This window comes from Acinetobacter sp. LCT-H3 (genome assembly GCF_001866125.1).
Classification (GTDB): domain Bacteria; phylum Pseudomonadota; class Gammaproteobacteria; order Pseudomonadales; family Moraxellaceae; genus Acinetobacter; species Acinetobacter schindleri.
This window is the reverse complement of the sequence record NZ_MODX01000007.1, coordinates 57,672-115,342: the sequence shown is the minus strand read 5'-3', so window position 1 is coordinate 115,342 and position 57,671 is coordinate 57,672. Positions and strand designations below refer to the sequence as shown.

Genomic DNA, 57,671 nt, shown 5'->3' with positions numbered 1-57,671 from the left:
TCTTATCCGCCCTGCTCGTCTATTGGTCTTTTTCCAATAAGCTGACTTCCTGACGAGTGCGTTTTGACCACCACCCTGTTCTGCTTTATATTTTAAGAAATAGAAGCAGCAGGAGTGGAAAATGAAAACTGTAACGGAATGGTTTGATGAATACAGCGACAGTCATCAGAACAAGACTAACAAGCTGATCCACTGGGTCTGTGTGCCCACTATCTATTTTTCTATTATCGGTATTCTTGCTTACTTCAGTGTATTACTCACTGCATTACTGGTTGTCTTGGCGATGATCTTTTATACGCGTCTTGATATTGTATTGGCGGTTGCTATGGCTGCACTGACTTTAGTTATGGCCTGGTTGATCTGGATCCTGCCAGTCGGCGTCGGTTTTTATATCGGGCTATTTGTTTTTGCCTGGGTTGGCCAGTTTTATGGGCATAAAGTGGAAGGTAAAAAGCCTTCTTTTTTTAAAGACCTTCAATTCCTTCTTATTGGCCCGATTTGGTGCATGGATGTGTATCTAGGTAAAGTAATTCCTTTTTGGAAAAGTCGCCAAATAAGCGAAATGAAGCGCATTTAGCGCTATTTCTCATTTTCCTTCATGGGAAGGACCTTATTGATAGGTTCTTCCTTGATGTTTTAACCAGCCATCAATGTGTTTTCGACCTGGATCATGATGGGTCCAATGAATGACACCTCCCTTTTCGCTATATTCATATTCACCAAAAAATTTGACCATGTCGCCTTTTTGAATATTTGAAATACGCGGTGCCAGATCAATATTATGAGCGACCAGCACGGTATGGCCATTGTTCAGTTCTAAAATAAACTTCTGATGACGAGACCCTTCATTATCATCTTTTAATATCGCAATCACCTCGCCTGTACCTTGAGCCTGAATATCACTTTGTCTTTGCTGATAAGCCTGTTGTATACGTGCAATACCCGTATCTACGGTATTAATATTTGCACGATCAGGCTGCTGTTTATATTGTTCAGTAGCTTCCTGTACGGGTGTGAAAGTATTGGTCTGTTGCCTGGACTCGGAAAGATCAAGTCCCAAATAAGCAGCAACCAGTAGTACGATGACTGCCCCAATCCCTATATTTGCTTTATTTGCCATCATTCTCTCCTGATCAGTAATGACTTAATCATAAAAAAAGCCCCATTAAATGGGGCTTTTTTTAACTCTTACCTAAAGGTAAAAATTATTGAGCAGCAGCAGCTTGAGCAGCAGCAACTTCATCAGCAAAGCTCATTTCAGCTTTCTTCTCGATGCCTTCACCCACTTCGAAGCGAGTAAATTGAGCAACTGTAGTACCAGTTGCTTTAAGGATTTCAGCAACTTTTTTGTCGTTGTCGATAACGTATTGTTGACGCTCAAGAACAACTTCGTTCAGGTATTTCTCAACAGAACCTACAACCATCTTCTCAACGATGTTTGCTGGTTTGCCAGATTCAAGTGCTTTCGCTTCAGCGATTTCTTTTTCTTTCGCAATTAGCTCAGCTGGAACTTGTTCAGCAGAAACTGCAACCGGGTTGAACGCAGCAACGTGCATTGCAATACCTTTACCAGTCGCGTCGTCACCTGTATAAGACACAACAACACCGATCTTAAGACCGTGTTTGTAAACTGCAAGGTTTTCGCCTTCAACAATTTTCGCACGACGTACTTGGATGTTTTCACCGATTTTTTGAACAAGCGCGATACGAGCTTCTTCAACAGTAGCGCCATCTTCAAGTTTAAGTTCAGCGATTTTAGCAACATCAGTTTCGTTAGCAGCAAGAGCAGCAGCAGCAACTTTAGCAGAGAAACCAGCAAAGTTTTCGTCTTTAGCAACGAAGTCAGTTTGACAGTTTACTTCTAAAAGAATTGCTTTGTTGCCTTCCTGAGCGATCGTGATCGCGCCGTCAGCAGCAATATTACCAGCTTTTTTAGCTGCTTTTGCTTGACCAGATTTACGCAGGTTATCGATCGCAAGTTCGATGTCACCACCAGCTTCTGTCAAAGCTTTTTTACATTCCATCATTGCAAGACCTGTACGATCACGCAATTCTTTAACCATGCTTGCTGTAACTGCAGTCATGTTTATCTCCTAAATTCGGTAGAAAATGAATTCTTTATAGAACAGAAACGGCCCAGAGGATTCTCATGGGCCGCCTGCATACACGACGCTTACTTTGCCACCATCACGTGTCGCAAAAATGACAAGCTAGCGTCTAACGCATTAAGCCTCAGAAGCTGGAGCTTCTTCTGCTTTAGCTTGTGCATTTGCTTGTGATTGAGCATATTCTTTACCAGCAAGAATCGCGTCAGCCATAGCAGAAGCATAAAGAGTAACTGCACGGATCGCATCGTCGTTACCCGGAATAACGTAATCTACGTTGTCTGGGTTAGAGTTTGTATCAACGATACCGATTACAGGAATACCAAGGTTTTTAGCTTCTTTGATTGCAATTGCTTCGTGATCAACGTCGATTACGAATAATGCGTCAGGTAAACCACCCATGTTTTTAACGCCGCCAAGACCGCGTTCAAGTTTTTCCATCTCACGAGTACGCTCAAGAGCTTCACGTTTAGTCAGCTTAGCGAAAGTACCGTCTTGAGATTGAGTTTGAAGGTCTTTTAGACGGTTGATTGACTGACGAAGAGTTTTCCAGTTAGTCAACATACCACCTAACCAACGGTGATCAACGTATGGTTGACCAGCGCGTTGAGCTTGCTCACGGATGATTGCAGAAGCTGCACGTTTAGTACCAACGAACAAAACTTTGTTCTTTTTGCTAGCCAATTGGTTAGCAAAGTTCAAAGCATCATTTAACGCAGGAACAGTGTGCTCAAGGTTGATGATGTGAATTTTGTTACGCGCGCCAAAGATGTATTGACGCATTTTTGGGTTCCAGAAACGAGTTTGGTGACCAAAGTGCGCGCCAGCTTGTAGAAGGTCGCGCATGCTTACGTTGTAATCTGCCATTTTCTTTACCTTAAAAATTTGGGTTAGGCCTCCATATATCCGCATTCTCCACCCTTGCGGGCACCCAGAGTAATGTGACGATATATGTGCGGATTTTTAATACACCATTCATCAAGCTACGCAAATATATTCACGAAAAAGCATTTGATAAAATGGGCGGCTATTTATACCATAGTCGCACACAAATTTCCAAAAGTTTTTAGAGATCATGAACACTACTTATCAAGCTCCCCGTCGTTTAATTAAATCCGCTGAAGATATCGAAAAGATGCGTGTAGCTGGACGACTGGCGGCAGAAGTTTTGGATATGATCAAACCGCATATCAAACCAGGTGTATCAACGCTTGAATTGGATACGATTTGTCATGACTATATTGTAAATGTACAGAATGCGATTCCAGCATGTCTGGGCTATGGCGCAGCGCCAGGCCGTCCTGCTTTCCAGCATACCATCTGTACATCAGTCAACCATGTGGTCTGTCACGGTATTCCCTCTGAAGGCAAGATCCTGAAAAAAGGCGATATTCTTAATATTGACGTGACTGTCATCAAAGATGGTTTTCATGGCGATACCAACATGATGTACATCGTGGGGGGTGAAACTTCTATTCTGGCGAACCGCCTATGTAAAGTCGCTCAAGAAGCGATGTATCGTGGGATCGCAGTAGTTAAGCCAGGTGCAACCATGGGTGATATCGGTCATGCGATCCAAAAATATGTGGAATCTGAACGTTTTAGCGTAGTACGTGAATACTGCGGTCATGGCATCGGTACCACTTTCCATGACGAACCGCAGGTGCTGCATTATGGCCAGCCAAATACCGGTATGATCTTAGAAGAAGGTATGACATTTACGATTGAACCAATGGTCAATGCAGGTGTTTGGCAAACCAAATTGCTGGGTGACAAGTGGACGGTTGTGACCAAGGATCACAAATTATCTGCGCAATATGAGCATACTCTTTTAGTAACAAAACATGGCGTAGAAGTCCTGACTGCCCGCCCTGAAGAAGATTTGTCACGTTTTACGGCATAATCCTTACAGGAAGCACACAAAAAAGGTTACCCACAGGTAGCCTTTTTTATTTTATATTTCACATATTTTATAGATTTCAAGTTTAGCCTGAAAGCCTTCAGTTACTGCGCCTTAACATCGAAGTTCAAGATAAACTTCGGCTATCAAAACACTTTTTCCGTAAAGTTTTATAAATTCTTTTGCCTAATGTGCACCAATATAGGCTAAGATATTGTGCTTTTTATTTTTTAATCCCTATAAGAAGGAATACCGCCGTGGACGTACGTCTCTCTGATCGTGTAAATGCCATCAAACCGTCCCCAACGCTTGCTGTGACTAACAAAGCTGCTGAACTTAAAGCTGCTGGTCATAACGTAATTGGCTTGGGTGCAGGTGAACCAGATTTTGATACACCACAACACATCAAAGATGCAGCAATTGCAGCGATTAACAACGGTTTCACCAAATACACCGCTGTAGACGGTACGCCAGGTCTTAAAAAAGCCATTATTGCCAAATTCAAACGTGACAACAACCTTGACTATGCAGCAAACCAGATCCTGGTTTCTTGTGGTGGCAAGCAATCATTCTTTAACCTGGCACTTGCCTTGTTAAACAAGGGTGATGAAGTCATCATCCCTGCACCATTCTGGGTAAGCTACCCTGATATGGTAATCATTGCTGAAGGTGTTCCTGTTATTGTGAAATGTGGTGAAGAACAACGTTTCAAAATTACTCCTGAACAATTAGAAGCGGCGATCACTGATAAAACTCGTCTAGTGGTATTGAACAGCCCTTCTAACCCGACTGGCATGATCTATACGAAAGCTGAACTAGAAGCCTTAGCTGCAGTACTGCGTAAATACCCAGAAGTGTATATCGCATCTGATGACATGTATGAACCAATCCGTTGGGATGACGAGTTCTACAATATCGCAACTGTTGCTCCAGACCTTTATGACCGTACAATCGTATTAAACGGTGTGTCTAAAGCCTATGCAATGACAGGCTGGCGTATCGGCTACGCAGCTGGTCCTGCGAAACTGATTGGCGCAATGAAGAAAATCCAGTCTCAATCAACTTCTAACCCGACTTCAATTTCGCAAGTTGCTGCTGAAGCTGCATTGAATGGTCCTCAAGACGTACTTGAGCCAATGATTGAAGCATTCAAACGTCGTCATGACCTGGTTGTAAAAGGCTTAAATGATATCAATGGTATTTCTTGCCTACCTGCGGACGGTGCATTCTATGCATATGCAAACATCAAACCATTGATTCGTGCCAAAGGTCTTAAATCTTGCACAGAATTCTCTGCTTGGTTACTGGAAGAAACTGGTGTTGCAGTCGTTCCTGGTGATGCATTCGGTCTAGGCGGCTTCATGCGTATCTCTTACGCAACTGCTGACGAAGTACTGGTTGATGCACTTGCTCGTATCAAGAAAGCTGCTGATTCAATCGAAGGCGTAGATGCTGCGATTGCTTCTATCGAAGCTGAAAAAGCTGCTAAATAATTTAGAGACTTTCTCAAGTTTTTAAATAAAAAACCCGCGTTTATCGCGGGTTTTTTATTTGTTCTCTTTAAATTTAACCTTAAATTTTGCACTTTCAAAACTAAAATTATGAGCGATCCGAATTAAACATCTCGATGACTTCAGCTTCAGTCATTTTTTGGGTTTGATTATTAAATAAATAGAAGGCTGGCTGGTGATCCACATAGATCTCTAGATTAAAATCCAGATCCTCAGGTAATTCCTCCAATGTAAAAACATTGATATTGGCAAATGAGTGATCTTTGGTTCGCCAAAAAATAAAAGTACCACAAACACTACAAAAGCCGCGCTCCGCCCATTCTGAAGAGTTAAAGACAGATAAATACTGCTGATCGACAAAATGAATATCTTCGATATCAATAGCCATTAATGGCCCACCGGTTTGGCGGCGACACATCGAGCAATGACAGGCAGCAACTTCATGATTCCTGAGTTGTACTTCAAACTGAGTCGCACCACATAAACATCTTGCTTTCATCAGTATTCCTCATTGATCTTATTTTTTATATTTATTTTTAAGCCAAGGTATAAACCCTGCATACTCCAATCATACAATTTTTAATTGATGCCTGAGCCTCCATCCATCTAGAATTTAAAGATCATTCCAAAATCTAAAATAACAAGAGCAAGCAATGGATATCAAGAATCTATCAGGTTTACAGATTATGCAAGAAATGTGTAATGGCAACCTGCCGATGCCTTCTATGGCAACAACCATTCCCATGAAACCTACTTTAATTGAAAGTGGTCAGGTCACGTTTGAGGTGCAGGCAGATCAACACCATTTAAATCCTTTAGGCGGTGTACACGGGGGCTTTGCTGCAACAGTACTGGACACCGTAACAGGCTGTGCAATTCATACCGTTTTAGAAGCAGGCGCAGGATATGGCACGATTGATCTCAATATTAAAATGTTTCGCCCCATTCCCCAAAACAGACCATTGACGGCTATTGGTCAACTCATTAATACCAGCAAAAATCTTGCAATCTCAGAAGGAAAAATTATCGATGAAGATGGCAAGCTTTATGCTCATGCAACAGCCACCTGTATGATTTTTCGTTAAAAACTTCTAGTTTAAGAAAGACTTAAAGCATACCCCACTTCGCCTGTGGTGCTTGAACAGCTTTTGGTTGAGTCAAAGCCTGATACTCAAAATAATGTCTAGAGACATTCGCCAGACTTAATTCTTGAGTCTGTGCAGTAGATGTCTGCCAAACTTTAGACTGATTTGAACCCGTAATGAGATTGCCCGAAATAGCATAAATACACAGATCTTTTGGCTGTATTTCAGGCGCATTCAGGAATACTTCAAAGCTAAATTGGCGTTTCTTCTCAACCAGCCATTTTTCTGCAAACCACAATTGTAACAAGTCACCCAAATACAACTGTTTTGCAGCTAAGGGCCATAAACGGATTTCAGCGCCATGAACAGGAGTAAAATATTGGGTAAAATCTTGAATAATATCAAGGTAGTTTTCTTGATAGAAAGACAGTTGGGCGAAAATTTGAGGGATAGTGAGCGTATTCATTCGCTTTCTCCGGTTTAGCCATTTTTGTGCTGGCAAGTAGGTTTAAATCCACACTGTTTGACCATCTGGTCAAACGACTTTATATTTTCAATTTAGCAATTCGCTTATGCGCTGACAAGCTTTTTTTGAATTTTAAATTTGATTGTCTAAATTAAAATCAGAAAAACTATATTTGCAATAAATATAGAAGTTTTTGCTTGACCCCTGTCAAAATCCCTCTATAATCGCATTCAGATTCTCCCATAGCTCAGTCGGTAGAGCGACGGACTGTTAATCCGCAGGTCCCTGGTTCGAGCCCAGGTGGGAGAGCCAAATTCAAGAAAGCCCAAGCATTTTAGACTTGGGCTTTTTTTATTACTTTAAGCTTTATTCACATAAAAACTTTTCATCTCCCCCTTCTCTTTCCTCCATGAAACTAAAATGATCGTGATTGATAAACATACTTCCATCAGATATGAAGGATTTTATTTTTAACTCGTACATTTTTTTAACAATTAATATTTAATATTTAATATATCCCTAGGTAGAGTTGCCTTTAAATCCACACAGTAATAGTAGACATTTAAAATTGCTTAGGCTATTTTTTAAACTTAAAAGACACTGAGCTATACTTTCGATAGATATAAAAAATCCCCCATTTTGGAGGATTTTTTTTAAGGATGCTTTAAGCAGCTTTTACTGGTACACCACTATGGAAGCGGAACATCTCATCTGGACTGAGAATCAGATTCTTTTCTACTTCACGAATATGTTCAATACGCGCCTGAATATCTTCTTTTGGATTTTTCAGTTTTGCTGTTTTCGCTACATCCATAGCGAGTGCTAGATAGTCCTCAAAATGGCGAGATTCGGATTTGAGCAGGTAACGGTAATAACGCCCAAGTTCTTCATCCACATGCGGTGCCAGTGCATAGAATCGCTCACAAGAGCGAGCTTCTACAAAGGCACCAATGACTAACACATCAATCAGCGATTCCGGTTCATAAGTACGGATTTCTTTGCGTAAGCCACCAGCATAGCGTCCTGCACTGAGACCAGTCCACTGCTGACCACGCTTGTTCATGAATTCCAACACCTGTTCATAGTGCAGCATTTCTTCGCGTACCAGCTGTGCCAGCTTTACCTGTAAGTCTACGAAAAAGCTATAACGAAACATCAGGTTCATTGCAGTACTGGCAGCTTTCTTCTCACAGTTGGCATGATCCTGCATCAGGATCTCCAGATTCTGTAAGGCTTCATCCAACCAGGCTTTAGGAGTTTCACAACCCAGAAAACCAATGACTGGTTTCATGAGTTCATCATAATCAATATTCGACATAACTTTTCAATCTTAACGTGCAGCTTTAATTGCAGCCTTCATTTGTTGTACAGCTTGTGCCAGACCAACAAAAACTGCATCTGCAATAATCGAGTGACCAATGTTTAATTCATGAATTTGTGGAATCGCAGCGATTGGAGTGACATTATCCAGATTCAGACCATGCCCGGCATTTACCACCAGACCTTTAGAAGCAGCATATTCTGCCCCTTTGATAATGCGCTCTAGTTCAGCTTTTTGTGCTTCAGGTGTTTCAGCATCCGCATAAGCACCGGTATGGATTTCAATCGTTGGTGCACCACACGCGACCGCAGCATCAATCTGGGCAAAGTCAGCATCAATAAATAGTGACACATCACAGCCAATCGCAGACAGTTCTTGAGTAGCCTTCTTTACATCTTCAAAATGACCAACCACATCCAGACCGCCTTCAGTAGTGACTTCCTGACGTTTTTCAGGCACGAAACAGACATGCTGCGGCTGAATTTCTTTAGCAAAAGCCACCATTTCATCAGTCACAGCCATTTCCAGATTCATATGCGTGGTCAATACCGGACGCATACGACGTACATCATCATCCTGGATATGACGACGGTCTTCACGTAAATGCAAGGTAATGCCCTCTGCACCCGCCTGTTCGCAGATCAATGCAGCATTGACTGGGTCTGGGTACGTCGTACCACGTGCTTGTCTTAAAGTTGCGACATGGTCAATATTGACACCAAGTAATGCAGCCATAATATTTTCCTAACTACGATTGAGATTGAGAATTTTGGATCCACAATTGTCGACTTTTCAGTGGTCGGTCACCAAGTAAGGCGGTAATCACCTGTCGATAAAGCTTCGTCAATAATTGTAACTGTTCTGGATTAAAATCCCTACCGTTTTCATAGCTCAACATAGTTAAAATCTGCTGTCCCGACATGGTTGAACGTGAGGCTTTGGCAGAGGGCATGAAACCATCATTGAGCTGAAAATAGTAATGCTGTTGAGGAGCGATAACTGCCTGATTCGCATCAACTGAAAAGTCCAGACCATAACCAAGTTCTTCCAGCAAAACATGCTCAAACTGGCGCAAGATCTGCTTGAGATAGGTATTCGGATCAGTTTGTGTAGAAAGCTGCTGTAAAGCCACTAAAGTTTCGCCATATTTGGCATAAGTCTGCGGCATTTCTACTTCGAGTGGGCAAAGTCGCAGCAGAATCTCGTTCAAATAAAATCCTGAAAAGAATGCATCCCCAAAAAAGAAAATAGGCTGATTGACAATTTCGAGTTTAGTAAAATTTTTGAGTTCAGATTTACCAGACGCTTGCAAGCTGATTGGCTGATATTGCGGGGGTGGCGTCTGTCTTAAAATCCCATCGATACGGCCATATTCCTGAGTAAATAAATGCACGATATGGCTGCGATCACGATATTTTCGGTGATGAATCAGGTATCCATGCAGCACTTCATTACGCATAGGCTGTTTCTTTAATCTTTATTCTTTTTTGAATTTTTCTCATCTTCTTCGTCATCCCCATCCGGAATGGCGGCGCCCACAACAGCCACAGTACCTTTGACTGCGACTTTTGTAGTTTTATAAGCAACTTTCACTGGAACGGTCACAACTTTATGAATACAACCCTGCAAGAATAAAATACATGCAGTAATTGCCAGCAATTTCATCATGATCCGTTCCTGCAAAATTAAATATCGCTATAACCTAAGCTTTTTAATGCTCGTTCATCATCAGACCAGCCACCTTTGACTTTCACCCAAAGTGTCAGCATGATTTTCTGTTCGAACATTTTTTCCATATCGACACGTGCATCCATGCCAATTTTTTTCAACTTAGAACCTTTTTCACCAATCACAATGGCTTTCTGGCCAGGACGATCAACAAAAATCGTCGCATCAATATAGGTACATGCCGGTTTCATGCGACCGGTTTTCTCATTCAGGGTCGGCTCTTCCGTTTTAAAGGATTCGATCTGAACAGTCAGGTCATATGGCAGCTCTTCGCCCAACTGACGCATGATCTTTTCACGGATAATTTCAGATGCCAGGAAGCGCTCTGAACGGTCAGTCAGCTGATCCAGTGAATATAACGGTGGCTGGAATGGCAGATAATTCGCAATCGTTGTACGCAGATGCTCAAGGTTAGCACCACGAAGCGCAGAAACCGGTACGATTTCAGCAAAGTTCATCAGCTTGGCACGTTCTTGAATCAAAGGTAATGCATGGTTTTTATTTTCTAGTGTATCAATCTTATTGATCACTAGAATGACCGGCATATCCGCATTTTTCAGCTTTTCCAAAACCAGGTCGTCGTTTGGCGTCCACTTATCTGCATCAACAACAAATAAAACCAGGTTTACATCACGCAATGCAGAATGCGCAGCGCGGTTCATCATTTTATTGATGGCACGTACTTCTTTCTTGTGCATCCCTGGAGTATCCACAAATACTGCCTGAGATTTCTCACGTGAATCAATGCCTACAATCTTGTGACGTGTGGTTTGTGGCTTACGTGAAGTAATCGAAAGTTTCTGGCCCAAAATATGGTTCATCAAGGTTGATTTGCCCACGTTTGGACGACCAACAATCGCAACAAAACCACTGCGGTAATCCGAAGGGATTTCAGTGCCTTGTTCGCTAAAAAATTGACTAATTAAGTCATTGCTGTCGCTTTGCGACTCGTGATCAGCATCGATGTGATCGGAATGAGTAGTCATTAAGACTTATGCTCCAATAGTTTTAAAATTTCCGCTGCAACTGCTTGTTCAGCGAAACGGCGACTTGAACCCTCGCCGATCAGGATAGGTAAGTCCTCAATCCGGCACTCCACTTTGAAATGCTGGTTTGGGGCATCACCTTGAATATCTACAACCTCGTAAACTGGGAGAGGTTTCTTACGTGCTTGTAAATACTCTTGTAAGCGAGATTTAGGGTCTTTAAGCTGATCGGTCGGCTCAATATGGTCTAAATACGGTTCGTACCATTTTAACACAATCGGCTCTAACACGGTGAGATCACCGCAATCGACATAGATCGCACCAATAATGGCTTCTACCGTATCTGCCAGTATAGACTCACGATGATGACCGCCAGATTTCAATTCACCGGTACTGAGAATTAAATTCTGGCTCAGCTTTAAATCATTGGCGATTTTTCCTAATGCTTCCTGACGAACCAGAGTCGCACGCATACGCGTTAAACGGCCTTCATTTTCGTGTGGATAAGCAGTGAAGAGATAATTGGCAATGATCATCCCTAAAAGCGAATCGCCCAGAAATTCCAGGCGCTCGTAGTTGTGTTTATGACTGACTGAACGATGGGTCAATGCCAGTTTCAGCAAATCAGCCTGTTTAAACTGATAGCCGATCCGCTTGGCAAGACGTTCATCATTTAGCTTTGACTGTGCTTTGATCAAACTCTTTCTCAAACTTCATCACTAAATCGATATTCATTAGAAAATTCTTGCGAACTTCATAATTCTTTCTTACGACCATCGCTTGCGCATTGTCGAGAATAACATTCTGCTTAATGTCAAAATCGCGAATATTATTCATCTCTAAACGCTTAGACAGTTCCGAATTAAATTTCTCCGGCGTGATATTTGCAGGAGCTGTTTTTAGTACCTCCTCAATCTGGCTATCTACTAGGCGATCATCGAAATACGGTCCCCATACCGCAATTGCGATTTTTGCCAGAAAAGCAAACCCCATAATTGCAAACAATATTGCAATATACGATGCACCTTGTTGATGTCTCATTTTTATTTTCCCAATTGAAACAATAAATTAGTCAATTGTTCCGTTTCGGCTAAACGAAGGTAATTTAAAACCTGATTCTTTATGCATCCATACATAGAATGCGCGACCGGTTAAATTTTCTTCCGGAACAAATCCCCAGAAGCGACTGTCAGCACTTTGATCACGATTATCCCCCATCGCAAAGTACTGACCTTCTGGTACTTTTACTTCCCAATATAAACCATTTTCACCTGAATATTTACCATTTTCCACAAAGTTGATAAATGGTGCCTGACGCGCCACATTTACCCCTTCAAGCTCACGCATGGTAAAGGTATGCTTACCTAAAGTCTCTTTGTGATAAATTGATTCAGGCGTATCTAAACGGTCTTTTTCACGGCTAAATTCAACAGGAACTTTAGTGACTTTTTCACCATTAATAATCAATTGACCATGATCATAAACGATATGATCACCCGGCAAACCTACAATACGTTTGATATAGCTAATGCCAGGTTGTGGTGGATAACGGAATACCGCTACTTCACCACGTTCTGGACTTCCAGTATCAATAATTTTGCTATTGATGATGGGCAGACGCACACCATAATCGAATTTATTGACCAGAATGAAGTCACCTGTTTCCAGGGTGGGCACCATGGAATCAGATGGAATATTAAAAGGCTCGTACAAGAATGAACGCAGAACCAGCACAACGGTCAGCACTGGCCAGAAGTCATAAGCCCAGGTAATGATAAAATTTTCATTGCCCTTGCCTTTGGTCTGTCGCTGTTTCAGAACAAACTTATCAAGCAGCCATATTGCAATAAAAAACAGCGTGGCAGGAACAAGAATTAAATTAAAATCAAAATCCATGGGCTTATATCCTTATTATTTTAGCGTTCGACTTTTAATACGGCTAAGAACGCTTCTTGTGGGATTTCTACGCTACCCACCTGCTTCATACGTTTCTTACCTTCTTTCTGTTTAGACAGAAGTTTTTTCTTACGTGACACGTCACCACCATAACACTTTGCCAATACGTTTTTACGCATCGCTTTTACAGTAGAACGGGCAATAATTTGTGCACCAATGGCTGCCTGAATCGCGACATCAAACATTTGACGTGGAATCAGGTCTTTCATTTTTTCAACCAGGGCAATACCACGGTGACGTGCATCCTGACGGTGACAGATCATTGCCAAGGCATCCACTTTGTCACCATTGATCAGGACATCAACTTTAACCAATGATGAACTTTCAAAGCGCACAAAGTTATAGTCCAGTGAGGCAAAACCGCGTGAGCAAGACTTCAGTTTGTCGAAGAAATCCATGACCACTTCAGCCATCGGAATTTCAAAGGTAATGGATACCTGATTACTCATGAACTTCATGTCTTTTTGCACGCCACGGCGCTCAACACACAAGGTCATCACATTACCCAAATATTCTTGTGGTACTAAGATATGACATTCTGCAATCGGTTCACGCAGGTCTTCTACTGTTGAACCGTCTGGCATTTTTGATGGACTGTCGACATAGATCGTTTGGCCATTTTTCATCACCGCTTCATAAATTACAGTCGGTGCAGATGAAATCAGATCCAGATCGTATTCACGTTCTAAACGCTCCTGTACGATCTCCATATGCAGCATACCCAAGAAGCCACAACGGAAACCAAAACCAAGTGCATCTGAACTTTCAGGTTCAAAGAACAAGGCAGAGTCGTTAATCTGTAATTTTTGCAGCGCTTCACGGAAAGGTTCAAAGTCACTGGCATCAATCGGGAACAGACCTGCATAAACCTGAGGTTTTACTTTCTTGAAACCTGGCAACACTTCAACATCTGGAGTAGAGGCAAGTGTGATCGTATCACCAACTGGCGCACCAAAGATGTCTTTAATGCCCGCAATCACAAAACCTACTTCACCCGCTTCAAGCATATCGGTTTCGGTATGCTTTGGATTGAAGATACCTACTGAAGTAATGATGTGCGTCTGACCAATTGATTTCATCAACATCTTGTCGCCTTTACGCACACGACCCTGTTTCACACGAACTAAAGACACAACGCCCAGGTAGTTATCGAACCATGAGTCGATAATCAACGCTTGCAGCGGTGCATCACGGTCACCTGTTGGCGCAGGAATCACATTCACCAGAGTTTCCAGCACACCTTCAATACCCAGGCCCGTTTTTGCAGAACAGGTCGGCGCTTCAGTGGCCTCAATACCAATAATATCTTCAATTTCCTGAATTACACGCTCAGGTTCAGCCTGCGGCAAATCAATCTTGTTCAGAACTGGCAATACTTCCAGACCTTGCTCAATTGCGGTATAGCAGTTTGCAACAGACTGTGCTTCTACACCCTGTGCTGCATCTACAACCAGCAATGCACCTTCACACGCAGCAAGCGAACGCGATACTTCATAAGAGAAGTCTACGTGTCCCGGAGTATCAATGAAGTTTAGCTGATATTCCTGACCATTCGGGTGTGTGTAGTACAAGGTCACCGATGCCGCTTTAATGGTAATCCCACGTTCGCGTTCAAGTTCCATAGAATCGAGAACCTGAGCCTGCATTTCACGATCCTGCAAACCACCACAGGTTTGAATGAATCGATCCGCCAGGGTCGATTTACCGTGGTCAATATGCGCAATAATCGAGAAGTTACGAATGTTTTTAATATCAACAGATTTTTTAGCTTGCGCCATGGGCTACCTTGAGAAAAAACGCGCCATGCAATATAAAAGGATTGCACAACAAAAGCCGAATAGAAATTGCCGAGGATTATAGCAGAATGCAGTTACAGAAAAAGAATTATATTTTCGTCGCTCATTCCACTAATTTGTTTGCCATGAAATCGCTCTAACCAAGTTTTGGCAATATCAGAGCGATTGTCATTAAATACATACAACCACATTTAAGTCTGCTTCATTACTGATATTTAATCTGCCAGATACAACTGACTAAAATCCAAAGGATTGATATCTGCTAATAAGGGTTGATACGCTTGGGTAAATGTTGGTGACATCCGCTTCGGACGACCAGTGGCAATTTCCACACAGGCCCATTGCGTACTCCCTGTAAATAGTAGACTCTGATCTGCCGGGCGATAGAAGGCATATTGGCGGAATGAATAGAGTGCATTGATATCATTTAACCAAGTACGCAAAATCAGCTCATCACCTTCAAATGCTGCCTTGCGATATTGCACATGATGCTCGACTGCGACCATGGCATGCTTTAGTTCCAGGTACTGCTCTAGACCCAAACCGATCTGTTCAATATGCGCGGTTGCAACATCCTGCATCCACTGCACATAGACCACATTATTTACATGCCCCAAGATATCAATATGTTCTGGTTTTACTGTTAACTTCAGGTCAAAAATACCCTTCACGCGTTTCTTATCCTTTAGATCATATAGCGACTTAGAGTCTACAGATTTTATTTGCAGGGTAAATTGCCAAATATTAAAAAAACCGCCTGAGTTCAGACGGTTTTTACCAACCAATGATGTGTCTATGAGACTCGCATGCCCACGATTACTCGCTGTCCTTGACGGATAAGTGTTACCCGCGCGACGCTGCCTTTGTTTAATTCAGATACAGTTTCTACAAACTGGTTGCTGTTCAGAACAGTCTTGCCATTAATATTGGTCACTACATCATTCGGCATGATACGTGCCTGTGCCGCAACTCCACCTGGACGCACATCCTGAATCACTACACCACCTTTGATGTCTAAACTACTCATTTCATTTGGTGTCAGGTTACGAATAGTGACCCCGATGACTGGTCCTTTGTTTGGTTGCGCCTGATTGCTGGCATTCGCTGGGGTATCGTCCGGTGCTGCACTTAAAGTGGCATTGATATTACGGCGTTTGTCATCACGCAATACTTCTAACTGGATCTGCTGTTTTGGTGCAGAACGGTTTAAGTAATTCAACAATTCACTGGTACGAGAAATACCAGTCCCGTTATATTTAAGAATGACATCTCCAGCCTGTAAGCCTGCTTTGGCCGCTGGCGAGTTGGGTGCAATCTGGGTTACCAATGAGCCTTCCGGCTTAGACAGCTTATAAGATTCTGCCAGATTACGGTCAATATCCTGCAAGCTTACGCCCAGATAAGAACGGGTAACTTTACCATTGCGTTTCAACTGGTCAGCCACTTCCATTGCGACATCAATGGGAATGGAGAATGACAAGCCCATATAACCGCCAGTTCCACTAAAGATACGTGAATTCACCCCGACTACTTCACCCTGCTGGTTAAACAGCGGCCCACCAGAATTCCCCGGGTTTAAAGCTACGTCAGTCTGAATGAATGGCACTGCAGTTTCACCCATCATATTACGCATCTTGGCGCTGACAATTCCGGCAGAAGCCGAATAGTCAAAACCAAATGGTGAACCGATGGCGAGTACAGGCTCACCGACACGTAAACGCCCGACATCTCCCGTGCGTAATTCCGGGAAACCTGCACCATTGACCTTCAGTAAAGCCACGTCAGTACGTTCATCGCTACCTACAACTGTTGCATCAATTTCACGACGGTCATTTAAGGTAATGGTCACCTTGGATGCATTTTCAATCACATGGTGATTAGTCAGCAAATAGCCGTCTTTACTGATAAAGAAGGCGCTGCCATACCCTGTTTTTTCTTGAGGTGCACGTGGCTGAGGAATAATGACCTGATTACCAAAGAAACGGCGTAAAATATCTGGAATTTGTTGTTGTAATAGCTCTTCTTCGGACATTTTTTTAACAACATTGACACTCACCACTGCCGGACTGACTTGTGCAACCAGATTTGAAAAATCAACTGGAGTGGCTGCCCCCGCCTGCAATGCCGTCATTGTTAATGTTGCCGCAAATATTCCGTGTTTAACATCCAAGATTTTCATATATTTATTCACTCAAATGACTGATAAACCTATTTAAATTAGTTTTATCATAATCTATACAAAATTTAAGTAACGAAATGTTCTTATTCTACTTGCTGATATTATGCCATTTTTAAAGACTTAAGTTTCAGCTTTCATTACTTTTTTTCATAAATTTATGGGTAGATAAACGCTTGCCTTTTGTACAAAAAAGCGCTGTGATAGCCGGACTTTTTTTCAGTTAGCTGAATAGTCATGTCTAATTTACACACGACACATCATTTTGATGTGATTATTGTGGGCAGCGGCGGCGCCGGCTTAAGTTTAGCCTTATCTTTACCAGAACATTTTAATATTGCAGTTTTAGCCAAATCAACGCTTACGGATGCGAGTACATTTTATGCCCAGGGGGGTGTGGCAGCTGTACTTGATGAAATGGATTCTCTCGAGCAGCATATCGATGACACTATGATTGCCGGGGCACAATTGTGTGAAATGGATGCAGTCAAGCAGACCGTTGAAGGGGGCAAGCCTTCAGTCGATTTCCTGCTTAAGCATGGCGTGCAGTTCACACTAGATGAACAGGAACAACTGCATTTGACTCGTGAAGGGGGCCATTCTCAGCGCCGTATTATTCACGCAGCAGATGCTACAGGACGTGCAATTTCCACTACTTTGGTACAGCGCGCTCAAGAAAAGCAGAATATTCATATCTTTGAAAATTATATTGCGATTGATCTGATCTGCTCCAAAAAGCTTGGTCATGCAGGTGAAAACCGGGCACTCGGCCTGTATGCATTGGGTGAACACACCGAACAGGTACATACTTTCCTGGCACCATTTACTGCCCTAGCCTGTGGTGGTGCAATGAAGGCTTATCTTTATACATCTAATCCAGATATTGCCACTGGTGACGGTATTGCAATGGCTTACCGCGCCGGCTGCCGTGTCGCCAATATGGAGTTCAACCAGTTTCATCCAACCTGTTTATACCACCCGCAAGCGCGTTCATTCCTGATTACTGAAGCCATGCGTGGTGAAGGGGCATACTTACGCCTACCGGATGGTGAACGTTTCATGCTGCGTTTTGATGAACGTGCTGAATTGGCACCGCGTGACATCGTGGCGCGTGCCATTGACTATGAAATTAAACGCCTGGGGATTCGTCATGTCTGGCTGGACATTACCCATAAAGATGAAGACTTTATTAAAGAGCACTTCCCGACGCTGTATGCACGCCTATTAGAGCTGGGAATTGATATTACCAAGGAAATGATTCCAGTCGTACCCGCAGCGCACTATACCTGTGGCGGTGTGGTGGTTGACGAGAATAGTCAAACTGATATTGCTGGTTTATATGCTATTGGCGAGACTTCATATACCGGCCTGCATGGCGCGAATCGTATGGCCAGTAATTCACTGCTGGAATGCTTTGTGTATGGCATGAGTGCAGCCAAGCATATTCAGGAAAATTTTAAAGCGAACCAATCCATACCTGAAGTCCCAGCCTGGGATGATTCACAGGTAACTAATCCGGATGAAGATGTAGTGATTCTGCAAAACTGGGATGAGCTGCGTCAGACCATGTGGAACTATGTAGGCATTGTCCGTACCACCAAGCGTCTGGAACGTGCCCTGCACCGGATTGAAATGCTGAAAAAAGAAATTACCGAGTATTATCAGGATTATCAGGTCAGCAAAAACCTGATAGAACTGCGTAATCTGGTGCTGGTATCGGAGATGATTGTGCGCTGTGCTATGCAACGTAAAGAATCCCGTGGTCTGCACTATACCCTGGACTATCCGGAACAGTTACCTGAGTTACGCAAAACTGTACTGATTCCACCAAGTTTTGAAGTGAAACAGCCATTAGTGAATGCAGCAGAAGTTTAAAAACTTAAGTGTAAAAAACCGGATCTCATGATCCGGTTTTTTTATTTGCTATATATCTAGATTGCAGCTTTCAAGATTTTTAGATAAATCTGAACCCATCACTTGAGTATAAGCACAACTACGGCGTGCAGTCTGATGTGAATAATGCTCATTAAGTCTCTCTAGCAGTTTTTTCCGCAAATGGATGCAGCTTCTGCTGAAATAACTGTCCATTTCATGATCTGCGGTTGCCATTGCCTCTTTCAATCTTCACGTAAATTGTGCCTCATTATTTGCGCAGAACCAGCTTTGTATCAGCACTCCCAAATCAGCTATATAAATAATAATTAAATCACAACTAATTGAATTTATTTATTTTTATCATTATGAAAAAAATATAGTTCTTTTATTTTATGTGATTAAGATACTGATTTAGGCGGAATCGAATAAGTTCCGGTGACATGTGCAACAGGTTCTTCCATACCTTCTGAATAGACCCAAACTTCCCCGACAATAAGCGCTTTTCCAACTTTTATCAGGCGACATTTTCCAATCAGATCACGCTGTCCATCCGGCTTACGCAAAAAATTAATATTGATATTGGTGGTGACAGCCAACCCTATCAGACCAATTTCTCCTAAAATCGCGATATACAAACCAAAGTCCGCGATCGTCATTATGGTTGGCCCAGAAATCGTACCACCTGGACGCAACTGACTATCACTCACACGGTAACGGACAGTTGAGTTTTGAAGCTGTACATTAATGACCTCACAATACTCAAGGCTTTGCGGAAATTCTACTTCTAAAAACTGCTGAATCTGTTCAAATGTACTTTTCATAAAAAATCTTCCGTATTAAAAACAATATAGAAGATTTTTAAAGAATTGAATTGGTTTTAATCTGACTGCTCAGACCACCTGTAATTCTGCCATGGCTTGAGCAAAAACCTGCTCTGGAGCTTGAGTCGCATCGAGACGCTTCATACGTTGCGGATGACGCTGCCACAAAGTTTCATAACCGCTTCTTACTTTCTCAAAGAAAGAAACTTTCTCCTGTTCAAAACGATCCAACGCACCACGTTCACGGGCACGGTTCATGCCGAGTTCAATTGGCGCATCCAGCCAGAAAGTGACATCTGGCATACGTGCCACGAAATTATCATTCAGTAAATTCAGCTTGGCTTCACTGAGTCCACGCCCTGCACATTGATAGGCAAAACTGGCATCAGTAAAACGGTCACATAAGACTATCTTACCTGCCTCAAGCGCAGGCAGAATAACCTGTGCTAGATGCTGTGCTCGTGCGGCATACATCAATAACAGCTCAGTGTCATTACACATGGCTTCTTCATGATTCACCGCCAGCAACAGTGAACGGATTTGTTCAGCCATTGGCGTGCCACCCGGTTCACGGGTCAACACCACTTCTTTGCCCTGTGCAACAAAATCATCATAGATACGACGAATGAGCGTGGTTTTCCCTACACCTTCAGTGCCTTCAAAGCTGATAAACATGCTCACTCCTTAATTTTTTGAACGTAAAACAGTGAGATATTCCTGCACTGCTCTATTGTGATCTTGTAGATTCGTGCTGAACTTATGCCCACCATTACCCGTTGCAACAAAATAAATATTTTGTGAATTATCTGGATGCATCGCTGCTTCAATCGCTTTTTTGCTCGGCAGGGCAATTGGTGTTGGCGGCAAGCCTGAAATGGTATAGGTGTTATATGCTGTCGGTGTACGCAGATCCTGACGGGTAATATTGCCTTGATATTTATCTCCCATGCCATAAATTACGGTTGGGTCAGTTTGCAAGCGCATCCCCATTTTCAGACGGCGTACAAATACACCAGACACCTGCTCCAGTTCACTATCCAGACTGGTTTCTTTTTCAATAATCGAGGCCATAATCAGTGCTTCGTATTTATTCTGATAAGGCAAATCGCTGGCACGGTTTTTCCAAGCCTCATCTAAAGACTGCATCTGATGACGATACAAATCTGTCAGAATCTTACGGTCGGTTTCACCTTTGGCAAAGAAATAGGTATTCGGTGCAAATAAACCCTCAGGATGATCAAACGGAATATTTAACTCTTTCAACAATTGATCAGTTGGCAGATTTACTACTTCTTTCGTGACTAAATCATCTTTCTTTAAAGTATCGATCAGCTGTTTGAAAGTGGTACCTTCAATTACCAGAATACGGTTCATCTGGGCATTTTCCGAATTGGAAATCATTTCCAGCACCTGACGGATACTCATGCCTTCGCGTACTTCATAAACACCTGCTTTCATCGTGTCATGAATGATAAAACGCTGATAAACTTTCAAAAGGATCGGAAAGCTGACATGACCTTCTTTCACCAGACGATCAATAAAGCCAGAATAGGTATCCCCAGCACTGATCGCCAGCATCTGTTTTTTACCTTCAACCGGATAATCTCTAAACAGGCTGCTTTTGAGAATCACGGCCAAGATCAATACAAGACCCAGGACAACGACCAATACACCTTTAAGTGGAAAAGCTGATTTCGCTTTATTTTTCTTTTTTCGTGTGGATTTGCTGGCGGACATATTTTAAATGATCTGATGTAAATGAAGACGATGAAATAACTCAATACAGACTTCTGTATCCAGTGTTTTTTGTTCAAATTGAGTAACAATTTTCATAGGGCTCAGTGCATTGCAGAAGAATAGACTCTGAATAGAAGAAATTTCATTCAAATCCAGACTGCGCTGTTCACAAATAATGCCTTGCTGCAACATACGTTCCAGAATCTCGGCACGCATTACCCCGGTAACGCCATTATAGCGAAGTTCCGGAGTAATCCACGTGTTGTTTATCCTTAAAAAACAATTACTGCTCACCCCTTCAACAATTTCACCCTGCACATCACAAACCAGTGCTTCACTCCAACCCTGCTGATCTGCTTCCTGTTTGAGCATGACCTGCTCTAAACGATTCAGTGTTTTTAACCCAACTAATTGCGGCATACACAGACCAAGGGCAGTATTTAAGACACCACTTTCAATCTGCTCAAAGTGATGCTCATGAAGCATTTGCGGATAGTAATACAGCCAAACATCTGCTGGATGGTCTGGCAAGCTATAGCCGCGCTGGCCAATGCCCCGACTCAGAATAATTTTCAAGGTGCCGTTTAAGCTAGAAGTTAATTCACGTAATTGCTCTAAGGTTGCATCAATCAGGTTTAAGTCCGCTTGTAGCTGCATTTTCTGACTGCTTATATGCAGGCGTGATAAATGCCGTTCCTGCAGTTCAATACGGTTATTGCGAATCCGGGCTGTAGTAAAGCAGCCATCGCCATAATGAAAGGCGCGATCAAGCAAATCTATCTGATTGACTTGTTGTGCATTTTTAAAACACAGCATGATTTCCCACCTCTCAGGTCGATGTCACAGCATACAAAGCTATACTGCATCCACATATCTGTTTTACTCACATAAAATTCTTTTTTAATTATTTTTTATGTAAAAAAACTCCAGCTATTCTTGCCCCATCCAACAAAAACCAAGAACACTTGAGGCAAATATGAACGTCCGTAAATTAAAAATTGGGGTACTTGCAGCACTGATTTCAGCGACTGCATTTAGTGTGTCTGCAAAGGATTTTTTAAATGTATCCTATGACCCAACTCGCGAATTGTACGACAACTTTAACAAAGAATTCAGTGCTTACTGGAAAAAATCTACTGGCCAAGATATTAATTTTAAACAATCACATGGCGGTTCAGGCAAACAGGCACGTGCCGTGATTGATGGTCTGGATGCAGATGTCGTTACACTGGCTCTGGCAGCAGATATTGATGAAATTGCTAAACGTGGCCTATTACCGGCAGACTGGCAGAAGAAATTCCCGCAAAACTCGACACCATATACCTCAACAATTGTTTTCTTAGTCAAAAAAGGCAATCCGAAAGGCATTAAGGACTGGGGCGACCTAGTTAAACCGGGTATAGATATAATTACGCCAAACCCGAAGACTTCTGGTGGCGCGCGCTGGAACTACCTGGCAGCTTGGGCATGGGCAAAACACCAGCCAGGGGGTAATGATGCCAAGGCACAAGAATTCGTTCGCCAGATTTATAAACAGACCAAAGTACTGGATTCTGGTGCGCGTGGTGCAACAACGACATTTGCTGAACGCGGCATTGGTGATGTACTGCTGGCTTGGGAAAATGAAGCACAGCTGGCACTTCGTGAACAACCCGGCAAGTTTGAAATCATCACGCCTTCTCTGTCTATTCTGGCTGAACCACCTGTGGCAATTGTAGAAAAGAATGCCAAGAAAGATGGTAATGAAAATCTGGCTAAAGCCTACCTCAACTATCTGTACTCACCTGCTGGCCAAGCAGTTGCAGCAAAGAACTTCTATCGTCCTCGTAATGCAGCCGTGTTAAAGCAATACGGTCATGTATTTAAATCACTAAAACTGGTTACGATTGATAAAGAATTTGGAGGCTGGACTAAGGTTCAGAAGCAACACTTTGACAATGGCGGTATCTTTGACCACATCGTAAAAGCAAACAGTGCAAAATAAAGTCTTATAAATGCAGCGTTAATGGCCTTATTTAATAAGGTCATTTTTGTTTCAGATACGTACTTATCTACTTATCTTTTATTTTCATATAAAATTCGTTTTTAATTATTTTTTATGCATAAAGAATAAGTTTATTCTTCACTCATGTTACAAAACGTGTAAGAGTTTGAGGTTCACATGAGCATTACAACAAAATTAAAAATTGGGATTTTGGCTGCTGTTGTTTCAGCAACTTCTTTTGGTGCAGCAGCGCGGGATTTTCTGAATGTCTCTTATGATCCGACGCGTGAACTCTATGAAGACGTCAACAAAGAATTTGGCAAATACTGGAAAAGCCGTACGGGCCAAACTATTAACTTTAAACAGTCACATGGTGGTTCTGGTAAACAGGCACGTGCTGTGATTGATGGTCTGGAAGCTGATGTAGTGACATTAGCACTGGCTGCTGATATCGACGTTATTGCAGAAAAAGCCAAATTACTCCCTGCGGATTGGCAAAAAAAATTGCCTCACAACTCTACACCTTATACATCAACCATCGTATTCCTGGTGCGTAAAGGCAATCCAAAGAATATTAAAGACTGGGGCGATCTGGTTAAACCTAATGTCGCAATCATTACACCAAATCCAAAAACCTCTGGTGGGGCGCGTTGGAATTATCTGGCAGCGTGGGCTTATGCAAAACACCTACCAGGCGGTAATAATGCCAAAGCACAAGAATTTGTTCGCAAAATCTATAAGCAGACCAAAGTTCTAGATTCAGGTGCACGTGGTTCAACAACGACATTTGCTGAACGCGGCATTGGTGATGTACTGCTGGCTTGGGAAAATGAAGCGCATCTGGCACTTCGTGAACAACCCGGCAAGTTTGAAATCATCACACCTTCTCTGTCTATTCTGGCTGAGCCACCAGTTGCGATCGTAGAAAAAACAGTAGCGAAAAAAGGCAACAAATACCTGGCACAAGGTTACCTGAACTTCCTCTACTCACCACTAGGTCAAGAAATTTCAGCACGTAACTTCTACCGTCCACGTAATGAAAAAGTACTGGCAAAGTACAGTCAGGTCTTCAAGCCATTAAAACTGGTGACGATTGATCAGGAATTTGGTGGTTGGGACAAAGTGCAAAAAGCTCACTTTGAAAATGGCGGCATTTTCGATCAAATCGTAAAAGCCAATACAGCAAAATAAGTTTTGCATTGAACAGATAAGGAGCATTCGCATGATACATACCCTCATTGTTCCAGGTGTAGGTGGCAGTGAACATGATCACTGGCAATCCTGGTTGCAACGTGGTCTGATGCAATGCTCCCGTGTTCAACAGCAAAACTGGAATCATCCGGTACTGAGTAGCTGGGTAGCGCAGTTTGTCAAATCTGTACAGCAAATTGAAGATGATATTGAAATCGTAGCGCACAGCTTTGGCTGCCTGACCAGTCTTGCAGCACTTGACCAGCATCCAGAACTTTGTCGAAAAATTAAAAAACTGGTTCTGGTGGCTCCGGCCAACCCAGCCCGTTTTAGTGAAAATGGCTTTGCACGTGATAGTCAAACAGATTACAGCGCTTATTTCCATCAGCTCAAGCTTCTGGTCCCGACCATCATGCTGATCAGTGAAAATGATCCCTGGCTGAGTTTTGAAGATGCACATGCTTTTGCCAAATCCTGGAAAATTCAGCCGGTTAATCTGGGCGCCGTCGGTCATGTCAATGTTGCTTCGGGCTTTGGCCCCTTCCCTGAAATTAAACAATACCTGAATTCAGAGATGCCGATGCAACATATCAGCAATACTGATGAAGGCAAGTATTTTTTTAAATTTGCATTTTAGATGTTGCAAATTATGCTTGTCGCAAATTTCATTTTTAATATTCGCTGGTTGTCTTCAATCAGCATTCTCTCTTTTGAGGAGTAATCATGTCGCAGCGATCCCGAGTGCTGCCAGGATTTGGTCTATCTCTAGGCTTTACCCTAGCGTATTTGTCATTAATCGTTCTTATTCCGCTGTCTGCCGTATTTATTAAATCGCTTGGCATTGGCTGGGATGGCTTATGGGAAATCCTGAGCTCTGAACGTATTCTCAAATCACTTCAGTTGAGTTTTAGTGCCGCCATTATCGCAGCCCTGATCAATGTTGTTTTTGGTCTGTTACTGGCTTGGTGTCTGGTACGTTATAGCTTCCCAGGTAAACGTATTATTGATGCTCTAGTGGATTTACCATTTGCCCTGCCGACTGCCGTAGCCGGTATTGCATTAACTTCACTGTATGCACCTACAGGCTGGATCGGTCAGTATCTGGAACCAATAGGTATTCAAGTGGCTTATACCCCAATAGGTATTACGCTGGCGCTGATCTTTATTGGCATTCCTTTTGTGGTGCGTACGGTTCAGCCGGTACTATCTGATCTGGAAACTGAACTTGAGGAAGCTGCTTCTGCGCTCGGGGCAAACCGCTTCCAAATCGTGACCAAAATTATTTTCCCGATTCTGTTACCCGCATTGATTACAGGCTTTGCCCTGGCATTTGCACGTGGCGTGGGTGAATACGGTTCGGTCATCTTTATTGCCGGTAACCAGCCGTTTAAAACGGAAATTGCTCCGCTGATGATTATCTCGCGTCTGGAAGAATATGACTATGCGGGTGCAACCACGATTGCTGTCGTGATGCTATTGATTTCATTTGTGATGCTGTTCCTGATTAACTTGTTACAAGCTTGGGCTAGCCGTCGCACAGGGAGAACTGCACGATGAGTTTAAATACTAACAGCAATGCACTTGCTGAAAAGCTGCAATCCCGTGATGCAACTCGCGAGCCAAAATGGGTACGTTATACCCTGCTCACAATTGCGCTGATCTTCTTTTTAAGCTGCCTGATTCTGCCGCTGGTATTGGTCTTTGTTGAAGCATTCAAGCAAGGCGTCGGGGTATATACTCAGGCACTGGTTCATCCAGACACATTATCTGCGGTAAAACTAACGCTATTAACTGCTGCAATTGCAGTACCATTAAACGTGGTATTTGGTGTGGCTGCTGCCTGGTCAGTGGCGAAGTTTAACTTCCCGGGCAAGTCCATTCTGACCACGATTATCGATATACCCTTCTCGGTATCACCGGTCATCGCCGGTATGATGCTAGTGCTGATTTTCGGTACCCAAGGCTGGATGGGCAGCTGGTTAATGGATAATGACATTAAGATCCTGTATGCCGTACCCGCAATTGTTTTGGCCACCATCTTTATTACGGTACCTTTCGTAGCGCGTGAATTGATTCCTTTAATGGAAGCTCAAGGCACTGAAGAGGAAGAAGCTGCAATTGTACTCGGTGCATCAGGCTGGAAAACCTTCTGGAAAGTGACCCTGCCAAATATTAAATGGGGTCTAATCTATGGTGTGATTCTATGTAATGCACGTGCCATGGGTGAGTTCGGCGCGGTATCGGTAGTATCCGGTCATATCCGCGGTGAAACCAATACTTTGCCGCTACATGTCGAAATTCTCTATAACGAATATACCTTTAGTGCTGCGTTTGCTGTGTCTTCGCTCCTGGCTCTCCTCGCAATTGTGACCCTGGTGCTTAAAACCTGGGTAGAAATGCGCCAGGAAAAACAAAACAAACGTAATGACGATTTAACAGTTTCTTAAGGAATGCCCACATGAGTATTCAAGTTAAAAATATTGAAAAACACTTTGGTGCATTCCATGCACTGAATAATATTTCCCTGGATTTCCCGGATGGCCAGTTAGTAGCTCTTTTGGGTCCTTCAGGCTGTGGTAAAACCACCCTGCTGCGTATTATCGCTGGTCTTGAATCTGCAGATGGGGGGCAGGTCATTCTGGAAGGTCAGGATGCAACCAACGTCCATGTGCGTGAACGTGAAGTCGGCTTTGTCTTCCAGCACTATGCGCTGTTCCGTCATATGACAGTGTATGACAACGTGGCATTTGGTTTACGTGTTCGCCCACGTTCAACCCGTCCATCAGAGACTGAAATCAAGAAACGTGTTACCCGTTTATTGGATCTGGTTCAACTGGGCTTTCTGGCAGATCGCTACCCTGCTCAATTGTCTGGTGGTCAGCGTCAGCGTATTGCGCTTGCGCGTGCCCTAGCGGTTGAACCACGCGTACTATTACTAGATGAACCTTTTGGTGCGCTAGATGCCAAAGTGCGTAAAGAACTGCGTCGCTGGTTACGTACCCTGCATGATGAGCTGCATATCACTTCTATCTTCGTGACGCACGACCAAGAAGAAGCACTGGAAGTTGCAGATCAAATTGTGGTGATGAACAAAGGGAATGTCGAACAGATTGGTTCACCACGTGAAGTATATGAAACCCCGAAAACGCCATTCGTGTTCGACTTCTTGGGTCAAGCCAACCGTTTCGAAGGTCATAATAATGGCGGCATCATTCAATTGGGTGAAGATCGCATCCAATTTGCTGCGGCACAACAGCATCCACAAGGTGATGTCATTGTATTTGCCCGTCCTGATGAACTACGTATCTACGCTCAGCCACAAGAGAATGCAATTCAGGCGACTTTCATTCGTGAATTATGGATTGCCGGTAAAGTCGTTGCAGAACTGAATGACCGTCAGGGTAACCTGATTGAAATTTCACTGACGCCTGAAGAAGCGCGAGCGCATCAATTCCGACCAAATCAGACCGTATGGTTAAGTCCACTTAACCTGCATTTATTTGCAAATCAGGTTGCTTAAGAAACATTCAGATGGGGCCATTTCAGCCCCATCCGCTTATAGGGTATATAGAAAATGAATTTCCAACAATTAAGAATTATTCGAGAAACTGTTCGTCAAAAATTTAATTTAACTGAAGCTTCTGCAGCACTGTATACCTCACAATCGGGTGTGAGTAAGCATATTAAAGACCTGGAAGATGAACTTGGTGTACAGTTGTTCATCCGTAAAGGTAAGCGTCTACTCGGTCTGACTGAACCAGGTCAGGCACTGCTCGGAATTGTGGAGCGCATGCTGGTCGATGCTGACAATATCAAACGTCTGGCAGATGACTTTAACAAGGTTGATGAAGGGACATTGACCATTGCGACAACGCATACCCAGGCACGTTATGTATTACCGCCGATCGTAAATCAGTTCAAAAAAGAATTTCCAAAAGTTCATCTGATTCTACAACAGGCCAGTCCGGTTGAAATTACCGAAATGCTGCTACAAGGTGAAGCAGACCTCGGGATTGCGACTGAAGCCTTAACTACTGAAGATAACCTGGCCAGTGTGCCGTACTATAACTGGCAGCACAGCATTATCACACCTCAAAACCACCCGTTAACCAAGAAAGATAATATCCGTATTGAAGATCTGGCGAATTATCCGATCATCACTTATCACGGTGGTTTTACAGGCCGCTCTAAAATCGATACCGCTTTTGAAGAAGCAGGTTTTGATGTGGATATTGTAATGTCCGCACTCGATGCCGACGTAATCAAAACTTATGTAGAGCTGAATATGGGGGTCGGTATTGTCAACGATGTGGCATACGACCCAGAACGTGATTATCGATTAAAACAAATTAAAACTGATATTTTTGGTGTAAATACAACATGGATTGCTGTACGTAAAGGCCATTTATTACGTGGTTATGGCTACGAATTTATCTCGCTTTGCTCTCCAGATGCAGACATTCGAGCACTAAAAAAAGTAGCTTATCCGGATGACTAATCTATAAAATCTAAATAGATGAAATGAGGCTTTTTAGCCTCTTTTTATGCTTGTTTCAACTAAGTATGTTTGAAATACAGGCATAAGTGAGCTTCAGAGTAATATTTAAAAATTAAGAACCTTATGGACTTTTAGCTTGATTTATTGAAGTAAGATTAAACACATAAGTAAATTTAAACTTGATAAATATAAAAAAACGAGCCGAAGCTCGTTTTTTCTTGAATCTAATCATTAGAAGCGGAAGCTTACACCCAGTTTAGCTACTGGAAGCCATTCGTATTCATTATCGTTACGAATTTCGCGTTCTTCATCTTCAAGAGCTCTAGCTAAAGAACGACCATCATCTCCTGCGCCCACTGTAGCTAAAGCTTCTGGGTTAGCTCGAAGACTTACTGTTGGGTTACCATTATAATATGCACCGATCTCACCAAAAATGCCCCAACGATTAGTAATCGCCGGAGAGAAACCAATACCTACATAAGGTGCAATGTTGTTTTTGTAAGATAGGTCACCATTGATACGAACGTCTGCACCAGTATCATTAGTAAAACGAGATCCATCAACTGTAAAAGAAGCATTAGTACCTGGACGACGCTCTAATTTGTACTCATTATCGATGTATGCCACACCAGCAGCCATATAGAACCAGTTTGCCCATGGACGGATTTCAGCATTCAGATAAGTTAGGTTATTGTCCATATCTAGGTCATATTCATTGCCATTAATCGATAAATCGTCTGACCATGAAATATCACCACCGTTATAACCTAAAGTAACACCTACGTATGGGTTAGCGCTCCAAGAGATTGCACCACCGTAACCAGTAGTACCGACTTCAGCACGAACAGCAGCAGGTTTGAAGAAAGAGAATTCAGCAACGCCTTCATCGGTTACAATGACTTCATCAGCTGCCATGACAGAAGTGGTTGCTGCAGCAAGTACAGACAGCGCAAAATATTTAGCAAAAGTTTTCATCTATGTCTCCTCAAAAAAAATTATTTTTAACGTTTTTACTCTTCGTTATGCCTGCATCTTAATTCACAATTTGCCCACTCTTTATTCAAGTTTTGCTGAGTTTATGTAAACTTTTGATACATTTGATGCCTTTTATATGATTTTCATGAGGTTTTTTGCACAGTCACCTTAATTGGATGCTTTTACTGGAAATTTTTTGCTTATTGATTAAATCATGAGCTATATAAATATAATTTTCATTAATCTTTTAATGAAACTTGACACATCCATTTTCTCCATAATTTTGAAGAATTAATTTTGATATAAGTCGTGTTTTCCATCTAATCTTTGCTCAATATAGTGTAAAATCTTGGAAATTTTTTTTCTGGAAGGAAGATCATGTCTCAGCTTTCAACAATCATTGAACAAGCATTTGAAGACCGTGCGAATTTCACAGCAGCGGATTGTCCTGCTGAAGTTCGTCAAGCAGTTGAGGAAGTAATTGCTGGCCTGGACAATGGCTCTTTACGTGTAGCTGAAAAAATCGATGGTGAATGGGTTGTTCATCAATGGATTAAAAAAGCTGTATTGTTGTCTTTCAAACTGAATGACAACAAACCAATGGAAGCATGTGATCTTCGCTTCTATGACAAAGTAGATACTAAATTTGGTGACTGGACTGAAGAACAGTTCAAAGCTGCTGGTGTACGTGTAGTACCACCTGCTGTAGCACGTAAAGGTTCTTACCAGGCGAAAAATGTGGTATTGATGCCTTCTTATGTGAACATCGGTGCGTATGTTGATGAAGGTACGATGGTTGATACATGGGCAACTGTAGGTTCATGTGCGCAAATCGGTAAAAATGTTCACCTGTCAGGTGGTGTAGGGATTGGTGGTGTTCTTGAGCCACTTCAAGCAAACCCGACCATTATCGAAGACAACTGCTTTATCGGTGCACGTTCTGAAATCGTAGAAGGCGTAATCGTAGAAGAAGGCTCTGTGATTTCTATGGGCGTATTCATTGGTCAATCTACCAAGATTTATGACCGTGAAACTGGCGAAATCCACTACGGCCGTGTACCTGCTGGTTCAGTCGTTGTATCTGGCAGTCTTCCTTCTAAATGCGGTAAATACAGCCTGTACGCTGCTGTAATTGTGAAAAAAGTTGACGCGAAAACACGTGCGAAAACTAGCCTGAATGATCTGTTACGTGAAGACTAAGTCTTAACTTTTTAGGAACTTAACGTTCCTCAGAGCTTTAGTCGCTCTTCGTCTCTACGGTCAGTAATGATCGTAGGGATTTTTATTTTTATACATTGTTCTTTCTTCCCTGGTTAATTTTGTTATGAGTACGCTTCGATCTTCTGCTATCCCTGTTTCTGATCCGTCTGCGGGTTTACGCATCACGGAGATCTTTTATTCATTACAAGGTGAAGCCAATACAGCAGGTCTGCCAACAGTCTTTATCCGTTTGACGGGTTGTCCACTGCGTTGTACCTATTGCGATACCACTTATTCTTTCGAAGGTGGTGAGCGTAAATCTTTAGAAGAAATCATTCAAACCACACTTGATTTTAAAACACCTTATATCTGCGTGACTGGTGGTGAACCACTGGCGCAGCCGAATGCCTTGCCGTTAATGCAGCGCCTGGTCGATGCAGGCTGTGAAGTTTCCTTGGAAACCAGCGGTGCGCTGGATGTGTCTAAGGTAGACCCTCGTGTATCAAAAGTATTAGACTTGAAAACGCCAACTTCGGGTGAAGTTGCACGAAATTTGCTTTCTAATCTCGACCACTTAACCCAGCACGATCAGATCAAGTTCGTAATCTGTAATCGTGAAGATTATGAATGGTCCAAACAGCAGGTTGAACAGTACCAGCTTAATGAAAAAGTCAGTACGGTCTGGTTCTCGCCTGCTTTTGAAGTTGAAAAAGGTACGGCGCGTATGCCACAGCTGGCACGTGATCTGGCCCAATGGATTTTAGAAGACCATCTCCCTGTTCGCTTCCAGCTACAGTTACATAAACTGTTATGGAATGACGAAACTGGTCGTTAATTATTTATCAAATATTTTTGGAGATTTAGCTATGCGCCCTCGTGCCATTGTATTGTTATCTGGCGGATTAGACTCAACCACGTGTTTAGCCTGGGCGCAGGCACGCTACGAATGTATTGCTTTAAGTTTTATGTATGGCCAGCGTTCGACCACTGAACTTGATGCAGCAAGAGCTTTGACTGGTCGTGCAGGTGTTGAACATCGTGTCATCAATATTGACTTAGGCAACCTCGGTGGCTCTGCCCTGACTGATCACAGTATTGATGTGCCAGACCAACTTCAGGAAGGTATTCCTGTGACGTATGTCCCAGCACGCAATACAATTTTCTTGTCTTATGCACTGGCTGCAGCTGAAGTTTTTGGTGCAGAAGCAATTGTGATCGGAATTAATGCCGTCGATTATTCAGGTTATCCCGACTGTCGTCCTGAATTTATTGAAGCCTTTGCCAATATGGCACACCTTGCGACCAAGGTCGGTGTAGAGGGTCAGGCGCTCAAATTTGAAACACCTCTGTTACATTTATCCAAAGCAAATATCATTCGCTTAGGCCTTGATCATGGCGTAGACTATAGCCAAACGGTATCTTGCTACCAGGCAGATGACCAAGGACGTGCTTGTGGTACATGTGACAGTTGCCGTCTGCGTAAACAAGGTTTTGCAGATGCAGGTGTTGAAGATCCGACACGTTATATACCGTAATAACAAGGTAAAGTTTATGAAAAATTTTAAGTCAAATATTGTTCTTTCAGCTTTAGTTTCAGCCGCTGCGCTGTTTGCAACTACTGCTCAAGCAGATGACAGCAAACTGCAAAATGCTTACAAAAGTACCAATATTAAAGCTGCTCTGATCAATGTTTGTAAAGAAGAAACTGGCAAAGGCAAACAGCTGACCAGTTCTGAAGTGAGCAAATATTGTACTTGTGCTGTTGAAGCAGATGGTAAATTAACCAATGCACAGAAATGGGAAATTCAAAGCACCATTAACCAGAAGAAAAGTCCAGCAACTTTAGCTTTTGTACAAAAGCAAAATAAAGATTTGCAAGCATGTTTTGGCCCACAGTTAACCGGTAAGTTAAAAACCTTAACTGAACAAGCTCAAAAAGCTGCTGCTGCCAAAAAATAATTTCTGATTATTCTTTGCATAAATAAGCCACTATAATGTGGCTTATTTTTTTGTGAAAATTACAACAGCAATGGAGTTTTTTTATGTCTGAGATCGGCTTGCTTGACCATGTTTTCCCTACTACGACTGGTGAAATCAACTTGGCTCAATTAGATGCAGCGTGGTTAATCATCTATTTTTATCCAAAAGACTCTACCCCAGGCTGTACCACACAAGCTGTTGGTTTTTCCTGTCTAAAAGACCAGTTTGATGCACTAAATACAACAATTCTGGGAGTATCACGCGATTCAGTTAAGGCTCACCAAAACTTTACGGAAAAGCAGAACCTGAGCATCAACCTGATCAGTGATAAAGAAGAAGTACTCTGCAATCATTTTGACGTGCTTAAAGAAAAGAACATGTATGGTAAAAAAGTTATGGGCATTGAGCGCTCTACTTTCATTTTCCATAATGGCAAACTGGTGAAGGAATACCGTAAAGTAAAAGCAGCGGGTCATGCTGAACAGGTTTTAGAAGATTTAAAAGCACTCCAAGCAACTTAAAATCTATTTGATATAAAAAAATGAGTCCCAATTAGACTCATTTTTTTTATCACTCACACAAAGATCAGGGATACTGTAATTCCCCACATTACCATCGCAATCAGTACATCAAGATATCAGTTCACAGCAACAAGCCATGAAAGGCTGTCAGGCTCAACTGATTAGTGCTATGCGTCATAGAATGGAAGCGACACCTGCATTTTTTCAGCGATGGTTTGGTCAAGGCATCCATCGCGAGTCTCTACGTAAGGCTCCTGCGATTATGATCAGGATCACATGCATGGTAAAGCTTGACTGACTCATTACGGTCTTTCTCAACCAAGCTATCCTTCTTACTCTATTCCTTCTTCGACTGCTTTTGCAGAAGCAGTCTTTGCCGGACTGGGTTATGGTCTGGTGCCGGACTATCAGATTGCAGATCGGTTTCAACAAAACGCTTTGCTAGAAATACTTCCAGAATGCAGAACAGATGTGAAACTGTATTGGCATCCCTGGAAACAGCATTTACCAGCTTTACAACAACTTACCCAAAATTCTAGAACAGGCAGAGCAACATTTAAATTATCCCATTCCAATTTAGACTGCTCTGCCACGTTCAAATAAATGAACAGCTAAATTATGAGGCTTTCCACTGCCCGATCAGATGAATATTGACCTTTTCACCTACACCAGCTGTGGCTTTTTTCATACCGAAATCTGAACGGTTAATCACTGTTTTCGAATTCACATCAAGTAAATTCGGGTTGGTTTTATTTGGTATTAGCGTGGTATCAAAAACCACTGGACGCGTCACACCCCGTAAAGTCAAATTACCCAATACCTGATAGCGATTCGTACCATTTGGTTTAAACCGGGTACTTTTAAAATTCACAGTTTTATAACGTGAAGCATCAAACAGATCCTCACCCATAATCATATTTTTTAGACTTGGCTTGGACAGCTGCAGGCTATCCACCTGCATGGTAAATTTAGTTGAAGCCTGTTGTGGTTTTTGAGGATCAAACTGCATCGAGGCCTGGAATTGCTGAAAACTTCCCTTTACGACAATTAAACCCAATGAATTAATACTAAAACCCACACTACTTTTAGGCGTCAAGCTCCAGCTGGCGTAGGCTGCTGATAGACCTACTACTGCAAGGCATCCTGCATAGGCTATATTTTTTAGGATAAGATTCATTCTGTTGCTCCCTAACAATCAAATGAACTCCTCACCGTAAAACAGTTTTAGCTCAGATTCGTTTTATCATTCGTTTTAAACTTGTGTGCCAATTGTTGATAAGTCTCAGTATTTTTAAACTTATGTAAAAACTCGCTGGTTCCTAAAGGAAATGCTGATTCCATAATGTCACCACGATAATAGGCTTCCCGTAATGGTGTTGCTGAAATGGCACCGACTAGACTGTCTAATTCCACCATTTCCCATTCTGGGAACAGTCTTAAATAATAAGAGGACTCATCTTTAAAATGTCCAATCAGACCAACTTTGGCATTTAGCTCTGCCACTCCGGCAACCAGTAATTTTACCAGTTTTTGCCATTTTTCATCATTATAGACATCAATGACATGTACGAATTTAATACGCTTCTGATCTGCTTCGGAAAAATTCGACAGGATCATTTCTTCACGTTCAGAGGCCAGAAATGGGTTTTTGATATTACGTTCCTGCTGCGCTGATCCTAAAGCCAGAATCACCTGCTGGCTTTGCTGCAAAGCAATTTTAATGGTTTGCATATGTGCCAGATGAAAAGGCTGGAAGCGACCAATAAAAACCAGATAATCAAATTTATATTTCATAGCACATCTTACTTTTATGAACGCATCAGTTATGTCGTAGGGAAATTTTTACGACATAATAAGCGCCAATAAATTCATATTAATAAAGCAAGGATAGTACGATGACACTGAGCTGTATTCAACAACCGCATCAGCATTTAAATGCGAATTTAGACAATGGCATACTGACCTTAGCCATTCACCGTCCTGAAGCGAAAAATGCGCTCTATGGCGAGCTGTACTTATGGATTGCTCAGGCTCTGGATGAAGCGGATCAGGAGAGTAGCGTGCGTGTGGTGATTTTGCGTGGTCAGGATGCGGACTTTAGTGCCGGCAATGACATGCAGGACTTTATGAAGTTCATCCAGACACCTTTACAGGGTAAAGCCGGTGATACACCGCCATTTGTCCTGCTCAAGTCTGCTGCAAAATTCTCCAAGCCGTTGATCGCTGCAGTGCGTGGTGTTGCCATTGGCATCGGGGTAACGATTCTCCTGCACGCCGATCTGGTGTATAGCGACAATACTGCCCTGTTCCAGATTCCATTTGTCAGCCTTGGCCTGTCTCCTGAAGGTGCATCAAGCAAACTGCTGGTACAACAGGCTGGCTATCACAAAGCTGCTGAACTGCTCCTGACAGCTCAAAGATTTAATAGTGAAAAAGCCTTAAGTGCGGGTTTGATCAATAGCATCGAAGAAGATGTGTATACAGCTGCACAAAAACAGGCTCAAACTCTTGCCGCTTTGCCCTTGGCGTCTATTAAGCAGACCAAAGCACTAATGAAGCATAATCTGGCTGAAATTATTGAATGCATTGATGATGAGGCAGAAATCTTTATGAAGCGTGTAGGCTCACCTGAAATGATGGAAGCAGTTCAGGCCTTTATGCAAAAACGGAAACCTGATTTCACACAATTCAACTAATTCTGAAACTTATCTTTTAATTGAGGCAGTTTAGACTGCCTCAATCTTTTATATTTTTGAAAGAACCCAGCTTATGACAAATGAAAACTCCCAAACGACTTCTCAAACAACTGATAGTTCAAATCCTGACAAGACGCGTTATTACGAGCCGGCACCACAGGATATTGATGTAGAGAATTTCCGTAAGGTCATTGAAAGCCGCCGTTCAGTGCGTAAATTTACCAAAAAACCAATCCCTGCTGAGGTACTGGATGCCTGTCTGGATCTGGCACTACTGGCACCAAATTCATCAAATCTGCAGCCATGGACATTTTATGTTGTGCAGAACCCATCCAAGAAAAAGCATCTGGTGAAAGCCTGCATGAGCCAACTGGCCGCTAAAACGGCTTCTGAACTGATTGTTTGTATTGCACGTACTGACCGCATTGATGAAATGGCGAAACTGAATATTAGTGAGTTTCCATTTCCTGAGGCGCCGCCAGCAATCAAAAAGTACTATAAGTACATTCCCTATAACTACAAGACAGGTTATCTGAATGCCTTTGGTAACTTTAAGAAAGTCGCTTTCAAAGTAGCCCGTACTCTGGATAAGCAAATGCCAGTTTCTGCTTTCAGCCCCGCTGATGCAAAACTATGGGCGACTAAAACCACGGCGCTGGCTTGTGAAAATCTGGTTTTAGCTTTACGCGCTTATGGTTTTGATAGCTGTATGATGGAAGGCTTCGATGAGCCCATGGTTCGTGAAATTCTGGAATTAAATGACGAACAGTATCCAGTCATGGTGATTGGTGCAGGTGAACGTGCTAAAGATGGGGTATTCTTCCCGCAGTACCGTTTTGATCGTGAGTTGTTTATTCAGAAGATTTAAGTACGTTTATTGAATGAATATCACGGCCTCGACTGTTTTCTTAAATTAACTGATATACGCGTAGGCATTTTCGTTACTTTGACAGGCCAAAGTAACCAAAGCCATTGCCAGACAGAAGGTTCATCCTTGAACCTCTGTCTGGCAGGTGACATCCATGTCACCTTAATATAAATTCACTACTATTTTGAAAAGAAATAATATTTGATACGCGGATGGCGAAAAGGAAGGAATCTATTTAGAGCAAATACAAGTCGATGCTAAATCATTTTTTAAGAATAGTTCGCTCTTAATTTCCGATAATCAATCCAGTTACAATGAAATCCAACCGGTACCCGAACTGGTAAATGAATCGTTGCAATGGGTCCTTCTGTAATATGCTGGAATATGCTGGGCATCCAGAATTACAACTTTCGAGGGGCTACAATCTAAAGCATGGATATAAGACATTAACTATCCATCATTTTCTGCCTGAGCATTTTCCCGTGCGACCAAGACTGCCTCACCAGTGACCCAGTTTTCTCCAAAAGAATAGCTTTCTGTGGTTCTGGTTCTTAAATTAAAACACATCACCGTATTGCTACTGACATGGGAAGGATCATTAAATTCACCAAAAGAAATCCTATAGATATAACGATACTGTCGCCCAATAAATGCTTCATTAATCCGTGGAAATTCCTGCTTGATATTTGATAATACGGTTCGTGTCACTTTTCCCGATCCTTATTCAAAAATAAAGCGCTCTAGTCGTATATCCTGATCTTCGATCGGTCCCTGAATCGAGCGGATCAATGCTTTGGAGTGCACTACCGCATCCATCACTATATCGCCAGTATTCAGATCATAGGCATTCACGGTATAAAAAATAAAACAGGGATCAATCTCATACCAGCGCATGTCAGTGACTTTGCCACCAAAAGGTAATACACCTATACGTGCCTGTCGTTTTGGATTCCATTGATAAGGCAGCATTGAACCTTTTAAAGCACTGCGAACCGAGAAATTCACATTCAGATCCAGAATCAGCACCTGAGATTTGGTAATGGCACAATCATGAATCATCGGTCCATGTTTCACTGGAATCTCGACCTGGTGTTTCAATTTACCGTGCGAATCTATATGCAGATAAAAAACTTTGTTCTGACTTAAAGCCTCATAACAAACCGCATGAATATCATCGGTTTCAGGATCAATATGCGGATGGGCAGTAAATGGTAGATCCTGATCATCTTCAAACAAATGATGTCGTTTTGACTCTAGTGCAGCATTCAACTCAACTGGATAAGCGCCTGCTTCTACCAGTGCCCAAATTTTACCGGCAAAGTTGATGACATTGGTATTGACGGCATCCGCGACACCGCGCGTTTTACCTAGAATTTGTGGTCGGTGAAGTTTCTTCTGCCCGCTGGCAACTCCGACGTAACTGCTTTTATACCAATGTGCCCTACCGCCTTTCAGTCTCAAGGCATGAATCATGCCATCGCCAGTGAACCAATGATAACTTCTGGGATTTTTGACCAGAATTGGATTTAGACCAATCCGCATTAGTGCACCATCGAGTTCTGCCGGAATCTGTCCTTCTACCATGAGTTGAGTAGAGAAATGCTTCTGCCGTTGCGGGGCAAATATACCATCCAGATAAGGATTATCATTGGAATAGGGAATACGACTATGCAGAATTTCTGCACTGTATTGAATGGATTTACTAAGCCTAAGCGTATTTTTGAGCATTCTGCTCAGCGGTTTTGGCCACTGCATTGTTATTTTCCTTATTGTATTTTTTATCTGGAGTGCTAGGGCAAATTTTATAATAACAAAAGCAGTTTGACTGTTTTTCAAATGTAGACTGACGGCGCGCTAAGATGAACACGCCGCCGTGAATATAATATGAGTAATACTTTGAGTTTAGACTTTGATATCCAACAGCTGGATAAACTCAAAAGCTGGCTCTTCATAAGGATGGCTTTCTTTTAAGGCTTTAGCGACCTCGACTGCCTTTTCATCTGGCACCAGAATTTCTACCCGCCATTCCTCTACCTGTTCCAGTTTACCGACTTCACCAATATGAGGATCTGCACCTTCTTGCGGCTTAAACTGTCCTGTTCCTAAAACCTGCCAGGCGCAGTTCGTATACTCACCAATACCCCCTGCTCCTGCTGAAAACACTGCATTTTTAGTGTCTTCCAGATTTTTGTCCGGTACGTAATAAATCAGCTTTAACATATATTCCTTCCTGAAATTCAGATATTTATTGTACTTTTAAGGGCTTAGGTAATTATCTTCAATGCAGGATTTTGAGAGTTCTTGTTAAATGTTGCATACAAGCCTAGTTTTGGGAGCACCTGATCCGTCTGGATGATTTTCACATGATCATTCAAAAATCTCAGTAAATACTCAGGAGCAAAACTAAAACCCATCCCCATATTGGTCAGATTAATGTGTTGCAACACATTGGCCACCCACAGTAGCTGTTCATGTTCGAGCTGATCAATACCAAGCAGCTGATCCAGCTTTTCATAAAACACGAGTGAAGCATTCTGCTCACACATAATTATATTGTGATTTTTCAGTTCCTGTAGTTTCAGGATTCGATCTGTAGGATGCAAATGCTGAGCAGCTACCAAGTAAATCTGTTCGGTCAATAAATGAATATTGTCAAAATCTGGATGATCCAGATGAAAACGAGTAATACATAAATCCAGTTCAGCATTTTTTAGCCGCTGAATCTGCTCCATACAGGTCAGGCTATGCAAGTGAATTTTTAAGTCAGGCATGGTTTTTTTAAGCTGCGCCAGAATCTGAGGCATCACCTTGATTTCTGCAACATTCAGAAAGCCAATATGAATCTGATTATTTTTCTGCTGTGCGACCTGGCGTGCTGCTGCCACTGCCAGCTTGGCATTTTCTAGTGCTTTTTCCGCGTAGATCTGAAAAGCACGCCCTTCATCGGTAAGTTTGACTTTTCTGGATGAACGATCAAACAGGTTCACCCCAACTTCCTGTTCCAGATCCTTAATTTACTGGCTTAATGACGGTTGAGCGGTAAACAGCTTTTCGGCAGCCTTGGTAAAACTTTGTTGCTGCGCCACAGTCATAAAATAGCGTAAATGTCGAAGTTCCATAAGCTGCCCGGTTTCTGATCAGGTCAGCATCTTAAGATTATGACCCGCGCATTGCAAATAAGAATAGGTCGATAGTTTATATGAATATCGGTATATGAACAGATCCTGTTTTACTAGACTGCATGACCATATAGATGGCTTGTTCTTCACGCATATACATGGAGTCTTGTATGACACAGCATTATGACACTGATGTTTTGATCATTGGTACCGGTCCTGCAGGTTCAACATTGGGTTTGGCTTTAGCCAATTATGGTATCAAGGTACAACTGTTTACCCAGTTTAGCTGGCTGGCCAATAGTCCACACGCACATATTACTAACCAACGTGCCATGGAGGTATTACGTGATTTAGGGGTTGAAGAACAGGTCAAAGAAATTGCTACACCTTGGGAACAAATGGGTGAAAGCCTGATTACTACCAGCCTGGTTGGCGAAGAAATTGCACGCATGAGTGCCTGAGGTACCGGTGATGAACGTCATGGTGACTATATCAAAGGCAGTCCATGCCCACTGGTTGATCTGATTCAGCCAAAAATGGAAGCTTTACTGGTGAAGAATGCGGGTGAACGAGGCGCCGTTTATAACTTTAATACTGAATATCTCTCTCATGTACAGGATGAAGAGGGGGTGACCGCAACTTTCCTGAACCGGATTACCAATACTGAATTTAGCTTAAGAGCGAAATATCTGGTCGGTATGGATGGTGCCAAGTCACGAGTACTGGAACAACTTGGTTTGCCATTGGAAGGTGTCATGGCCCGTGCCGGTACAGTGTATGTGACCTTTAAGGCTGATTTGACTAAATATGTGCAGCACCGCCCTGCCATCCTGCAATGGATTGTCAATCCGGAAGCGAGCTTTGGTGATCTTGGTATGGGCTTACTGCATGCCATTACGCCATGGAAAGAATGGATTATGGGCTGGGGCTTTGACATTTCCAAAGGTGAGCCGCAAGTCACTGAAGAACAGGTTCGGGCACGTCTCAATACATTTGTTGGTGCTGAAGTAGAAGATGTCGAAATTCAAAAACTGTCTTACTGGTATGTGAACCAGACCTGGGCAACCGAATATTCCAAAGGCCGTGTGTTCTGTGGCGGAGATGCAGTGCATCGTCATCCACCATCCAGTGGTTTAGGTTCAAATACCTGTTGCAGGATGCCTTTAACCTGGGCTGGAAACTGGCTTATGCAGTCAAGGGCTGGGCTGCGCCTTCCCTGCTGGATTCCTATACAATTGAACGTGCACCTGTGGGCAAACAGATCGTGTCGCGTGCGAACCAGTCACGTTTTGACTATAAATACCTGAAAGAAGTCTTTGGTTTTGATCAAGGCGTGGCTACACAAAAACAAATGCTGGAGCGTATCTTTGCTGAAGATGAGCAAGGTGCTGAAATCCGTCAAAAGCTGTTTAAAGCATTGGCAGTTAAAAACTATGAGTTTAATGCGCAAGGTGTAGAGTTAAATCAGCGCTATACCTCTAATGCAGTCATTAGTGAAGCTGAGCCTGAAAGATTTGAGCGTGATCAGCAGCTTTATCTGCAAGCAACAACATGTCCGGGAGCTAAAGTGCCACATACCTGGCTGGTTAATACCAATGATCAAAAGCAGTCCACTCTGGATATTACCGGTAAAGGTCGTTTTACCCTGCTGACTGGTTTATCGGGTAAAGGCTGGAAACAGGCGACCGAATCACTGAACTTACCTTATTTGGATGTAATTCAAATCGGTTCACGTGACTACCGCGATGTGTATGGCACCTGGAATGCCAAGTCTGAAATTCATGACTCTGGTGCAATTCTGGTTCGTCCGGATGGTTATGTGGCATGGCGTTATCAAGACAGTACCAATGATCAGTTTGATTTTTTGAATACACTGAAGGCGGTGTTGAAACAAATTCAATTAACTGTTTAGAGATAAAGAGCCATCTTCGGGTGGTTTTTCTTTATTAGTGGTACAAGAATCACAGTTGTCGATCATTAAGATCATACATCTTTTCCCTAATATCTCATTATTTTAAAAATACCCTACGGCATAGATGCCACTCGTCAACTCGTAGGACATAGATGCCCATCAGGCTAACAAAGGATTTTGGTTACTTTACGGAATATATTTCTCATTCTTCAAAGTAACCAAGACGCTTCATTAAAAGTAATACACACATAAAATCAAAAATGAAAAAAGCCACCTCTCGGTGGCTTTTATTAAATCTGATGATCAAGAACCCTGTAGCAAATAACTGCCTAGCAAAAATAGCACCTGTAAACCAACAACAAAACCAAATAACCACCAACCTTTCTGACGTAGTTCCGTTCTATCTATTATTCTGAGTGTTTTAGCCATGTCATCACCTCATACATGAGTGTTGATACTGAAATGATCTATATCATCTTTGCTTTAAAATGCATATTTATTGTGCATAAATTACACAATATCACCTCTATACCTATATAAAAGCAAAATCCAAACCAGTTCAGTGAGAGATTAAAAAATATTTGAAAATACTGAAAAAGCAAAAACCACCAAAAATGGTGGTTGAGTCGTTACATCTTACTGAATAAATGAAAATTTTTCCATAAGATATATTTAAGTTATTATTTAATATGACTATTAAATTTTATTTGTTAATATCCCATGTGGAAAATAAAAATACTGCCATTGTCCCAGCTAAATTGACTGCTAATTCAGCATGTCTTGGCGAAGGTTTAAAATTGGTTTTACCTTGTCCATGCGCATCTCCTACTTTATTTCTTAATGAGCCTAATCCTTCAACAATTGAACTACACCCTCCTAGAATTTGTTTAAAGGTCTGTTCTGTGTGTTGAGATGGTGCTAGATTTAATTCTTTGCTGACTAATCTATATAGTTGATTAATATCAGGTACATTTCCGTAGTCAACTTGATATTCATCAAGAATATATTTGCAGGTCGATTCTAAAAGTGTTCGAGCCAATGTAATAGCCCCTTCTGGATCAGTACTTCTTCGCTCCAAAGCTTTATGCCAAAGAGTATTGATATATTCTGAATCTATCTTTTTAACAATTATATTCACTACATCATCTGATGGCACAGATTCAGACATTTCAAGCTTTTCTAATAGAGGCTGAAATGATTTCCATAAAAAATCGCGACGTTCAGCATACGTCGAATATTCAAACTTAATAAATTGCCAAAATTGAGTAAGATTTCTACATGTCCTCAAAAACTTTGGTGCAAACTTTTGTATAGCTTGCTCGTCCAAGATTAATTTTCTTAAATTCTGATACTCTTCATTATTTTCATTACCATCTGTTGCTTCAGAAATTAAAAGATTTTGAAGAATTTCAACTTGTTCTATTAAATTAGTCATATTATTTAACTGTTAAAATTTTAATTCATTGTCTACTTTCCAATCATACTATTTGATTTCATTAATGGATAGTTACCACATAAAAAAGAGCGCCGAAGCGCCCTTTTTCTCATGGTCTATCAACCAATAAATTTACGAGCATTACGGAACATACGTAACCAAGCACCATCCTGATCCCAGTCTTCTGGTTTCCAAGAATGCTGGATTGCACGGAAGTTACGCTCAGGGTGTGGCATTAGGATCGTTGCACGACCATCTTTAGAGGTCACACCAGAGATACCTTCAGGCGAACCGTTCGGGTTCAGTGGATATTGCTCAGTTGCATTACCCTGGCTATCTACATAACGCATGATTACCTGGTTATTGGCATTCAACGCAGCAATGCTTTCAGCTGATGCAACCACACGACCTTCACCATGAGCCACAGCGATTGGCAGGATTGAGCCTTCCATACCTTCAAGCAATACAGAATGAGATTTCTCTACACGAACGTTTACGCTACGCGCTTCAAATACTTCTGACTTGTTGCGATGGAAACGAGGCCATGCATCCGCACCTGGAATCAATGGAGCCAATTGAGACAACATCTGACAACCGTTACAAATACCTAAAGAGAAGGTTTCCTGACGGTTGAAGAATTTCTCAAACTGGTCACGCAGTTGCTGGTTAAACAGTACTGATTTTGCCCAGCCGCCGCCTGCACCCAATACGTCACCATAAGAGAAGCCACCACACGTCACCAGACCTTCGAAATCATCAAGGCTGATACGACCTGCCAGCAGGTCGCTCATGTGTACGTCAACTGTACTAAAACCAACTTTGTCGAACGCAGCTGCCATTTCGACATGACCGTTGACACCTTGCTCACGCAGAATAGCCATGCTTGGACGACGTGAGTTAATGAACGGTGCTTCGATTTGCTCATTCAGGTCGAATGTCGGTTGAGCAATCAAACCTTTGTGCGCTTTGTCTGTAACTAATGCAAATTCCTGATCCGCAGTTTCTACGTTGTCACGTAAACGTTGGATTTGGTGAGAAACTTCAGTCCAAGCTACTTGCAAATCGCTACGTTCAAGTACAAGACCATTTACAGATAATTGGTCTGTATTGTTCACAGTACCAACTACGCTGATTGCATCTTTCAATGTAGATGCTGCAACTTCAGCTTGTAGCGCTTCCCAATCTGCTTTCGCGATTTGAAGCACTGCACCAATTTCTTCAGCAAATAGACCTGCAACCGATTGTTCTTCTAGTGCTACGCCTAGACGTGAAGCGAACATCATTTCCGCAACAGTTGCGATTAAGCCACCGTCACCGATGTCATGGTAAGCCTTGATCAGACCACGGTTGTTCCAGTCTTGAACTAGAGCAAAGAATGCTTTGAAGTCATCGAAGCTATCAACATCGGGAGTTACTGAACCGATTGCTTTGTAAACCTGAGCCAGGATCGAACCGCCAAGACGGAATTGACCTTTAGACAAGTCGATACGTACCAGTACAGACTCAAGGTTTTTAAGCTCAGGTGTTAATGTTTTACGAACATCAGTGACTGGTGCAAATGCAGTAATCACGCCTGACATTGGAGAAGTCACAGATTTGTCTTCGCCTTCGTCATCCCAAGTGGTACGCATTGAAAGCGAGTCTTTACCGACTGGAATTGCGATACCCAATGCTGGGCACATTTCCATACCAATCGCTTTAACGCCTTCAAATAGGGCTTGATCTTCACCCGGTTGACCCGCAGCAGCCATCCAGTTTGCAGACAATTTAATGTCGCTGATTTGATCAATCTTCGCAGACATGATATTCGAGATTGATTCAGCAACAGATAAACGCGCAGAAGCTGCTGGGTTTAACAATGCAACTGGTGGACGTTCGCCCATTGCCATTGCTTCACCTGTATAACCCACAAGGCTTGTTGTGGTGACTGCAGCATCCGCTACAGGCACTTGCCATGGACCCACCATCTGGTCACGTGCCACCATACCAGTGATCGAACGGTCACCAATGGTGATCAAGAATGATTTAGAGGCAACAGTTGGGTTCTTAATAACACGATAAATCGCATCTTTCAGATCAGTCACTTTAGACGCATCAAAGTCGTCGCCTTTGCGTTCAGCTGTTTCGTATGAGCGGCTCATACGTGGTGTACCGCCAAGCATCACCTGCATTGGCATATCCACAGGTTTGTTGCCGAATAACGGATCTTCAACAGTTAAATGACGCGCTTCAGTCGCTTCACCCAATACTGCAAACGGACAACGTTCACGTGCACAGATTGATTCAAATAATTCTAATGAAGACGGACGGATCGCAAGCACATAACGTTCTTGTGCTTCGTTTGACCAGATTTCCATTGGAGACATACCTGGCTCAAGCGATGGAATCTTACGCAGATCAAGTACCGCACCAAGCTCGTGATCGTTCACAAGTTCAGGCATTGCATTTGAAATACCACCCGCACCTACATCGTGTACTGAAACGATCGGGTTGTGATCTTCCATGCGCCAGCAAGTATCAATCACTTCCTGACAACGGCGTTCCATTTCCGGGTTTTCACGTTGTACCGAAGCAAAGTCCAGGTTTTCACCAAGTTTACCGCTGTCTACAGAAGACGCTGCACCACCGCCAAGACCAATCAGCATCGCAGGACCACCAAGAACAATCAGAAGATCACCTGGCTGGATTGCATCTTTTTCAACATGGTCTGAACGGATGTTACCATAACCACCGGCAATCATGATTGGCTTATGGAAACCTTTGACTTCGCCATTTACATTTTGTTCAAACGTACGGAAGTAACCATTTAAGGCAGGACGACCAAATTCATTGTTAAACGCGGCACCACCCAATGGACCTTCAATCATGATTTGAAGTGGCGATGCCATACGTGATGGTTTACCGTAATTTTCTTCCCAAGGCTGTTCAAAGCCAGGAATATTCAGGTTAGATACGGTGAAACCAGTTAAACCAGCTTTTGGCTTACCACCACGACCAGTCGCGCCTTCATCACGGATTTCCCCACCTGAACCTGTCGCTGCACCTGCAAATGGTGCAATCGCGGTAGGATGGTTGTGGGTTTCCACTTTCATCAGGATGTGAGCAGCCTGGCTCTTGTATTTATAAACGTGTTGACCGTTTTCTTCTTGTGTTGGGTAGAAACGCTGAGTATCAAAACCAACAATCACCGATGCGTTGTCTTTATATGCTGACAATACGTCTGTTGGTGATTCTTTATAGGTATTTTTGATCATCTGGAATAATGACAATGGCTGAACTTCACCGTCAATAGTCCATTCAGAACCAAAGATTTTATGACGGCAGTGTTCAGAGTTTGCCTGAGCAAACATCATCAGTTCGATGTCATTCGGGTTACGGCCCAGTTTAGTGAACGCTTCTGTCAGGTAATCAATTTCCTGATCAGACAGTGCAAAACCAAACTCGTTATTGGCTTTTACCAGTGCTTCTTTTCCTTGACCCAGAATATCAATCGAGTTCAAAGGTTTTGGCGCAGTTTCGATGAATAGTGCAGCCGCATCTTCAATTGCGTTAAATACGCTTTCAGTCATGCGGTCATGCAAGACCTGTAATGCTTCTGTAGAAAGTTCTTTTACACCCTTCAGCGTAAATAAAACACCGCGTTCAAGACGATGAACCGGTGTATTACAATTCTTGAAAATATCAGTCGCTTTCGAGGACCACGGCGAAATCGTGCCGACACGTGGTGTGACTAAAATCTGGATTTCATCACTTGCAGCCTGGTGCAGTTCAAATGATTGACCATCGTTGAGAAGCTGTAAAGCGGATTGCTGTTGTTGCTCGTTGAGCGCTTGGTCAAAAAGATAAACAAATTGACTTTCTAGTGATTGAACAGAACTAATTGACGACAAACGCGAAAGTAGTTGAGTTTTCTTAAAAGAAGAATGTGCAGGTGCACCGGCAACGATAAACATGCTGATTTTGGCTCCACGGGATGGTCTTGTGAACCATGCCACAATGTGACTTGAGAGAGCGCATATTCTACTGTGAAATACTGGAATCAGCTAGTGAGGAATTAATAAATCTGATCGCTAAACTGTCAGGATTTTTAAAATAATACTTTTATTTTCAGTTAAAAAAATTTAATGTAGTCGATTAGATTAACACATTTTCTTGCAGAAAAATCAAAACCGTTAAAGTTTTATTTTTAGTCGCAAAATTGTATTATTTTTCAACAACAAATTTATCTAGAATTAAACTTTCTTACTCGCTTCAGTGTGCCGAATACCTTAAAAAACTCCCTTTATTTGAAAATAAATATTTCTTTTCGTCTATTGAAGTATCTTAATATTAAAATCATCTTTTAAACACTCTTTACTCTTATCTCACTTTAAGACGGCAACTTATGTCGCAACTCCATATATTTTTAGCTCCATTTTTGGCATCATGCATTAAAGAATTGATTGAATAATGATAAATGACTCAAATGCGTTGGCTGGAATTACTCTCCACTGTCCGTATTGGCAGTAAAAAGCAAAGTTCTGAACTGGCGCGCAGCCCGTTCCATAAAGACTATGATCGTATTATTTTTTCGCAAAGTTTTCGCCAGCTAAATCGTAAAACTCAGGTCCACCCTCTGACTCAGCATGATGGCATTCATACCCGTTTAACCCATTCACTGGAAGTGTCCTGTATTGGGCGTTCCCTGGGTATGCTGGCTGCGGAAAAAATCAAGGATCAGTTACCTCCCTGGATTTCTCCTGCCGATGTCGGTGCCATCATTCAGGCTGCCTGTCTGGCACATGATATTGGTAATCCGCCTTTTGGCCATGCCGGTGAATACGCTATTCGTGAATGGTTTGATGATGCCTCTCATACTGATTTCCTGAAAAACTTAAGTCCGGAACAGGAAGCCGATGTTCGTCAGTTTGAGGGCAATGCTCAAGGTCTACGCCTGCTGACCAAGATTGACTATCATCCTAACGATGGCGGTATGCGTCTGACCTATGCCACTTTAGGTGCTTACTTGAAATATCCATGGCTCTCTCAGACCATCGATCCTACTGGCAATACGCCAGCCAGCCATCGTCCGAAATTTGGTTGTTATCAGTCTGAAAAAGAGATTTTAAAAGAAATTGCTGAACAGCTTGGACTGATTCAACTGGGTGAATATCGCTACTGTCGTCATCCCCTAACCTATCTGCTCGAAGCTGCCGATGATATTTGTTATGCCCTGATTGATCTGGAAGATGGCATCAGTCTGAATATGCTCAGCTATGCCGAAGTAGAACCAGTATTTTTAAATTTGTTAGGGGATTATGGACCACCTTCCGAGATCGGGATGCCGGATACAACCTGGCAGCAAAAAATTGCTGCCCTGCGTGGCCGGGTAATGAAACGTCTGGTAGCTGAAGTCACGACGGCATTTGCCCATCACCAGCAGGAAATTCTGATGGGCCAGCTAAAAGGCTCATTGCTAAGTTATTGCAGTTCAGACATTGAGATCGGGATTAACCGGGCCAAAGAACTGGCGAGAGACAAAATCTTTGAACATCCACAAAAAGCCGGTCTGGAAATTATTGCCCATCAGAGTCTGCAAACCATTCTGGATGCCTTTATTCCACTGACCACACCTCATAAAAATTTGAGCTTCAAGGAACAGCGCCTGATGGCGATTCTGAACCGTTCAGGTGTGCAGTTCCATGCAGATCATTATGACAATATCATGCAGGTACTGGATATTATTTCTAAGTTTTCGGATCATCAGGCCTACAACCTGGCTCAGGAACTGCATGGCAATAAAGCTGGATTAATTTAATGATTTACACGATTTGCTGATAATCTCGGCAAATCGCAACTTTTTAATTTACAGTATTTTGCCTTTGGCCCGAATGCTGACTAATATGCCCGTATTGAAATTGAGTATTTATAAAAAATGATTGGATGTCTGATTGGTGAAGTGCTGGCACTGGAAGCACCGACTGTTTTGTTGAATGTAAATGGTATCGGTTATGAAATTGATACGCCACTGACCACTTTTTGCCAGCTGCAAAAAGGCCAGAAAATTACCCTTTGGACGCATTTGGCCGTGCGTGAAGATGCCCAGTTACTTTATGGCTTTATCAATGCACAGGAAAAAACTATTTTCCGCACCTTATTAAAGGTTAACGGTGTTGGTCCCAAAATGGCGCTTGGTATTCTGTCTACCCTGAGTGTAGAAATGCTGATTCATACCGTTGAACATGAAGATGTGAATACGCTGGTGAAAGTGCCCGGCGTAGGCAAGAAAACCGCAGAACGTTTAATGATTGAATTACGTGACCGCTTTAAAGCCATGGCTTCAAGTACAGCACCAAGCAACTCTACCACTGAGCAAATCCAATTTACTGGCAATTCTGCAGTGGCAGAAGCGGAAGCTGCATTACAGTCATTGGGTTACAAACCTCTGGAAGCCCAAAAACTGGTTAATGCAGCCAAAGGTGATTTTACTGAAGCCAGTGATATTATCCGTGCGGCATTAAAGTCGATGAATAAATAATAGGAAAATGACTTAATGTTAAATAAGTTTGTTTATTCTCTTATTTATATAAATTACTCGCGACATGGATGTCGCCAGTTGAGTTGTCTTGCACTAGGTTTTAAAGCAGTGCTTAAAACCTGTTCAGGACGTACCCTCAACTCAACAAAAGATTTTTGTTACTTTTGATCTTTCAAAAGTAAAACAACGCCTACACAATGGCAGCTAAACACAAATCATTATTTGAGGCTGTTTCCGCAGCATCAAACAGCTTCAATAAAGAGATTAAGTTATTAGATATGCAAGACCGTCTCATCAGTGGTTCTGAAAAACCCGAAGATCAGTTTGATCGTGCGATTCGCCCAACCTCCCTCGATGACTACATTGGTCAGCCAGTAGTTCGTGAGCAAATGGAAATCTTTATAGGTGCAGCCCGTGGCCGTGAAGAAGCCCTTGATCATACCCTGATCTTTGGTCCTCCCGGTCTGGGCAAGACCACGCTGGCCAATATTATTGCACGTGAAATGGGTGGTAATCTCAAATCCACTTCTGGCCCAGTGCTTGAACGTGCAGGTGACTTGGCGGCCATGCTGACCAACTTAGAGGAAGGTGACGTTTTATTTATTGATGAAATTCATCGTCTTTCACCCGTCATTGAAGAAATTCTTTACCCAGCGATGGAAGATTACCAACTCGACATCATGATTGGTGAAGGTCCTGCGGCACGTTCGATTAAACTGGATTTACCGCCATTTACGTTGGTGGCTGCTACCACACGTGCAGGTTTGCTTACCTCTCCGCTGCGCGACCGTTTCGGGATTGTGCAGCGTCTAGAGTTCTATTCAGTTGAAGACTTAACCCATATTGTGAAACGTTCAGCGAGTTTGATGGATGTGCCTATGACCGACGAAGGTGCGCTTGAAGTTGCTCGCCGCTCTCGTGGTACACCACGTATTGCTAATCGTTTATTACGTCGTGTGCGTGACTATGCACAGGTCAAAGGCACAGGCGAAGTGACCCAAGACATGGCACAACGTGCGCTAGATATGCTGAAAGTCGATAAAGATGGTTTAGATACGCTTGACCGTCGTTACTTGTCTATGCTGCTTGAGCGTTTTGATGGTGGTCCTGCAGGTGTTGAAGCGTTGGCTGCTGCGATGGCGGAAGATTCAGGCACATTGGAAGATGTCATCGAGCCATATTTGATTCAGCAAGGTTATGTGATGCGGACTGCACGTGGTCGTATAGCAACTAATATGGCGTATTTGCAGTTTGGGATGACGCCGCCTGAGCCGAAGTAAAGGCAAGTAAAAAAGCAGCTTAGGCTGCTTTTTTATTTTGCTTTTAATAAAATAAATAATTTTAATTTAATCCCTAACTCAACCGTCCCAACAAAAATTTCATATAATTTTTTATTGGCAATTTTCACATTTTTAGTAGGTGCCGATATATTCAGTATTTCTTTTAAATCATTAAAATTAGATTCATCGCCTTTAAAGTTATCTCGATCTACAACTAAACCTATCATACCTAAAGTAAGTACATATACGAAATTAAAATCCTGATATGTTTCAACAATAATAGAAATCTCTGGGTCTTTAGTTAAAATCTCTAATTCTTTTAACGACTCTAAAAGTAAAAATGACTGTTGAGATAATTCTTGTCTATCAATATTTTTTAAAGCTAAAAATGAATGTCCAAAGTCTTCTTCTTTCCATTCATTACGGAGCTCAGATACGGCAATATTTACTTGTTTTTCGAGTATCTCAACTTTTCGTAAATGACCTAAAGCGGTTTTAACAAAATCCGTTTCTAAATTTTTATTGTGCTGTTCTTTCCAGTCTTTTACGAATATCAAAGCTGCTATCGGTGTAAATAGTGTAGCTGCCACTACATACATATTTGATAGCGTCGATGCAACTGCATTTTCTTTTATAGCAATTTGATAGACTGATGCATAATATAAAAACAATATAAAAAGGCAAACGATTAAAAAGCCTATTAAAAGTTTTAGCGTTAGACTAAATTTATCATCTTTTCTTTGCGTCATTCTCACCCCATAAAAATTTAATTATTATTAAAAAAGCTATGATAAAAAATTACTTCTTAAACCCATTAAGATAGTCTTATATGATTTAGCTTATAGTAGTAAAACTTTATCATAATTCTTCAAAATATATAAAAATTAAATAATGTTACCTCATACTTTGCTATTTCCTACTACAAAAGAAAAAGCCAACTGACCATGTCTAAATCAGTTGGCAAAAGCACAAACCTATTTTTCTAAGTTTTATTCAAAAATTATTTCGCGTCTTTCTTAAACTCTTTAAAGTCCGCTTTACGAATCATGGCATGAATACCTTTAGTTCTATCTACGACTTGCGATACTTCAAAATCAGTCGCAGCACTTAAATACGCATAAACAATTTCTTCTGAAATACCATATTCATCGACAAGAAAACGTACTGCTTCACGAGTCGACTTACGCATCGCTTCATCAAGGTCTTCATCTAAACCCGGTGTAATCCAAAACTCATCATTTTCACCCAAAGGCTGCTTCAACGATTTACCTGGTATTTTGTCACTCCCCGCTTTTAATACCGTAATTTTAAAGGTCGCACGTGCAGAACCTTCAAGTGCGGTCAATGCGACCTCACCATCACCTTGAACAAAATGACTATCACCCGTATAAAACAACGCACCCGGTACTTGAACTGGATAGTAAGCCGTTGCACCTGCGGTTAAATCATTAATATCAATGTTACCGCCATAGAACGATGGTGGCACAGAATGCACAGGGTCGCTCGTATTTGGTGCAACGCCCATCGTACCCATAAATGGATTCAATGGGAAACGAATTGCTTTGCCTGACTCGGTTTTTAAAACGCCTTCCCAAATACCCTCTTTATTCTTTTCAATTGGAGTAAAGATGGAAACATTGCCATAGGCTTCTGGGTTTGCAGGCGATGCATGATCATGCTTTTGACTCTTAGGAAACTCAGGCAATGTGCCTTTACCATGACGGTTTGAAATCACACCATAAGGCACACGTGGCTCAACTTTTAAAATCTCGACTTTTAAAATATCACCTGGCATCGCATCTTTCACATAGACAGGTCCGGTAATAATATGTGGACCATCTTTATGGAAATCGTGCTTTAACTTAGAACCTGTAATCAGTTTCGCTTCAGGCAAAATATGCTCAGGTTTCACACCTTTAGAAGTGAAATACTTTTCAGCATCACGTCCTTGGTCTTCAAGCAAGCCTTCATGCGAAACTGTATCAAAGGTAATAGTGCTGCCCGATGGAATGGTCAACACAGGTTTGGCATCTTTGTTAGGTAAATAGCCCCAAGTGATGGTATTCAAGGTGCTTGGAACATAATAATTCCCTTTATATTCCCCACTTTTGAGTAAGACTGGTTTACTTTCAAGCTGTTTTAAAATTTTAAAATCTTCAGCTGCCGCATGTGCAGAAATAAAAGAAAAGCTTGCTGCAACAGCAAGAGACAAAGCTAAAGGTTTTAACATATGTTCAAATTCCATGAAAAATTAATGCAAGCTAACTTCATGCAATCCTAATGCCAATCTGGTACATACCCCATCATAAATATTCAAAATTTAATCATTTGATCGATCTATACTTCTTTGAATAAATTTCAATATAGGAAGCAGGTATATAAAGAGAGAAAAACCACATGTCCCTGAGATACATAAAATTACAATAAAACTTACTGAATAATTTCCTTAAACAGCAAGGTAACTCCCTCTTTATACCTTAGAAGTATTGACTATATACCGTGCAGGTTTTGGTTAATTTAAAGCCAGTATGCCATTCTAGAATATCCTTTTAACCATCTCCGATTCTTAAGGTTCTCCCCAGATATGAATATGTATAAGCAGCTTTGCCTTTGTCTTCCACTTGCGTTTGCCAGTCAGATGAGTCTGGCAGACTGGATTGATAATTCTGTGCAAAAAGCTGAAGCTCATACCATCAAGTTACGCCAGCATATCCACCAGCATCCTGAACTGGGCAATATGGAATTTAAAACCTCCGAACTGGTGCAAAGGGAACTGAAATCCTATGGTATTGAGGTCCGCAAAGGTTATGCCAAGACTGGTGTGATTGGAGTTTTGAAAGGTGCAAAACCGGGTCCAGTCATGGCCCTGCGTGCGGATATGGATGCACTACCAATTAAAGAAACTGCACCTGTGCCTTTCGCCAGCAAACAAAAAGCCATTTATCAAGGCAAAGAATCTTATGTGATGCATGCCTGTGGACATGATGCACATACTGCGATGTTATTGGGTGCAGCCAAGGTTCTGGCCGCCAATAAAGATAAAATTGCGGGGACAGTGGTATTTATATTTCAGCCGGCTGAAGAAGGCGGTGCCGATATCGATAATTTTACCCATGGCGATCAGATTGGCTCACGCAAAATGATTGCCGATGGTGCCTTGAACAATCCAAAACCTGAAGTGATTTTCGGGATGCATGTCATGGCAGGTATGCCAAGTGGCAATATTTTCTATAAAGATGGCGCAATTTTAAATAGTGCCGATCATCTACGCATCCAGGTGAATGGCAGTCAGGTGCATGGTTCCATGCCTTGGGCAGGTAAAGACCCGATTTATGCTTCTGCCCAGATGGTGACCAATTTACAAAGTCTGATCAGCCGTAAAGCCGACCTGACCAAAGGGATGGGTGTGGTCAGTATTGGCAGCATTCAGGGCGGCACCACCGGTAACGTCATTCCAGATCAGGTTAATATGGTCGGCACCATCCGTTCCAATAGTGAAGATGTGCGTCAGGGCATTTTAAAAGACTTGCCAAAAATGCTGGAACACAATGCTGCTGCCAACGATGTCAAGGTTAAGGTTGAAATCTCTCCCTATGCACCGGTCACCACCAATGATAAAATTTTGACTGAATTGATGCGCCCGACATTGGCGAGTGTGCATGGCGAAGATAAACTGCATGTTTTAGACAACAATGCTAGCGCTAGTGAAGATTTTGCTTACTATGGCCAGCTGATGCCATCCCTGTTTGTGTTTGTTGGAGCAACACCAGCCGATCAGGATATCAATCAGGCCGCACCAAACCATAACCCGAATTTCATTGTGGATGATGCGACCCTGAAAACCGGTGTAGAAAGTCATGTTCGCTTTATTCTGGACTATCCAAAAGTAGCTGAGCAGGTGCAGGCCAATTGGAAAAAGAAGAAATAATATGATGTATCCAAATGAATGAGTTTTGGAACTCATTCATTTTTTCATCTTTCTATACAACATTTTTTTATCTGTTCTGATTTAAATATTAGCTCTCTTCTCTTATATTCCGGAATAAGCATAGGTAGATATTTACCGTACTATTTACAGCTTCCCTTAGAAAGAAAATCAGTCTATGAACTCTTATAATAAAAAACAGATCAAAGCAATTAGAGTTTAGTGTTTGAATCAGAACAGGTGATTTACTCACTTTTTTGCTGGTGATTCTTAATATTGTTCAATTAATTTAACAAAAACCTGTATAGGATAAGATTAATTTCTTTTAGCTATTATTTAATAGCATGCCATTCATCTATTTAAAAGCTGTCTAAATAACTTGTATTTTCAAATATATTTTTGCTTCAATATCTCCTGTCTTATCGTCTAATATTCAAGCATGTTGATCCTAGACAAAATAATGGACAGCACGTTCCTCTAAAGATAACGTAACTTTAATCTTTGGAGATTCAATAAATGGCTATCTTGCGCAGCAATGCTGCTCAAGTCCTGAATTTAAACAGCAAGCAATTGATTATGCACTTTCAAACTCGCACGAATCTTTAGCTGCAATCGCCCAGAAATTAGGTGTTGGTTATTCAACATTGGATAAATGGATTCGTGAAACCAATCCGGCAGGTTCAAGCAAACGTCAACTTTCACCAGAACAACAGCGGATCGTGGAATTAGAGAAAGAAGTCAAACAGCTCAGGGACGCCAATGAAATCTTAAAAAAAGCGCATGTGTACTTTCTGACAGATCATGCCAAGAAAAGTACACGGTAATTCAAGATCTAAATGTGAATGAAGTCACTGTATCTTCTGCCTGTAAACACCTAGATGTCAGCACTTCAGGTTATTATGCTTGGCGAAAACGTCAGGCCAATACAGCTCAGAAATATAATGACTTAAAAGCCGTATATTGGCAGCATTATGCAAGATCTGGTGCACCTTCATTGGTACATGACATGCATGATTTAGGGTACACCATGAGCGAACGAACCGTTGGAAGAATGCTAAAAAAACTTGGTCTACGGAGCAAGATTGCACGTAAATACAAGCATACGACTGATTCAAAGCATCGTTTGCCTACAGCACCAAACTTGTTAGATCGCCAATTTACAGTCATGCAGCCTAACAAGGTTTGGACAACGGATATTACCTATATCCGTACCAAGCAAGGTTGGCTGTATTTATGTGTGATGCTGGATCTATTTAGTCGTCGTATCGTGGGGTGGCAAACCAGCCATCGAATAGACCGCCAATTGGTGTGTGATGCGTTTCATTATTCAATGGCTCGTCAGGGCTATCCAACAGGTGTTATGGTTCATTCGGACCAAGGCAGTCAGTACTGTAGTCGTGATTTTAGAGCACTCTTGCTGACAAATGATTGTATTCAAAGTATGTCTAGACGAGGAAATTGTTGGGATAATGCCGTGACTGAAAGCTTCTTTCATACATTGAAAGGCCATGTGGTGCATGGCAGTGTGTTTGTCACTCGAAAAGAGGCGAATGCGGTCTTGTTTGATTATATTGAGATTTATTACAATCGGGTCAGAAGGCATTCTGCAAACGGTTGGTTAAGTCCAGAAGCCTTTGAACAGAAATATTTCAAGAATTTAGAGGGATCGATTGTCCACGATACTGTCTAGGATCATGTTAAATATATTATATAATTTAAAACTTTAATTTTTTTACTACATATTATACTTACTCTTTACCGTTCGCTACAAATCCTCTCTCTGAAGATATTGATCGGTCTATATAAACCTTTTAAATTAAAAAATGAGAAGCAATACTCACTTAAAATAAAAAGTGATTAAAATTCTTCAGAAAAAATATAAAGCTTAAACTGTCTATTCTGATTAAATTTTCTTCCATACATCCTTTTCAAAATACAAATATAAATCAACAGATAGGCATTCTAAGACTATAAAAAAGTATTCAATGAGGATTAAGTCATGAAAGTGTTCTTATTAGCGACCTGCGCTATTTTATATCCAGTAATAACTTCTGCCCAAGATGTCTGGGAGTGCAATAATGCAATTTTGCAAAGTCTTTGCCCGCAT

The 57,671-nt window shown here is 42.0% G+C and carries 54 protein-coding genes, 1 tRNA gene and 3 pseudogenes (1 of these 58 only partly in view); 27 read left to right on the top strand and 31 right to left on the bottom strand.

The annotated features are described in order from the left end of the window. The first annotated feature begins 121 nt into the window (after positions 1–121). Positions 122–577, top strand: coding sequence for an Mpo1 family 2-hydroxy fatty acid dioxygenase (locus BK820_RS05915; RefSeq protein ID WP_071320385.1), 456 nt, complete (start codon positions 122–124; stop codon positions 575–577). A 33-nt stretch (positions 578–610) separates the two neighbouring features. Here BK820_RS05915 and BK820_RS05910 read toward each other — a convergent pair whose 3' ends face one another. From BK820_RS05910 to rpsB, 3 genes are all read right to left on the bottom strand, one after another. Beyond that, positions 611–1,120: a DUF3465 domain-containing protein gene (locus BK820_RS05910; RefSeq protein WP_071320384.1), complete on the bottom strand. Its 510-nt coding sequence runs from the start codon at positions 1,118–1,120 to the stop codon at positions 611–613. Positions 1,121–1,205: 85 nt separating this feature from the next. Further along, positions 1,206–2,084 (bottom strand): translation elongation factor Ts, encoded by an 879-nt coding sequence (gene tsf, locus BK820_RS05905; RefSeq protein ID WP_004815225.1) that lies wholly within the window; start codon positions 2,082–2,084, stop codon positions 1,206–1,208. A gap of 141 nt (positions 2,085–2,225) precedes the next feature. Beyond that, complete coding sequence (rpsB, locus tag BK820_RS05900) at positions 2,226–2,972, bottom strand: 30S ribosomal protein S2 (RefSeq protein WP_004892292.1); 747 nt, start codon at positions 2,970–2,972, stop codon at positions 2,226–2,228. Between the two features lie 208 nt (positions 2,973–3,180). Here rpsB and map point away from each other — a divergent pair, with 208 nt between their 5' ends. Together map and BK820_RS05890 are read left to right on the top strand one after the other, a co-directional pair. Further along, positions 3,181–4,008 (top strand): type I methionyl aminopeptidase, encoded by an 828-nt coding sequence (gene map, locus BK820_RS05895; protein ID WP_004892289.1) that lies wholly within the window; start codon positions 3,181–3,183, stop codon positions 4,006–4,008. 254 nt (positions 4,009–4,262) lie between these two features. Continuing rightward, complete coding sequence (locus BK820_RS05890; protein ID WP_004815219.1) at positions 4,263–5,498, top strand: pyridoxal phosphate-dependent aminotransferase; 1,236 nt, start codon at positions 4,263–4,265, stop codon at positions 5,496–5,498. 106 nt (positions 5,499–5,604) lie between these two features. On the opposite strand, the gene BK820_RS05885 is transcribed toward BK820_RS05890, so the two are convergent. Further along, positions 5,605–6,015, bottom strand: coding sequence for a GFA family protein (locus tag BK820_RS05885; protein WP_071320383.1), 411 nt, complete (start codon positions 6,013–6,015; stop codon positions 5,605–5,607). Positions 6,016–6,169: 154 nt separating this feature from the next. On the opposite strand from BK820_RS05885, the gene BK820_RS05880 reads away from it, so the two are divergent. Continuing rightward, positions 6,170–6,601, top strand: coding sequence for a PaaI family thioesterase (locus tag BK820_RS05880; protein WP_071320382.1), 432 nt, complete (start codon positions 6,170–6,172; stop codon positions 6,599–6,601). A gap of 22 nt (positions 6,602–6,623) precedes the next feature. Here the strand turns inward: BK820_RS05880 and BK820_RS05875 are convergent, their stop codons facing one another. Then, positions 6,624–7,067 (bottom strand): hypothetical protein, encoded by a 444-nt coding sequence (locus BK820_RS05875; protein ID WP_071320381.1) that lies wholly within the window; start codon positions 7,065–7,067, stop codon positions 6,624–6,626. A gap of 236 nt (positions 7,068–7,303) precedes the next feature. Here BK820_RS05875 and BK820_RS05870 point away from each other — a divergent pair. After that, positions 7,304–7,379, top strand: a tRNA-Asn gene (locus BK820_RS05870). A gap of 352 nt (positions 7,380–7,731) precedes the next feature. Here BK820_RS05870 and BK820_RS05865 read toward each other — a convergent pair. From BK820_RS05865 to BK820_RS05815, 11 genes are all read right to left on the bottom strand, one after another. Continuing rightward, on the bottom strand, positions 7,732–8,385 hold the full coding sequence (locus BK820_RS05865; protein ID WP_008307646.1) for a MiaE family protein: 654 nt from the start codon (positions 8,383–8,385) through the stop codon (positions 7,732–7,734). Between the two features lie 12 nt (positions 8,386–8,397). Beyond that, complete coding sequence (gene pdxJ, locus BK820_RS05860) at positions 8,398–9,123, bottom strand: pyridoxine 5'-phosphate synthase (RefSeq protein WP_004815207.1); 726 nt, start codon at positions 9,121–9,123, stop codon at positions 8,398–8,400. A 13-nt stretch (positions 9,124–9,136) separates the two neighbouring features. Next, positions 9,137–9,847 (bottom strand): DNA repair protein RecO, encoded by a 711-nt coding sequence (gene recO / locus BK820_RS05855; protein ID WP_004815205.1) that lies wholly within the window; start codon positions 9,845–9,847, stop codon positions 9,137–9,139. Positions 9,848–9,858: 11 nt separating this feature from the next. Continuing rightward, positions 9,859–10,056 (bottom strand): NF038104 family lipoprotein, encoded by a 198-nt coding sequence (locus tag BK820_RS05850; protein WP_004815201.1) that lies wholly within the window; start codon positions 10,054–10,056, stop codon positions 9,859–9,861. A 17-nt stretch (positions 10,057–10,073) separates the two neighbouring features. Further along, positions 10,074–11,102: a GTPase Era gene (gene era / locus BK820_RS05845; protein ID WP_004815199.1), complete on the bottom strand. Its 1,029-nt coding sequence runs from the start codon at positions 11,100–11,102 to the stop codon at positions 10,074–10,076. Further along, positions 11,102–11,800 carry a ribonuclease III gene (gene rnc, locus BK820_RS05840; RefSeq protein ID WP_004815197.1) on the bottom strand — a complete coding sequence of 233 codons (699 nt, stop codon included), beginning with the start codon at positions 11,798–11,800 and terminating at the stop codon, positions 11,102–11,104. Before rnc ends, era begins: the two co-directional genes overlap by 1 nt. Beyond that, on the bottom strand, positions 11,772–12,143 hold the full coding sequence (locus tag BK820_RS05835) for a DUF4845 domain-containing protein (RefSeq protein WP_071320380.1): 372 nt from the start codon (positions 12,141–12,143) through the stop codon (positions 11,772–11,774). Before BK820_RS05835 ends, rnc begins: the two co-directional genes overlap by 29 nt. A gap of 27 nt (positions 12,144–12,170) precedes the next feature. Continuing rightward, entirely contained in the window at positions 12,171–12,998 is an 828-nt protein-coding gene (gene lepB / locus BK820_RS05830; protein WP_005222760.1) for a signal peptidase I, read from the bottom strand. Positions 12,999–13,018: 20 nt separating this feature from the next. Then, positions 13,019–14,836, bottom strand: coding sequence for a translation elongation factor 4 (gene lepA / locus BK820_RS05825; RefSeq protein ID WP_071320379.1), 1,818 nt, complete (start codon positions 14,834–14,836; stop codon positions 13,019–13,021). Between the two features lie 233 nt (positions 14,837–15,069). After that, positions 15,070–15,525: an acyl-CoA thioesterase gene (locus BK820_RS05820; RefSeq protein WP_048882480.1), complete on the bottom strand. Its 456-nt coding sequence runs from the start codon at positions 15,523–15,525 to the stop codon at positions 15,070–15,072. Between the two features lie 122 nt (positions 15,526–15,647). Continuing rightward, entirely contained in the window at positions 15,648–17,033 is a 1,386-nt protein-coding gene (locus tag BK820_RS05815) for a Do family serine endopeptidase (protein WP_071320378.1), read from the bottom strand. Positions 17,034–17,261: 228 nt separating this feature from the next. Here BK820_RS05815 and nadB point away from each other — a divergent pair, with 228 nt between their 5' ends. Continuing rightward, positions 17,262–18,905: an L-aspartate oxidase gene (nadB, locus tag BK820_RS05810; protein WP_171260595.1), complete on the top strand. Its 1,644-nt coding sequence runs from the start codon at positions 17,262–17,264 to the stop codon at positions 18,903–18,905. A 398-nt stretch (positions 18,906–19,303) separates the two neighbouring features. Here the strand turns inward: nadB and BK820_RS05805 are convergent, their stop codons facing one another. From BK820_RS05805 to pabC, 4 genes are all read right to left on the bottom strand, one after another. After that, a complete protein-coding gene (locus BK820_RS05805; RefSeq protein WP_071320376.1) occupies positions 19,304–19,726 on the bottom strand; it encodes a PaaI family thioesterase in 423 nt (140 codons plus the stop codon). A gap of 69 nt (positions 19,727–19,795) precedes the next feature. Continuing rightward, positions 19,796–20,401: a dTMP kinase gene (gene tmk / locus BK820_RS05800; RefSeq protein WP_005222766.1), complete on the bottom strand. Its 606-nt coding sequence runs from the start codon at positions 20,399–20,401 to the stop codon at positions 19,796–19,798. A gap of 9 nt (positions 20,402–20,410) precedes the next feature. Further along, on the bottom strand, positions 20,411–21,463 hold the full coding sequence (mltG, locus tag BK820_RS05795; protein ID WP_071320375.1) for an endolytic transglycosylase MltG: 1,053 nt from the start codon (positions 21,461–21,463) through the stop codon (positions 20,411–20,413). 3 nt (positions 21,464–21,466) lie between these two features. Continuing rightward, positions 21,467–22,279 (bottom strand): aminodeoxychorismate lyase, encoded by an 813-nt coding sequence (pabC, locus tag BK820_RS05790; RefSeq protein WP_004815176.1) that lies wholly within the window; start codon positions 22,277–22,279, stop codon positions 21,467–21,469. Between the two features lie 160 nt (positions 22,280–22,439). Here pabC and BK820_RS05785 point away from each other — a divergent pair, with 160 nt between their 5' ends. The 7 genes from BK820_RS05785 to BK820_RS05755 all read left to right on the top strand — a co-directional run bounded on the left by BK820_RS05785 (position 22,440) and on the right by BK820_RS05755 (position 29,136). Next, the gene (locus tag BK820_RS05785) at positions 22,440–23,447 is read left to right on the top strand and encodes a sulfate ABC transporter substrate-binding protein (RefSeq protein ID WP_071320374.1); all 1,008 of its coding nucleotides are present in this window, start codon (positions 22,440–22,442) and stop codon (positions 23,445–23,447) included. Positions 23,448–23,624: 177 nt separating this feature from the next. Further along, positions 23,625–24,638: a sulfate ABC transporter substrate-binding protein gene (locus tag BK820_RS05780; RefSeq protein ID WP_071320373.1), complete on the top strand. Its 1,014-nt coding sequence runs from the start codon at positions 23,625–23,627 to the stop codon at positions 24,636–24,638. Positions 24,639–24,669: 31 nt separating this feature from the next. After that, positions 24,670–25,275 (top strand): RBBP9/YdeN family alpha/beta hydrolase, encoded by a 606-nt coding sequence (locus tag BK820_RS05775; protein ID WP_004815170.1) that lies wholly within the window; start codon positions 24,670–24,672, stop codon positions 25,273–25,275. Between the two features lie 86 nt (positions 25,276–25,361). After that, complete coding sequence (gene cysT / locus BK820_RS05770) at positions 25,362–26,195, top strand: sulfate ABC transporter permease subunit CysT (protein ID WP_004815168.1); 834 nt, start codon at positions 25,362–25,364, stop codon at positions 26,193–26,195. After that, complete coding sequence (cysW, locus tag BK820_RS05765; RefSeq protein WP_004892240.1) at positions 26,192–27,085, top strand: sulfate ABC transporter permease subunit CysW; 894 nt, start codon at positions 26,192–26,194, stop codon at positions 27,083–27,085. Before cysT ends, cysW begins: the two co-directional genes overlap by 4 nt. An 11-nt stretch (positions 27,086–27,096) precedes the next feature. Continuing rightward, positions 27,097–28,158, top strand: a complete 1,062-nt coding sequence (locus BK820_RS05760; protein WP_071320372.1) for a sulfate/molybdate ABC transporter ATP-binding protein — start codon at positions 27,097–27,099, stop codon at positions 28,156–28,158. Between the two features lie 54 nt (positions 28,159–28,212). Beyond that, positions 28,213–29,136 carry a CysB family HTH-type transcriptional regulator gene (locus BK820_RS05755; RefSeq protein ID WP_071320371.1) on the top strand — a complete coding sequence of 308 codons (924 nt, stop codon included), beginning with the start codon at positions 28,213–28,215 and terminating at the stop codon, positions 29,134–29,136. A 231-nt stretch (positions 29,137–29,367) separates the two neighbouring features. On the opposite strand, the gene carO is transcribed toward BK820_RS05755, so the two are convergent. Further along, a complete protein-coding gene (gene carO / locus BK820_RS05750; protein ID WP_071320370.1) occupies positions 29,368–30,111 on the bottom strand; it encodes an ornithine uptake porin CarO in 744 nt (247 codons plus the stop codon). A 378-nt stretch (positions 30,112–30,489) separates the two neighbouring features. On the opposite strand from carO, the gene dapD reads away from it, so the two are divergent. The 5 genes from dapD to BK820_RS05725 all read left to right on the top strand — a co-directional run bounded on the left by dapD (position 30,490) and on the right by BK820_RS05725 (position 33,812). Continuing rightward, positions 30,490–31,311, top strand: coding sequence for a 2,3,4,5-tetrahydropyridine-2,6-dicarboxylate N-succinyltransferase (dapD, locus tag BK820_RS05745; protein WP_004815162.1), 822 nt, complete (start codon positions 30,490–30,492; stop codon positions 31,309–31,311). A 124-nt stretch (positions 31,312–31,435) separates the two neighbouring features. Continuing rightward, positions 31,436–32,146 carry a 7-carboxy-7-deazaguanine synthase QueE gene (gene queE / locus BK820_RS05740; RefSeq protein ID WP_071320369.1) on the top strand — a complete coding sequence of 237 codons (711 nt, stop codon included), beginning with the start codon at positions 31,436–31,438 and terminating at the stop codon, positions 32,144–32,146. A gap of 31 nt (positions 32,147–32,177) precedes the next feature. Continuing rightward, positions 32,178–32,846 (top strand): 7-cyano-7-deazaguanine synthase QueC, encoded by a 669-nt coding sequence (queC, locus tag BK820_RS05735; protein ID WP_071320368.1) that lies wholly within the window; start codon positions 32,178–32,180, stop codon positions 32,844–32,846. 16 nt (positions 32,847–32,862) lie between these two features. After that, positions 32,863–33,270, top strand: coding sequence for a hypothetical protein (locus BK820_RS05730; RefSeq protein ID WP_004815159.1), 408 nt, complete (start codon positions 32,863–32,865; stop codon positions 33,268–33,270). Positions 33,271–33,353: 83 nt separating this feature from the next. Further along, the gene (locus BK820_RS05725) at positions 33,354–33,812 is read left to right on the top strand and encodes a peroxiredoxin (RefSeq protein WP_071320367.1); all 459 of its coding nucleotides are present in this window, start codon (positions 33,354–33,356) and stop codon (positions 33,810–33,812) included. Positions 33,813–34,428: 616 nt separating this feature from the next. Here BK820_RS05725 and BK820_RS05720 read toward each other — a convergent pair. After that, complete coding sequence (locus BK820_RS05720; protein ID WP_071320366.1) at positions 34,429–34,989, bottom strand: YceI family protein; 561 nt, start codon at positions 34,987–34,989, stop codon at positions 34,429–34,431. A 47-nt stretch (positions 34,990–35,036) separates the two neighbouring features. Further along, positions 35,037–35,606 carry a nicotinate-nicotinamide nucleotide adenylyltransferase gene (locus BK820_RS05715; RefSeq protein WP_005222785.1) on the bottom strand — a complete coding sequence of 190 codons (570 nt, stop codon included), beginning with the start codon at positions 35,604–35,606 and terminating at the stop codon, positions 35,037–35,039. A 101-nt stretch (positions 35,607–35,707) separates the two neighbouring features. Between BK820_RS05715 and BK820_RS05710 the strand changes: the two genes are divergently transcribed. Together BK820_RS05710 and BK820_RS05705 are read left to right on the top strand one after the other, a co-directional pair. Further along, positions 35,708–36,508, top strand: a complete 801-nt coding sequence (locus tag BK820_RS05710) for an enoyl-CoA hydratase (RefSeq protein WP_071320365.1) — start codon at positions 35,708–35,710, stop codon at positions 36,506–36,508. 73 nt (positions 36,509–36,581) lie between these two features. Continuing rightward, positions 36,582–37,376 (top strand): nitroreductase family protein, encoded by a 795-nt coding sequence (locus BK820_RS05705; protein WP_071320364.1) that lies wholly within the window; start codon positions 36,582–36,584, stop codon positions 37,374–37,376. Between the two features lie 269 nt (positions 37,377–37,645). Here the strand turns inward: BK820_RS05705 and BK820_RS15660 are convergent. The 3 genes and pseudogenes from BK820_RS15660 to BK820_RS05690 form a co-directional block, all read right to left on the bottom strand. Further along, positions 37,646–39,131: pseudogene (locus BK820_RS15660) on the bottom strand (carotenoid oxygenase family protein). A gap of 147 nt (positions 39,132–39,278) precedes the next feature. Continuing rightward, complete coding sequence (locus tag BK820_RS05695) at positions 39,279–39,596, bottom strand: YqfO family protein (protein WP_071320363.1); 318 nt, start codon at positions 39,594–39,596, stop codon at positions 39,279–39,281. A 44-nt stretch (positions 39,597–39,640) separates the two neighbouring features. Beyond that, positions 39,641–40,495: pseudogene (locus BK820_RS05690) on the bottom strand (LysR substrate-binding domain-containing protein). Between the two features lie 170 nt (positions 40,496–40,665). Between BK820_RS05690 and BK820_RS15840 the strand changes: the two are divergent. After that, positions 40,666–42,407: pseudogene (locus tag BK820_RS15840) on the top strand (FAD-dependent monooxygenase). Between the two features lie 303 nt (positions 42,408–42,710). On the opposite strand, the gene BK820_RS15750 reads toward BK820_RS15840, so the two are convergent. The 3 genes from BK820_RS15750 to purL all read right to left on the bottom strand — a co-directional run bounded on the left by BK820_RS15750 (position 42,711) and on the right by purL (position 47,795). Further along, the gene (locus BK820_RS15750; protein WP_004815134.1) at positions 42,711–42,836 is read right to left on the bottom strand and encodes a KGW motif small protein; all 126 of its coding nucleotides are present in this window, start codon (positions 42,834–42,836) and stop codon (positions 42,711–42,713) included. Positions 42,837–43,110: 274 nt separating this feature from the next. Further along, the gene (locus tag BK820_RS05680) at positions 43,111–43,842 is read right to left on the bottom strand and encodes an abortive infection family protein (RefSeq protein WP_071320362.1); all 732 of its coding nucleotides are present in this window, start codon (positions 43,840–43,842) and stop codon (positions 43,111–43,113) included. Positions 43,843–43,961: 119 nt separating this feature from the next. Continuing rightward, positions 43,962–47,795 (bottom strand): phosphoribosylformylglycinamidine synthase, encoded by a 3,834-nt coding sequence (gene purL, locus BK820_RS05675; protein ID WP_071320361.1) that lies wholly within the window; start codon positions 47,793–47,795, stop codon positions 43,962–43,964. 503 nt (positions 47,796–48,298) lie between these two features. On the opposite strand from purL, the gene BK820_RS05670 reads away from it, so the two are divergent. The 3 genes from BK820_RS05670 (at position 48,299) to ruvB (ending at position 51,639) form a co-directional block, all read left to right on the top strand. Then, positions 48,299–49,639: a deoxyguanosinetriphosphate triphosphohydrolase gene (locus BK820_RS05670; protein ID WP_071320360.1), complete on the top strand. Its 1,341-nt coding sequence runs from the start codon at positions 48,299–48,301 to the stop codon at positions 49,637–49,639. Between the two features lie 117 nt (positions 49,640–49,756). Further along, the gene (ruvA, locus tag BK820_RS05665; protein ID WP_008303701.1) at positions 49,757–50,359 is read left to right on the top strand and encodes a Holliday junction branch migration protein RuvA; all 603 of its coding nucleotides are present in this window, start codon (positions 49,757–49,759) and stop codon (positions 50,357–50,359) included. A gap of 278 nt (positions 50,360–50,637) precedes the next feature. Further along, positions 50,638–51,639: a Holliday junction branch migration DNA helicase RuvB gene (gene ruvB / locus BK820_RS05660; protein WP_071320394.1), complete on the top strand. Its 1,002-nt coding sequence runs from the start codon at positions 50,638–50,640 to the stop codon at positions 51,637–51,639. A 32-nt stretch (positions 51,640–51,671) separates the two neighbouring features. Here ruvB and BK820_RS05655 read toward each other — a convergent pair whose 3' ends face one another. Then, on the bottom strand, positions 51,672–52,388 hold the full coding sequence (locus BK820_RS05655) for a hypothetical protein (RefSeq protein WP_071320359.1): 717 nt from the start codon (positions 52,386–52,388) through the stop codon (positions 51,672–51,674). A 251-nt stretch (positions 52,389–52,639) separates the two neighbouring features. Next, the gene (locus tag BK820_RS05650) at positions 52,640–53,869 is read right to left on the bottom strand and encodes an acetamidase/formamidase family protein (protein WP_071320393.1); all 1,230 of its coding nucleotides are present in this window, start codon (positions 53,867–53,869) and stop codon (positions 52,640–52,642) included. Positions 53,870–54,229: 360 nt separating this feature from the next. Between BK820_RS05650 and BK820_RS05645 the strand changes: the two genes are divergently transcribed. The 3 genes from BK820_RS05645 to BK820_RS15060 all read left to right on the top strand — a co-directional run. Beyond that, the gene (locus BK820_RS05645) at positions 54,230–55,567 is read left to right on the top strand and encodes an amidohydrolase (protein WP_171260594.1); all 1,338 of its coding nucleotides are present in this window, start codon (positions 54,230–54,232) and stop codon (positions 55,565–55,567) included. 509 nt (positions 55,568–56,076) lie between these two features. After that, positions 56,077–57,254, top strand: a protein-coding gene (locus tag BK820_RS05635) for an IS3 family transposase (RefSeq protein WP_143045186.1) whose coding sequence is annotated in 2 segments (ribosomal slippage) — positions 56,077–56,329 and positions 56,329–57,254 — 1,179 coding nt in all. Because the reading frame shifts where the segments join, the coding sequence is not laid out codon by codon here. Positions 57,255–57,563: 309 nt separating this feature from the next. Next, on the top strand, positions 57,564–57,671 hold the beginning of the coding sequence (locus BK820_RS15060) for a hypothetical protein (RefSeq protein WP_081409045.1). 288 nt of this gene lie beyond the right edge of the window; the window shows 108 of its 396 coding nt (coding positions 1–108); it begins with the start codon at positions 57,564–57,566; the stop codon falls past the right edge of the window.

What these genes read in the sequence shown, in the direction of transcription:
- BK820_RS05915 (WP_071320385.1), top strand. Translation starts at nt 122, where the DNA reads ATGAAAACTGTAACGGAATGGTTTGATGAATACAGCGACAGTCATCAG.
- BK820_RS05910 (WP_071320384.1), bottom strand. Translation starts at nt 1,120, where the DNA reads ATGGCAAATAAAGCAAATATAGGGATTGGGGCAGTCATCGTACTACTG.
- tsf (WP_004815225.1), bottom strand. Translation starts at nt 2,084, where the DNA reads ATGACTGCAGTTACAGCAAGCATGGTTAAAGAATTGCGTGATCGTACA.
- rpsB (WP_004892292.1), bottom strand. Translation starts at nt 2,972, where the DNA reads ATGGCAGATTACAACGTAAGCATGCGCGACCTTCTACAAGCTGGCGCG.
- map (WP_004892289.1), top strand. Translation starts at nt 3,181, where the DNA reads ATGAACACTACTTATCAAGCTCCCCGTCGTTTAATTAAATCCGCTGAA.
- BK820_RS05885 (WP_071320383.1), bottom strand. Translation starts at nt 6,015, where the DNA reads ATGAAAGCAAGATGTTTATGTGGTGCGACTCAGTTTGAAGTACAACTC.
- BK820_RS05880 (WP_071320382.1), top strand. Translation starts at nt 6,170, where the DNA reads ATGGATATCAAGAATCTATCAGGTTTACAGATTATGCAAGAAATGTGT.
- BK820_RS05875 (WP_071320381.1), bottom strand. Translation starts at nt 7,067, where the DNA reads ATGAATACGCTCACTATCCCTCAAATTTTCGCCCAACTGTCTTTCTAT.
- BK820_RS05865 (WP_008307646.1), bottom strand. Translation starts at nt 8,385, where the DNA reads ATGTCGAATATTGATTATGATGAACTCATGAAACCAGTCATTGGTTTT.
- pdxJ (WP_004815207.1), bottom strand. Translation starts at nt 9,123, where the DNA reads ATGGCTGCATTACTTGGTGTCAATATTGACCATGTCGCAACTTTAAGA.
- recO (WP_004815205.1), bottom strand. Translation starts at nt 9,847, where the DNA reads ATGCGTAATGAAGTGCTGCATGGATACCTGATTCATCACCGAAAATAT.
- BK820_RS05850 (WP_004815201.1), bottom strand. Translation starts at nt 10,056, where the DNA reads ATGATGAAATTGCTGGCAATTACTGCATGTATTTTATTCTTGCAGGGT.
- era (WP_004815199.1), bottom strand. Translation starts at nt 11,102, where the DNA reads ATGACTACTCATTCCGATCACATCGATGCTGATCACGAGTCGCAAAGC.
- BK820_RS05835 (WP_071320380.1), bottom strand. Translation starts at nt 12,143, where the DNA reads ATGAGACATCAACAAGGTGCATCGTATATTGCAATATTGTTTGCAATT.
- lepB (WP_005222760.1), bottom strand. Translation starts at nt 12,998, where the DNA reads ATGGATTTTGATTTTAATTTAATTCTTGTTCCTGCCACGCTGTTTTTT.
- lepA (WP_071320379.1), bottom strand. Translation starts at nt 14,836, where the DNA reads ATGGCGCAAGCTAAAAAATCTGTTGATATTAAAAACATTCGTAACTTC.
- BK820_RS05815 (WP_071320378.1), bottom strand. Translation starts at nt 17,033, where the DNA reads ATGAAAATCTTGGATGTTAAACACGGAATATTTGCGGCAACATTAACA.
- BK820_RS05805 (WP_071320376.1), bottom strand. Translation starts at nt 19,726, where the DNA reads ATGAAAAGTACATTTGAACAGATTCAGCAGTTTTTAGAAGTAGAATTT.
- tmk (WP_005222766.1), bottom strand. Translation starts at nt 20,401, where the DNA reads ATGTTTATCAGCTTTGAAGGCACTGAAGGTGTAGGGAAAACCACGCTC.
- mltG (WP_071320375.1), bottom strand. Translation starts at nt 21,463, where the DNA reads ATGTCCGCCAGCAAATCCACACGAAAAAAGAAAAATAAAGCGAAATCA.
- pabC (WP_004815176.1), bottom strand. Translation starts at nt 22,279, where the DNA reads ATGCTGTGTTTTAAAAATGCACAACAAGTCAATCAGATAGATTTGCTT.
- BK820_RS05785 (WP_071320374.1), top strand. Translation starts at nt 22,440, where the DNA reads ATGAACGTCCGTAAATTAAAAATTGGGGTACTTGCAGCACTGATTTCA.
- BK820_RS05780 (WP_071320373.1), top strand. Translation starts at nt 23,625, where the DNA reads ATGAGCATTACAACAAAATTAAAAATTGGGATTTTGGCTGCTGTTGTT.
- BK820_RS05775 (WP_004815170.1), top strand. Translation starts at nt 24,670, where the DNA reads ATGATACATACCCTCATTGTTCCAGGTGTAGGTGGCAGTGAACATGAT.
- cysT (WP_004815168.1), top strand. Translation starts at nt 25,362, where the DNA reads ATGTCGCAGCGATCCCGAGTGCTGCCAGGATTTGGTCTATCTCTAGGC.
- cysW (WP_004892240.1), top strand. Translation starts at nt 26,192, where the DNA reads ATGAGTTTAAATACTAACAGCAATGCACTTGCTGAAAAGCTGCAATCC.
- BK820_RS05760 (WP_071320372.1), top strand. Translation starts at nt 27,097, where the DNA reads ATGAGTATTCAAGTTAAAAATATTGAAAAACACTTTGGTGCATTCCAT.
- BK820_RS05755 (WP_071320371.1), top strand. Translation starts at nt 28,213, where the DNA reads ATGAATTTCCAACAATTAAGAATTATTCGAGAAACTGTTCGTCAAAAA.
- carO (WP_071320370.1), bottom strand. Translation starts at nt 30,111, where the DNA reads ATGAAAACTTTTGCTAAATATTTTGCGCTGTCTGTACTTGCTGCAGCA.
- dapD (WP_004815162.1), top strand. Translation starts at nt 30,490, where the DNA reads ATGTCTCAGCTTTCAACAATCATTGAACAAGCATTTGAAGACCGTGCG.
- queE (WP_071320369.1), top strand. Translation starts at nt 31,436, where the DNA reads ATGAGTACGCTTCGATCTTCTGCTATCCCTGTTTCTGATCCGTCTGCG.
- queC (WP_071320368.1), top strand. Translation starts at nt 32,178, where the DNA reads ATGCGCCCTCGTGCCATTGTATTGTTATCTGGCGGATTAGACTCAACC.
- BK820_RS05730 (WP_004815159.1), top strand. Translation starts at nt 32,863, where the DNA reads ATGAAAAATTTTAAGTCAAATATTGTTCTTTCAGCTTTAGTTTCAGCC.
- BK820_RS05725 (WP_071320367.1), top strand. Translation starts at nt 33,354, where the DNA reads ATGTCTGAGATCGGCTTGCTTGACCATGTTTTCCCTACTACGACTGGT.
- BK820_RS05720 (WP_071320366.1), bottom strand. Translation starts at nt 34,989, where the DNA reads ATGAATCTTATCCTAAAAAATATAGCCTATGCAGGATGCCTTGCAGTA.
- BK820_RS05715 (WP_005222785.1), bottom strand. Translation starts at nt 35,606, where the DNA reads ATGAAATATAAATTTGATTATCTGGTTTTTATTGGTCGCTTCCAGCCT.
- BK820_RS05710 (WP_071320365.1), top strand. Translation starts at nt 35,708, where the DNA reads ATGACACTGAGCTGTATTCAACAACCGCATCAGCATTTAAATGCGAAT.
- BK820_RS05705 (WP_071320364.1), top strand. Translation starts at nt 36,582, where the DNA reads ATGACAAATGAAAACTCCCAAACGACTTCTCAAACAACTGATAGTTCA.
- BK820_RS05695 (WP_071320363.1), bottom strand. Translation starts at nt 39,596, where the DNA reads ATGTTAAAGCTGATTTATTACGTACCGGACAAAAATCTGGAAGACACT.
- BK820_RS15750 (WP_004815134.1), bottom strand. Translation starts at nt 42,836, where the DNA reads ATGGCTAAAACACTCAGAATAATAGATAGAACGGAACTACGTCAGAAA.
- BK820_RS05680 (WP_071320362.1), bottom strand. Translation starts at nt 43,842, where the DNA reads ATGACTAATTTAATAGAACAAGTTGAAATTCTTCAAAATCTTTTAATT.
- purL (WP_071320361.1), bottom strand. Translation starts at nt 47,795, where the DNA reads ATGTTTATCGTTGCCGGTGCACCTGCACATTCTTCTTTTAAGAAAACT.
- BK820_RS05670 (WP_071320360.1), top strand. Translation starts at nt 48,299, where the DNA reads ATGACTCAAATGCGTTGGCTGGAATTACTCTCCACTGTCCGTATTGGC.
- ruvA (WP_008303701.1), top strand. Translation starts at nt 49,757, where the DNA reads ATGATTGGATGTCTGATTGGTGAAGTGCTGGCACTGGAAGCACCGACT.
- ruvB (WP_071320394.1), top strand. Translation starts at nt 50,638, where the DNA reads ATGCAAGACCGTCTCATCAGTGGTTCTGAAAAACCCGAAGATCAGTTT.
- BK820_RS05655 (WP_071320359.1), bottom strand. Translation starts at nt 52,388, where the DNA reads ATGACGCAAAGAAAAGATGATAAATTTAGTCTAACGCTAAAACTTTTA.
- BK820_RS05650 (WP_071320393.1), bottom strand. Translation starts at nt 53,869, where the DNA reads ATGTTAAAACCTTTAGCTTTGTCTCTTGCTGTTGCAGCAAGCTTTTCT.
- BK820_RS05645 (WP_171260594.1), top strand. Translation starts at nt 54,230, where the DNA reads ATGTATAAGCAGCTTTGCCTTTGTCTTCCACTTGCGTTTGCCAGTCAG.